At 67.0% G+C, this 55,756-nt stretch carries 56 protein-coding genes and 1 pseudogene (1 of these 57 cut by a window edge); 8 read left to right on the top strand and 49 right to left on the bottom strand.

Going from position 1 to position 55,756, the window contains the following annotated elements; genetic code table 11:
• From aceA to AC1Q6V_RS26945, 33 genes and pseudogenes are all read right to left on the bottom strand, one after another.
• Positions 1-9: pseudogene (aceA, locus tag AC1Q6V_RS27105) on the bottom strand (isocitrate lyase); it reaches 1,286 nt to the left of the window's first position.
• Between the two features lie 334 nt (positions 10-343).
• The gene (locus tag AC1Q6V_RS27100; protein WP_454749111.1) at positions 344-1,297 is read right to left on the bottom strand and encodes an alpha/beta fold hydrolase; all 954 of its coding nucleotides are present in this window, start codon (positions 1,295-1,297) and stop codon (positions 344-346) included.
• Positions 1,298-1,394: 97 nt separating this feature from the next.
• Positions 1,395-1,811 (bottom strand): gamma-glutamylcyclotransferase family protein, encoded by a 417-nt coding sequence (locus AC1Q6V_RS27095; protein WP_011615563.1) that lies wholly within the window; start codon positions 1,809-1,811, stop codon positions 1,395-1,397.
• 2 nt (positions 1,812-1,813) lie between these two features.
• Complete coding sequence (gene rraA / locus AC1Q6V_RS27090; RefSeq protein WP_010810511.1) at positions 1,814-2,311, bottom strand: ribonuclease E activity regulator RraA; 498 nt, start codon at positions 2,309-2,311, stop codon at positions 1,814-1,816.
• A gap of 48 nt (positions 2,312-2,359) precedes the next feature.
• The gene (locus AC1Q6V_RS27085) at positions 2,360-4,099 is read right to left on the bottom strand and encodes a thiamine pyrophosphate-binding protein (protein WP_371258347.1); all 1,740 of its coding nucleotides are present in this window, start codon (positions 4,097-4,099) and stop codon (positions 2,360-2,362) included.
• A gap of 57 nt (positions 4,100-4,156) precedes the next feature.
• A complete protein-coding gene (locus AC1Q6V_RS27080) occupies positions 4,157-5,434 on the bottom strand; it encodes an MFS transporter (RefSeq protein WP_037024085.1) in 1,278 nt (425 codons plus the stop codon).
• 133 nt (positions 5,435-5,567) lie between these two features.
• Positions 5,568-6,392 carry a LytR/AlgR family response regulator transcription factor gene (locus tag AC1Q6V_RS27075; RefSeq protein ID WP_010810508.1) on the bottom strand — a complete coding sequence of 275 codons (825 nt, stop codon included), beginning with the start codon at positions 6,390-6,392 and terminating at the stop codon, positions 5,568-5,570.
• 101 nt (positions 6,393-6,493) lie between these two features.
• On the bottom strand, positions 6,494-7,669 hold the full coding sequence (locus AC1Q6V_RS27070; RefSeq protein ID WP_011615567.1) for a sensor histidine kinase: 1,176 nt from the start codon (positions 7,667-7,669) through the stop codon (positions 6,494-6,496).
• Between the two features lie 60 nt (positions 7,670-7,729).
• Complete coding sequence (locus AC1Q6V_RS27065) at positions 7,730-8,098, bottom strand: DUF962 domain-containing protein (RefSeq protein ID WP_010810506.1); 369 nt, start codon at positions 8,096-8,098, stop codon at positions 7,730-7,732.
• Between the two features lie 267 nt (positions 8,099-8,365).
• On the bottom strand, positions 8,366-9,310 hold the full coding sequence (locus AC1Q6V_RS27060) for a CysB family HTH-type transcriptional regulator (RefSeq protein ID WP_010810505.1): 945 nt from the start codon (positions 9,308-9,310) through the stop codon (positions 8,366-8,368).
• The gene (locus AC1Q6V_RS27055; protein ID WP_454749110.1) at positions 9,307-10,416 is read right to left on the bottom strand and encodes a sulfate/molybdate ABC transporter ATP-binding protein; all 1,110 of its coding nucleotides are present in this window, start codon (positions 10,414-10,416) and stop codon (positions 9,307-9,309) included. The genes AC1Q6V_RS27060 and AC1Q6V_RS27055 overlap by 4 nt, the downstream gene beginning before the upstream one ends.
• Complete coding sequence (gene cysW, locus AC1Q6V_RS27050) at positions 10,413-11,342, bottom strand: sulfate ABC transporter permease subunit CysW (RefSeq protein ID WP_010810503.1); 930 nt, start codon at positions 11,340-11,342, stop codon at positions 10,413-10,415. Before cysW ends, AC1Q6V_RS27055 begins: the two co-directional genes overlap by 4 nt.
• Position 11,343: 1 nt before the next feature.
• Positions 11,344-12,303 (bottom strand): sulfate ABC transporter permease subunit CysT, encoded by a 960-nt coding sequence (gene cysT, locus AC1Q6V_RS27045; protein WP_037024088.1) that lies wholly within the window; start codon positions 12,301-12,303, stop codon positions 11,344-11,346.
• Positions 12,304-12,461: 158 nt separating this feature from the next.
• Positions 12,462-13,133, bottom strand: coding sequence for an RBBP9/YdeN family alpha/beta hydrolase (locus tag AC1Q6V_RS27040; protein WP_439668016.1), 672 nt, complete (start codon positions 13,131-13,133; stop codon positions 12,462-12,464).
• On the bottom strand, positions 13,130-13,981 hold the full coding sequence (locus AC1Q6V_RS27035; RefSeq protein ID WP_011615569.1) for an EAL domain-containing protein: 852 nt from the start codon (positions 13,979-13,981) through the stop codon (positions 13,130-13,132). The genes AC1Q6V_RS27040 and AC1Q6V_RS27035 overlap by 4 nt, the downstream gene beginning before the upstream one ends.
• Positions 13,982-14,168: 187 nt before the next feature.
• Positions 14,169-15,080, bottom strand: a complete 912-nt coding sequence (locus AC1Q6V_RS27030) for an ATP-binding cassette domain-containing protein (RefSeq protein ID WP_010810499.1) — start codon at positions 15,078-15,080, stop codon at positions 14,169-14,171.
• Positions 15,081-15,115: 35 nt separating this feature from the next.
• Complete coding sequence (gene ssuC / locus AC1Q6V_RS27025; RefSeq protein ID WP_011615571.1) at positions 15,116-15,919, bottom strand: aliphatic sulfonate ABC transporter permease SsuC; 804 nt, start codon at positions 15,917-15,919, stop codon at positions 15,116-15,118.
• Between the two features lie 13 nt (positions 15,920-15,932).
• Positions 15,933-17,096: an FMNH2-dependent alkanesulfonate monooxygenase gene (ssuD, locus tag AC1Q6V_RS27020; RefSeq protein WP_011615572.1), complete on the bottom strand. Its 1,164-nt coding sequence runs from the start codon at positions 17,094-17,096 to the stop codon at positions 15,933-15,935.
• Positions 17,097-17,130: 34 nt separating this feature from the next.
• Complete coding sequence (locus tag AC1Q6V_RS27015; RefSeq protein WP_010810496.1) at positions 17,131-18,159, bottom strand: sulfonate ABC transporter substrate-binding protein; 1,029 nt, start codon at positions 18,157-18,159, stop codon at positions 17,131-17,133.
• A gap of 158 nt (positions 18,160-18,317) precedes the next feature.
• The gene (gene ssuE / locus AC1Q6V_RS27010; protein ID WP_010810495.1) at positions 18,318-18,941 is read right to left on the bottom strand and encodes an NADPH-dependent FMN reductase; all 624 of its coding nucleotides are present in this window, start codon (positions 18,939-18,941) and stop codon (positions 18,318-18,320) included.
• Positions 18,942-19,014: 73 nt separating this feature from the next.
• Positions 19,015-20,019, bottom strand: coding sequence for a sulfate ABC transporter substrate-binding protein (locus AC1Q6V_RS27005; protein WP_010810494.1), 1,005 nt, complete (start codon positions 20,017-20,019; stop codon positions 19,015-19,017).
• Positions 20,020-20,427: 408 nt separating this feature from the next.
• Positions 20,428-20,967 (bottom strand): ferritin-like domain-containing protein, encoded by a 540-nt coding sequence (locus AC1Q6V_RS27000; protein ID WP_454749109.1) that lies wholly within the window; start codon positions 20,965-20,967, stop codon positions 20,428-20,430.
• Positions 20,968-21,245: 278 nt separating this feature from the next.
• On the bottom strand, positions 21,246-23,834 hold the full coding sequence (gene clpB, locus AC1Q6V_RS26995) for an ATP-dependent chaperone ClpB (RefSeq protein WP_010810492.1): 2,589 nt from the start codon (positions 23,832-23,834) through the stop codon (positions 21,246-21,248).
• Positions 23,835-24,056: 222 nt separating this feature from the next.
• On the bottom strand, positions 24,057-24,938 hold the full coding sequence (locus tag AC1Q6V_RS26990) for a MaoC/PaaZ C-terminal domain-containing protein (protein ID WP_454750441.1): 882 nt from the start codon (positions 24,936-24,938) through the stop codon (positions 24,057-24,059).
• Complete coding sequence (phaZ2, locus tag AC1Q6V_RS26985) at positions 24,938-27,094, bottom strand: D-(-)-3-hydroxybutyrate oligomer hydrolase (protein WP_010810490.1); 2,157 nt, start codon at positions 27,092-27,094, stop codon at positions 24,938-24,940. The genes AC1Q6V_RS26990 and phaZ2 overlap by 1 nt, the downstream gene beginning before the upstream one ends.
• 122 nt (positions 27,095-27,216) lie before the next feature.
• The gene (locus AC1Q6V_RS26980) at positions 27,217-28,761 is read right to left on the bottom strand and encodes an acyl-CoA synthetase (RefSeq protein ID WP_454750440.1); all 1,545 of its coding nucleotides are present in this window, start codon (positions 28,759-28,761) and stop codon (positions 27,217-27,219) included.
• 14 nt (positions 28,762-28,775) lie between these two features.
• Positions 28,776-29,852, bottom strand: a complete 1,077-nt coding sequence (locus AC1Q6V_RS26975; RefSeq protein ID WP_454750439.1) for a branched-chain amino acid ABC transporter permease — start codon at positions 29,850-29,852, stop codon at positions 28,776-28,778.
• Positions 29,853-29,863: 11 nt separating this feature from the next.
• Positions 29,864-30,889 (bottom strand): branched-chain amino acid ABC transporter permease, encoded by a 1,026-nt coding sequence (locus AC1Q6V_RS26970; RefSeq protein ID WP_010810487.1) that lies wholly within the window; start codon positions 30,887-30,889, stop codon positions 29,864-29,866.
• A 15-nt stretch (positions 30,890-30,904) separates the two neighbouring features.
• Positions 30,905-31,645, bottom strand: a complete 741-nt coding sequence (locus AC1Q6V_RS26965) for an ABC transporter ATP-binding protein (protein WP_011615577.1) — start codon at positions 31,643-31,645, stop codon at positions 30,905-30,907.
• Positions 31,638-32,399: an ABC transporter ATP-binding protein gene (locus tag AC1Q6V_RS26960; RefSeq protein ID WP_037024138.1), complete on the bottom strand. Its 762-nt coding sequence runs from the start codon at positions 32,397-32,399 to the stop codon at positions 31,638-31,640. Before AC1Q6V_RS26960 ends, AC1Q6V_RS26965 begins: the two co-directional genes overlap by 8 nt.
• Before the next feature lie 92 nt (positions 32,400-32,491).
• Positions 32,492-33,679 carry a substrate-binding domain-containing protein gene (locus AC1Q6V_RS26955; protein WP_010810484.1) on the bottom strand — a complete coding sequence of 396 codons (1,188 nt, stop codon included), beginning with the start codon at positions 33,677-33,679 and terminating at the stop codon, positions 32,492-32,494.
• A 77-nt stretch (positions 33,680-33,756) separates the two neighbouring features.
• On the bottom strand, positions 33,757-34,542 hold the full coding sequence (locus tag AC1Q6V_RS26950; RefSeq protein WP_439670713.1) for an enoyl-CoA hydratase/isomerase family protein: 786 nt from the start codon (positions 34,540-34,542) through the stop codon (positions 33,757-33,759).
• Complete coding sequence (locus AC1Q6V_RS26945; protein WP_010810482.1) at positions 34,539-35,192, bottom strand: TetR/AcrR family transcriptional regulator; 654 nt, start codon at positions 35,190-35,192, stop codon at positions 34,539-34,541. The genes AC1Q6V_RS26950 and AC1Q6V_RS26945 overlap by 4 nt, the downstream gene beginning before the upstream one ends.
• A gap of 241 nt (positions 35,193-35,433) precedes the next feature.
• Here AC1Q6V_RS26945 and AC1Q6V_RS26940 point away from each other — a divergent pair, with 241 nt between their 5' ends.
• Entirely contained in the window at positions 35,434-36,342 is a 909-nt protein-coding gene (locus tag AC1Q6V_RS26940; RefSeq protein ID WP_010810481.1) for an alpha/beta fold hydrolase, read from the top strand.
• Here AC1Q6V_RS26940 and crcB read toward each other — a convergent pair.
• The 7 genes from crcB to AC1Q6V_RS26905 all read right to left on the bottom strand — a co-directional run bounded on the left by crcB (position 36,292) and on the right by AC1Q6V_RS26905 (position 42,956).
• Complete coding sequence (gene crcB / locus AC1Q6V_RS26935) at positions 36,292-36,672, bottom strand: fluoride efflux transporter CrcB (protein WP_010810480.1); 381 nt, start codon at positions 36,670-36,672, stop codon at positions 36,292-36,294. The genes AC1Q6V_RS26940 and crcB overlap by 51 nt on opposite strands.
• Entirely contained in the window at positions 36,672-37,190 is a 519-nt protein-coding gene (locus tag AC1Q6V_RS26930; protein WP_011615581.1) for a molybdenum cofactor biosynthesis protein MoaE, read from the bottom strand. Before AC1Q6V_RS26930 ends, crcB begins: the two co-directional genes overlap by 1 nt.
• A gap of 1 nt (position 37,191) precedes the next feature.
• A complete protein-coding gene (gene moaD, locus AC1Q6V_RS26925; RefSeq protein ID WP_439670714.1) occupies positions 37,192-37,449 on the bottom strand; it encodes a molybdopterin converting factor subunit 1 in 258 nt (85 codons plus the stop codon).
• A 32-nt stretch (positions 37,450-37,481) separates the two neighbouring features.
• On the bottom strand, positions 37,482-38,720 hold the full coding sequence (locus AC1Q6V_RS26920) for a molybdopterin molybdotransferase MoeA (RefSeq protein ID WP_037024094.1): 1,239 nt from the start codon (positions 38,718-38,720) through the stop codon (positions 37,482-37,484).
• A 173-nt stretch (positions 38,721-38,893) separates the two neighbouring features.
• A complete protein-coding gene (gene thrC / locus AC1Q6V_RS26915) occupies positions 38,894-40,339 on the bottom strand; it encodes a threonine synthase (RefSeq protein ID WP_439670715.1) in 1,446 nt (481 codons plus the stop codon).
• Positions 40,340-40,360: 21 nt separating this feature from the next.
• Positions 40,361-41,671: a homoserine dehydrogenase gene (locus AC1Q6V_RS26910; RefSeq protein WP_010810475.1), complete on the bottom strand. Its 1,311-nt coding sequence runs from the start codon at positions 41,669-41,671 to the stop codon at positions 40,361-40,363.
• A 49-nt stretch (positions 41,672-41,720) separates the two neighbouring features.
• Complete coding sequence (locus AC1Q6V_RS26905; RefSeq protein WP_010810474.1) at positions 41,721-42,956, bottom strand: pyridoxal phosphate-dependent aminotransferase; 1,236 nt, start codon at positions 42,954-42,956, stop codon at positions 41,721-41,723.
• A 344-nt stretch (positions 42,957-43,300) separates the two neighbouring features.
• On the opposite strand from AC1Q6V_RS26905, the gene AC1Q6V_RS26900 reads away from it, so the two are divergent.
• The 5 genes from AC1Q6V_RS26900 (at position 43,301) to AC1Q6V_RS26880 (ending at position 47,716) form a co-directional block, all read left to right on the top strand.
• Complete coding sequence (locus AC1Q6V_RS26900; protein ID WP_010810473.1) at positions 43,301-43,684, top strand: Mth938-like domain-containing protein; 384 nt, start codon at positions 43,301-43,303, stop codon at positions 43,682-43,684.
• Positions 43,685-43,810: 126 nt separating this feature from the next.
• Positions 43,811-44,275, top strand: a complete 465-nt coding sequence (locus AC1Q6V_RS26895) for a peroxiredoxin (protein ID WP_439670717.1) — start codon at positions 43,811-43,813, stop codon at positions 44,273-44,275.
• A gap of 413 nt (positions 44,276-44,688) precedes the next feature.
• Positions 44,689-46,392, top strand: coding sequence for a PhoH family protein (locus AC1Q6V_RS26890; protein ID WP_010810471.1), 1,704 nt, complete (start codon positions 44,689-44,691; stop codon positions 46,390-46,392).
• A gap of 137 nt (positions 46,393-46,529) precedes the next feature.
• Entirely contained in the window at positions 46,530-46,991 is a 462-nt protein-coding gene (locus AC1Q6V_RS26885; protein ID WP_010809520.1) for a hypothetical protein, read from the top strand.
• A 47-nt stretch (positions 46,992-47,038) separates the two neighbouring features.
• Positions 47,039-47,716 (top strand): C40 family peptidase, encoded by a 678-nt coding sequence (locus tag AC1Q6V_RS26880; RefSeq protein WP_439670718.1) that lies wholly within the window; start codon positions 47,039-47,041, stop codon positions 47,714-47,716.
• A gap of 60 nt (positions 47,717-47,776) precedes the next feature.
• Here the strand turns inward: AC1Q6V_RS26880 and AC1Q6V_RS26875 are convergent, their stop codons facing one another.
• The 8 genes from AC1Q6V_RS26875 to AC1Q6V_RS26840 form a co-directional block, all read right to left on the bottom strand.
• On the bottom strand, positions 47,777-48,784 hold the full coding sequence (locus tag AC1Q6V_RS26875; RefSeq protein ID WP_010809518.1) for an inorganic phosphate transporter: 1,008 nt from the start codon (positions 48,782-48,784) through the stop codon (positions 47,777-47,779).
• A gap of 13 nt (positions 48,785-48,797) precedes the next feature.
• A complete protein-coding gene (locus AC1Q6V_RS26870; protein WP_010809517.1) occupies positions 48,798-49,424 on the bottom strand; it encodes a DUF47 domain-containing protein in 627 nt (208 codons plus the stop codon).
• A 191-nt stretch (positions 49,425-49,615) separates the two neighbouring features.
• Positions 49,616-51,007, bottom strand: coding sequence for a replicative DNA helicase (locus AC1Q6V_RS26865; protein WP_010809516.1), 1,392 nt, complete (start codon positions 51,005-51,007; stop codon positions 49,616-49,618).
• 160 nt (positions 51,008-51,167) lie between these two features.
• Positions 51,168-51,620, bottom strand: a complete 453-nt coding sequence (gene rplI, locus AC1Q6V_RS26860; RefSeq protein WP_010809515.1) for a 50S ribosomal protein L9 — start codon at positions 51,618-51,620, stop codon at positions 51,168-51,170.
• 32 nt (positions 51,621-51,652) lie between these two features.
• Positions 51,653-51,931 (bottom strand): 30S ribosomal protein S18, encoded by a 279-nt coding sequence (gene rpsR / locus AC1Q6V_RS26855; RefSeq protein WP_006163606.1) that lies wholly within the window; start codon positions 51,929-51,931, stop codon positions 51,653-51,655.
• Between the two features lie 3 nt (positions 51,932-51,934).
• The gene (gene priB / locus AC1Q6V_RS26850; protein ID WP_010809514.1) at positions 51,935-52,234 is read right to left on the bottom strand and encodes a primosomal replication protein N; all 300 of its coding nucleotides are present in this window, start codon (positions 52,232-52,234) and stop codon (positions 51,935-51,937) included.
• Between the two features lie 77 nt (positions 52,235-52,311).
• Entirely contained in the window at positions 52,312-52,686 is a 375-nt protein-coding gene (gene rpsF / locus AC1Q6V_RS26845; RefSeq protein ID WP_010809513.1) for a 30S ribosomal protein S6, read from the bottom strand.
• 134 nt (positions 52,687-52,820) lie between these two features.
• Positions 52,821-53,813, bottom strand: a complete 993-nt coding sequence (locus tag AC1Q6V_RS26840; RefSeq protein ID WP_037024100.1) for an asparaginase — start codon at positions 53,811-53,813, stop codon at positions 52,821-52,823.
• Positions 53,814-54,068: 255 nt separating this feature from the next.
• Between AC1Q6V_RS26840 and lexA the strand changes: the two genes are divergently transcribed.
• Positions 54,069-54,722, top strand: a complete 654-nt coding sequence (gene lexA, locus AC1Q6V_RS26835; protein ID WP_013957143.1) for a transcriptional repressor LexA — start codon at positions 54,069-54,071, stop codon at positions 54,720-54,722.
• A gap of 110 nt (positions 54,723-54,832) precedes the next feature.
• Positions 54,833-55,003, top strand: a complete 171-nt coding sequence (locus AC1Q6V_RS26830) for a hypothetical protein (protein ID WP_010809510.1) — start codon at positions 54,833-54,835, stop codon at positions 55,001-55,003.
• Positions 55,004-55,042: 39 nt separating this feature from the next.
• Here the strand turns inward: AC1Q6V_RS26830 and AC1Q6V_RS26825 are convergent, their stop codons facing one another.
• Complete coding sequence (locus AC1Q6V_RS26825) at positions 55,043-55,390, bottom strand: hypothetical protein (RefSeq protein ID WP_011615589.1); 348 nt, start codon at positions 55,388-55,390, stop codon at positions 55,043-55,045.
• Positions 55,391-55,756: the final 366 nt, after the last annotated feature.

Here is a 55,756-nt window from a genome sequence, read left to right as displayed (position 1 = left end):
GCGGGTCATGGTCACTCTCCTGATGATGCGGGGATGGCTGAGAATCTGTTGATCACCTGACCTGGGCTACGTCGCGGTGGCTGCGTCGCCTGCTGTTTTTCGCGCCTCATGTCATGAGTCTTATATAAGAGTGTAGAGAACCCTCCCGCGTTGCAACAACCTTGATCTACAGTTCCCGCTTAGTTTTTTCTTCCAATAATTCAATGGTTTATAGATTTTATTTCACGATGCGGTAAATGATCTTCCATCATGAGAAATGGTCTTGTGCTCCGCAAACCATGTATTTTTGCGGTCCAAAACATCTTTCCACATCGTGAAATATGCGCAGGATGCGCTGCCTCCGCTAGCGCAGGCGCGCGGCCAGCAGCGCCGGTGAGGCCGGCTCCCCTTCCATATGCTCGACAAATTCCCGCACCATGATGGCAAACCCCTGGGCGTCGGCCAGCGGCAGCCAATGGTGCGCGGGCACGGTGCGGCGCCAGAGTTGCGTGGTCCAGCGGTGCACGTCTTCAGTTAGCGCCGGCTTCACATACCGGTCATGCAACGGCACGATCACCTGCACCGGCGCATGGGCATGACAGTGGCGCGGGGCACGCAGTACGGGCACGAAGTTGGCACGGTACAAGCGCACACCATGGCAACCGTCGGCTGTTTGTGTGGGGCTGGGCCCCGTGCGCAGGCCCTCGGTCAGGCGCAGGTAGCGCGGCCACGCACGGCCGAGCCACAGCCGCCAGGTCAGCTCAGGCAGCCACGGCAGGTGGAAGGCGCCGATATACCACGATGCTGTGAGCTGCCGCAGGGTCTTGCCCAACGCAGCCAGCGACCGCTGCCCGCGCAGTTCGCGCAAGCCGATTGCCGCGTGGTCCAGGCAGGGACCAGAGCATGAGGTGAATGAGGCGATGCGCCCTTGCAGCCGAGCATCGGTCACGAACTCCCAGCTCTGGATCGAACCCCAGTCATGGCCGACAAGGTGCACCGGGCGCTGCGGCGAGACCGCGTCGATGACTGCGATGAAGTCATCGGCAAGCTTCTGCAGCCGGTAAGCGTCAGTCGCGTGCGGCGCGGTTGAGCGCCCTGCCCCGCGCACGTCATAGGCCACCACGTGGAAGCGCCCCGCCAACTGCGCCGCCACGTCGTGCCAGACCTCGCTGCTGTCGGGATAGCCGTGCACCAGGACGATGGTGGGCCGCCCTGGCCCGGGCTCGCCCCAACTGGTGGCGTACAGCCGCACGTCGCCGGCGTGGATAAAGCACTGCCGGGGGAAGACCTGCGGCGGCAGGGATTGCGGAGCGTTCATGGCCGTCGATTCCATTGTTCGATGTCATCGCCGGCCATGCTACGCAAAAGCAAACGGCGCCGCGAATGGGCGCCGTCCGTTTGAAACGAGCCGGGGCTCAGGCCGCGGCGGTATCGCGTGCGCGGCGATAGGCCACCCAGTCGCCGCTGTCGATGCGCGGCAGCGTGGCCACCGCGGACTCGGCCACCGGATACAGCAGGCAGGCGACAGGCTGGCCGTTGTGCAACACGGCCCGTTCCTCGCGCACGAACAGCGTGGCCTGGCCGGGATAAACCTCTTCGATCTCGTCGAGCACCGGCAACAGCGCGTCGGCGATCTCGTAGAGATCGCCCACGACCGGCCCGCCACTGGCGTCCAGCACCAGGCCGGGATAGGTGCCGAAGTCATAGAGCCTGCCGGCCACCGTACCCGTGCCCAGCAGCGTGGGCGCGGCAATGCCGTGGCGCTGCGCGGCGGCGTTCAGGTCGTTGACCTCGCCGGCGCGCAGCGTGCCGTAGACAAAGACGCGCGGCATGCTCAGTTCCCCAGCCTTTCGTCCGAGACCAGCACGCCGTCGGCGTCGACGTAGATCCAGTTGCCCGGGCGCACCACTGCGCCGGGCATCTGCACCGCGACGTCGCTTTCGCCAACGTTGCGCTTCTGGCTTTTCTGCGGATGCACGGCCAGCGCGCGGATGCCGATGTCGCACACGTCCAGCTCGGCGGTATCGCGGATGCAGCCGTTGACGACGATGCCGACCCAGCCGTTCTTCTCGGCCAGCAGGCCAAGGTTGCCGCCCACCAGCGCGCAGCGCAGCGAGCCGCCACCGTCGATCACCAGCACGCGGCCCTGCCCCGGCGCTTCCAGCGCGGTCCGCACCAGCGAGTTGTCTTCGAACACCTTGAGCGTAGCCGCGGGGCCGGCAAAGGCGCCCTGCTTGCCGAAGGCGCGGAACACCGGCGCCATCACGCGCAGGGTGCCGTCGGCAAGGTGGTCTTCATGCGCGTCGCACAGGTCGGTGGTGACAGGCTTCATCGATGGTCTCCTGATAGGCAAGAAAGTATCCGGTCGGGCCGCTCGGCCTCACTGTTGCTGGCTGGCCAGCGCCTGCGCGCGGATGGCGCTCAGCGTGGTGCGCGGCGTGATCACGTCCGGGTCCACCTGGATCTCGATCAGCGTGGATACCGGTGCGGCCAATGCCTCGCGCAGTGCCGGGGCAAAGGCTTCGGTCGTGGTCACGGTGGCGCCGCGCGCACCATAGGCGCGCGCCAGCGCGGCAAAGTCGGGGTTGTGCAGCTCGGTGCCCGAGACATGGGTCGGGTATTCGCGTTCCTGGTGCATCCGGATGGTGCCGTACATGCCGTTATTGACGACGATGAAGATCACCGGCGCCTGGTATTGCATCGACGTAGCCAGTTCCTGGCCATTCATCAGGAAGCAGCCATCGCCGGCCAGCGCCACCACGGTGCGTTGCGGGAACGCGATCTTGGCGCCGACCGCCGCCGGCACGCCATAGCCCATCGCGCCGCTGGTCGGGGCCAGCTGGCCGCGGCCGCCGCTGGTGAACGGGCGATAGTGGAAATAGCGGTGCAGCCAGCCGGCGTAGTTGCCGGCGCCATTGGTCACGACCGCGTCGGCCGGCAGCAGCTGGTCCAGCGTGCGGATGACTTCGGCCATGTCGACCCCCTGTCCCGTAAATGGGGGCGGCTGCAGGTAGCGTTCGTAGTCGGCGTGCGCGGCTTCTGTCCACGCCTGCCAGCGCGGCTCGGCCGTGGGCTGCAGGCCGGCCAGGCGCGCGGCGATGGCCGGCATCGACGCCTGGACCATCAGGTCGGCCTGGTAGACGCTGCCCAGCTCCTCGGCGCCGGCGTGCACGTGGATCAGCTTTTGCGCGGGCCGCGGCGCGGCGATCAGCGCGTAGCCTCCGGTGGTCATCTCGCCCAGGCGCGGGCCGATGGCCAGCACCAGGTCGGCATTGCGGACGCGCTCGGCCAGCGCTGGGTTGATGCCAATGCCGACATCGCCGGCGTAGTTGGGATGGCAGTTGTCGAACAGGTCCTGGCCGCGGAAGGCGCAGCCCACCGGCAGCGCGAAGCGCTCGGCAAAGGCCTGCAGGTCGGCGCAGGCCTGCGGCGTCCAGCCGCTGCCGCCGGCCAGCACGAAGGGACGCTCGGCGGCGTCGAGCATCTCGGCCAGCCGCGCCAGGTCGACCTCGCCGGGCCAGCTCATGACGCGCTGGTAGGCCTGCAGCTGCGGCACTACCGCAGTCTGCGCCAGCATGTCTTCGGGCAGCGCCAGCACCACCGGGCCCGGACGGCCCGAGGTGGCGGTCTGGTAGGCGCGCGCAATGTATTCGGGGATGCGTTCGACCCGGTCGATCTGCGCCACCCACTTGGCCATCTGGCCGAACATGCGGCGGTAGTCGATTTCCTGGAAGGCCTCGCGGTCCATGAAGTCGGTGCCGACCTGGCCGATGAACAGAATCATCGGCGTCGAGTCCTGGAAGGCGGTGTGCACGCCGATACTGGCATTGGTGGCGCCCGGCCCGCGCGTGCAGAAGGCCAGCCCGGGGCGGCCGGTCAGCTTGCCGTAGGCCTCGGCCATCACCGCGGCCCCGCCCTCCTGGCGGCAGATGATGAAGCGCAACTGATCGCGGCGGCGGTGGAAGCCGTCGAGCACGGCCAGGTAGCTTTCGCCCGGCACGCCGAAGGCCAGCTCGGCGCCGTGCGCCAGCAGCGCATCGACCAGGATATGGCCGCCCGGCAGCGGCGTGCCGTGTTCGGAATCGTCAGGCTGGGTGGTGTTGGCCGGCGTCATTGACATGAAAGCATCCTCAGGCAATCGAATTCGGAAGGCGGTGCTTGGGTGGCCCGGCCCGGGCTAGGCGGCCTCCGCCTGGCCCGCCGCCGCGCCGCGGCGCGAGCGGTTGCCGTTGCCCACTGTCACCGCGGTGAAGATCGACAGCAGCTGGAAACCGCCGATCATGAAGAACACCCAGGCCGGCAGCTTTGCATCCATCAGCGCACCGAAGAACAGCGGGCCGCACGCCAGGCCGATATCCAGGCCCGAGTAGACCACGCCATAGACGCGCCCGGTGGCACCGGCGGGGGCGGCGGCGCGCACCAGCAGGTCACGCGACGGCCCGGCGGTACCGGCGCCAAAGCCGATCACGCCCATCAGCACCGGCACCAGCAGCGCCGGCACCAGGTTCAACCCGACCAGCACCGCCATCAGCCCCGATACCGTGAAGCTCACCGCGATCAGCCGGTCATGGTTGCTGGTGCGGCCGGCGGCAAAGCCACCGACTATCATGCCGCCGGCGCTGCACAGCATGTAGATGGTGTAGGACGCGGTCGCCAGCGTGAACGGCATGCCGTACAGGTAGGTCAGCGCGGTCGGGGCAAAGCTCTGGATGCCGGCCGCGGAGAACGTGGTCAGCAGGAAGAAGGCCCAGCACACCCACACCTGCGGCAGGCGCAGGAAGCCCAGCACGCTGCCGCCGGATGTGGCCACCCCGGCCGCAGCCTTGGCCGCGGGCCGGCCCACGGCGCCCTGCACTTCGCGCGGGTCCAGCACATGGCGCAGCACTACCAGCACGGCCAGCACGATAAAGGCGACTGCCGAGGCCGCCGCCAGCGCCACGCGCCAGCTGGCGAGGTTGGCGATCGCCACCAGGAACAGCGGCGCCGCCGCCCAGCCCAGGTTGCCGGAAATGCCGTGAACCGAAAACGCGTGTCCCAGCCGGGGCTGCGACACATGCTTGTTCAGCAGCGTGAAGTCGGCCGGGTGGAATACGCCGTTGCCCAGCCCCGCCACGGCCGCGCCGAACAGCAGCGCGGCGTAGCCGGAACTGGTCGACAGCAGCAAGGCCGCGGCGCCCAGGAAGGCCAGCCCGGCAAACAGCACCGGCCGTGCGCCGAAGCGGTCGACCACAAAGCCGGACGCGGTCTGCACCACCGCCGAGACCGCGAAGAACACCGTCATCAGCAGGCCCAGCTCAGCATAGCTCAGGCCGAATTCCGCCTTGATCCATGGGAACAGCGGAGCCAGCAGCAGGTGGTAGAAGTGGGAGACCCCGTGAGCCAGGCCAACCAGCCCGATCACCTGGGCGTCATGACGAAGAGGGTTGCGCGTGGGATCGAGTGCGGCGGTGGACATGGCGCTGGTGGCAGGGGCTATGCGGCAGGACGGAAGGCGGCAGCCCAAAAAAATACGGGCCGAAGCCCGCATCATAGAGGAAAACCCCTGTCCTCTGCAGCCAGGTGGCGGCCACGCCTCCCGCCAACCGCGCTTACATCTGCTTGAACAGGTGCGCGTACTGTCGCGCCACCGGCAGCAGTTCAGGACGGTCGCGCAGCCGCAGCGACAGCCGTCCCAGCGACTGGTTGACCGCGCTGGCCACGCAGGTGATGTTGACCACGGTGCCGCGGTGCACCTGCCAGAAGCGCTCCGGGTCCAGCTGCTGGGTCAGCTCGCGCAGGCTGGTGCGGATCAGCGCTTCGCCGGCGCCGGAGACCACGTTGACGTACTTGTCGGTGGCCTCCAGGTAGATGACTTCGTCCACCGGGATGATACGCACCTCCTGCCCCACCAGTGCCTTGATAAAGCGCAGGTACTGCCGCTGCGGCGCGCCGCCCGGGCCTGGCGTGGCGTGCTCCAGCGATTCCAGCCGCGCCAGCAGCTGGCCAAGCCGGTCCGTCTCCGCGATCGAGGCTTCGGCCTCGGTGTCTTCATCGTCGGCGGGGCCGGCCAGGCGGTCCTTCAGACGCTGCACCGTGGCCTCAAGCCGTTCGCGCTGGACCGGCTTGAGCACATAGTCCACCGCGGCGCGCTCGAACGCCTCCAGCGCGAACTGGTCGTATGCGGTCACGAAGACCACCAGTGGCGGGGTGTCGAATTCGATCAGTTCGCGCGCCACGTCCATGCCGCTCATGCCCGGCATGCGGATATCCAGGAAGGCCACGCGCGGCTGGTGCTCGCGCGCCGCCGCCAGCGCGGCCACGCCGTCGTGGACCACGGAAACGATACGGGCCTCGGGCCACAGCGACATCAGTTCGGATTCCAGCACGCGCGCCAGCAGCGCTTCGTCGTCGGCGATCAGAAGGGTCGGGGTCATGGGGGCGTTGGGGTGGTGGATGGGTCCTGGCGTTGTCAGCGGCACCGCCACGGGCGGTGCCAGCCGTTCGTCTTGTCAGGCTTGCTGGCAGGCGGGGCGCCTCAGAGCCGTTGCATGGCTGGGGCCGATACTGGCATGCCCTCCGGCACGCTGGTGACTGTCTGGGTCAGGGTGGGCGCTTCGGCCGGGCGCTCCAGCGGCAGCGTCAGCCGCACCACCACGCCGCGCGGGGTGTTCTCCTCCATCTGCATGGAGGCCGCCGCGCCGAAGATGCGCGCCAGCCGCTCGCGCACATGCGTGATGCCCAGGCCCGAGCCCTTGCCCGAGGCATGACCGAAGCCCACGCCGGTATCGGCGATGATGACCTGCACCGCATTGTCGCCGGCCGCGCGCGCCGACAGCCGGATATGGCCGCCGATCATGCAGGGCTCGATGCCGTGCGTGACCGCGTTTTCCACCAGCGGCTGGATCAGCATGGGCGGGATCTCCACCTTCGCCAGTTCGCGCGGCAGGTCGATGTCGAACGAGAGCCGCTGGCCGAAGCGCATGCCCTGGATGTCCAGGTAGCTGCGCAGCAGCTCGAACTCCTGCCGCAGCGTGCATTGCTCGGCGCGGGTATGCGCCAGCGACATGCGCAGGAAGCCGATCAGGCGCTGCAGCAGCTGGCGCGCGGCGGGCGGGTCGGTGGCGATCAGCCCGTCGAGGTTGGCCAGCGAGTTGAACAGGAAATGCGGCTCGATCTGCGCCTGCAGCGCCATCAGCTGTGCGCGCACCAGCTGCTTTTCGGCTTCCTCGCGCTGCAGGGCGTCCAGCGCGGCCTGGCGCTCCAGGGATGCGAGCTTCTCGCGCGACCAGTAGAAATAGATCATCGAGGCCGCGGCCAGCATGCCCACCACCAGGCACATGCGCAGCATGCCGCCGGCTTCGTCCGCCGACTTGGGCGGCAGGTCCAGCGCCACGCGCGTGGCCCAGCTGCCGAACACCACGCCCGCGGGCACCGCGGCGGCGGCCAGCAGCAGGAAGGGCCAGCGGCGCGGCCGGTCGTTCCACCAGATCACCACGCGCGGAATGTCGATCAGCACCCAGATCGACAAGCCGATCAGCTGGCTGTAGACAAAGTTGTGCCACAGGCTGCCGCCGGTCTGGAAGCCGTAGTTCAGGCTGATGGCGATCACCGAGTTCATGCACAACACGAACAGCAGGTCGCGGCCGAGGATATTGAGCCGGGAGGGGATGGCGGTGGCGACGTTGGAGAAGCAGCGGTCCATGGCGTTCATGTTAGCGCGGACTGAGCCTGGCGCAACGGGAATGTGATGAGGCGGGCAGCGCGGGCCACCTCAGCCACCCTGCCCGGCACGCCGGCCGGCCAGCGCGCGCCACCATTGGCCGGACAGCACATAGCGCGGGAAGGTGATCCACTGCTCGGCCAGGATGCGGCCGGCGATGTCCGCCGGCCCGGCAAAGGGTTCCGGCGCGTGGGCTTCCAGCCGGTGCCCCCGGCCCTGCAGGGCCATCGACATGCCCATGCACACCAGCCCCAGCGCCACCGCCGGCAGGCTCAGGCGCAACAGGCCGTAGAGGCCCAGCACGGTGCCGGCCATGAACATCGGCACGGCCACGATATGCAGCAGCAGGTTGCGGGGATGCTGGTGGTTGCGGGCATAGCCGCGCCACTGCCAGCGCAGCAGCGGTTCGTCGTCGCGCATGATCGTCTCTGTCTCCCTTGTCCGGCCCTTGCAGACCGGCGGCCGCGCGCAAACTTTGTTGCACTGCGGTACACGTATGGCGCTCGCCGGACGGCAAGCCGCGGGCACGTGCAAGGAATGTACCCCTCACCCGGGCACGAAGAAAGTCTCTTGCGACGAACGGCGGGCACGGGGCGCGAACGGCACCGTGCCGGGGCGGACGGCGGCTGTCAGGCAGCGCCCGGGTGCCCCCTGCGCCGCCTGGCGATGGCCACAGCCAGGCCGGAATCAGGCCGCCAGGGCCTGGCGCTCCTGCTCGGACAGCGCGCTGCTGACGGTGTCGGGCGACAGGTGCGGCGCGAACATGTTGATAAAGGCGTGCGCATAGCCGCGCAGGTAGGCGCCCCGCCGCACCGCCACGCTGGTGGTGTTGGGCGCGAACAGGTGGTCGGCCGAGATCCGCACCAGGCCGGAATCCTTGCGCTCGTCATAGGCCATCGAGGCAATGATGCCCACGCCCAGGTCCAGTTCGGCGTAGGTCTTGATCACGTCGGCGTCCAGCGCGGTCAGCACGATCTCCGGCTGCAGGCCGGCCTCGGCAAAGGCGCTGTCGATCTTGCGGCGGCCGGTGAAGCCGGCGTCATAGGTGATGAGCTGGAAGCCGGCCACGTCTTCGAGCGTGGGCTCGGGCAGGCGCGTGAGCGGATGGCCGGGCGAGACCACCAGCACGTGCTGCCAACTGTAGGCCTCGAACGAGGTCAGCCCGGCCTCGGTGGCCAGGGCCTCGGTGGCGATGCCGATATCGGCCTGCCCCGTCAGCAGCAGCTCAACGATATGCGTGGGCGACGCCTCCTGCAGTGCCAGCGTCACATGCGGGTATTCGCGGCGGAAGGCTTGCACCACGCGCGGCAGTGCATAGCGTGCCTGGGTGTGGGTGGTGGCAACGGTCAGGCGGCCGGTATGGCGGCCGGCGTATTCGTCGCCGGCCTGGCGCAGGTTCTCGGCCTCCAGCAGCAGGCGTTCGACGATGCGCACGATCTCGCGCCCGGGCTCGGTCAGGCCGGTCAGGCGCTTGCCGTAGCGCTCGAAGATCTCCACGCCCAGTTCTTCTTCCAGCTCGCGGATCTGGCGCGACACGCCGGGCTGCGAGGTGTAGAGCGCGTTGGCGACTTCGGTCAGGTTGAACTGGCGGCGCACCGCCTCGCGGATCGATCGGAGTTGCTGGAAGTTCATGACGTCGCCTTTTCCTGTTGGGTGGACGTGGTACGCGGTTGCGTGAACACGCGCAGCTGGCGCGGGCGCACCGCGAGCAGTTCGCCTTCGCGGAAGCCCGCATGGCGGAAGCGCTCCAGCGGCAGCGCGACTTCAATCACGTCCTGGTTGTCTTCACGTTCGAGTTCAAGCTGCGCCACCGGGCCCAGCGTCAGCGCGCGGCGCAGCGTCACGGCAATGCCGTCGGCGCCGGGCGAATAGCGTTCCAGGTCGAGGTCATGGGGGCGCACATAGGCCACCGCGTCGCCGGCGCTCTCATGGCCGCTGCCGACCACCGGCAGCACCGCTTCGCCGGTATGCAGCAGGCCGCCGCTCTCGCCCACTTCCAGCCGGCCGTGGAAGAGGTTCACGTTGCCGAGGAAGCCGAACACGAAGGGCGTGGCCGGATGGTTGTAGACGGCCTCGGGCGAGCCGTACTGCTCCACGTGGCCGCGGTTCATCAGCACCACCTGGTCGGCCACTTCCAGCGCCTCTTCCTGGTCATGGGTGACGAACACGCTGGTCACGTGCAGTTCATCGTGCAGGCGGCGCAGCCAGCGGCGCAGTTCTTTGCGCACCTTGGCGTCGAGCGCGCCGAACGGTTCGTCCAGCAGCAGCACGCGCGGCTCCACCGCCAGGGCGCGCGCCAGCGCGATACGCTGGCGCTGACCGCCGGAGAGCTGCGACGGGTAGCGGTCGGCCAGCCAGTCGAGTTGCACCAGTTCCAGCAGCGAACGCACCTTGTCGCGGATCTGCGCTTCGCTCGGGCGCTCGGCGCGCGGCTTGACGCGCAGGCCGAAGGCCACGTTCTCGAACACGCTCATATGCTTGAACAGCGCGTAGTGCTGGAACACAAAGCCCACCTGGCGCTGGCGCACATGCTGGTCCGAGGCATCGCGCCCGGCCAGCACGATCTGGCCCGCATCGGCGCGCTCCAGGCCGGCGATGATGCGCAACAGCGTGGTCTTGCCGCAGCCGGACGGCCCCAGCAGCGCGGTCAGCTCGCCTTCGTCGAAATCGAGCGAGACGTTGTCCAGCGCGACAAAGTCGCCAAAGCGCTTCTCTACGTTCTTGACCTGGATGCTCATGATGCTTGTCCTTGCAAACTTGCCAGCGGCCGCTCTGGTGCAGCCTCTTCGGTTTCCTTGCGGGCGCGCAATTCCACCAGCGTCTTGATGCCGAGCGTGACCAGCGCCAGCAGCGTCAGCAGCGAGGCCACCGCAAAGGCCGCCGCGAAGTTGTACTCGTTGTAGAGGATCTCAACATGCAGCGGCATGGTGTTGGTCAGCCCGCGGATATGGCCCGATACCACCGAGACCGCACCGAACTCGCCCATCGCCCGCGCATTGCACAGGATCACGCCATACAGCAGGCCCCAGCGGATATTGGGCAGCGTGATATGGCGGAAGGTCTGCCAGCCCGAGGCGCCCAGCACGATCGCGGCCTCTTCCTCTTCACTGCCCTGCGCCTGCATCAGCGGGATCAGCTCGCGCGCAACAAAGGGGAAGGTCACGAAGATGGTGGCCAGCACGATGCCCGGCACCGCGAACATGATCTTGATGTCGTGCGCTTCCAGCCACGGTCCCAGCCAGCCCTGCGCACCGAACAGCAGCACGTAGACCAGGCCGGAAATCACCGGCGACACCGAGAACGGCAGGTCGATCAGCGTGATCAGCAGGTTCTTGCCGCGGAAGTCGAACTTGGCGATGGCCCAGGCCGCCGCCACGCCGAACACCACGTTCAGCGGCACCGCGATCGCCGCCACCGTCAGCGTGAGCTGGATCGCGGCGAGTGCGTCGGGTTCGATCAACGCTTCCCAGTAGGTCTGCACGCCCTTGCGCAAGGCTTCATAGAACACCGAAGCCAGCGGCACGAACAGGAACAGCGTGAGGAACAGCACCGCCACCGTGATCAGCGTGTAGCGTACCCACGGCGCTTCGCCGGTAGCGTCAAACCTGTGATGGGCCTGGGCGTTGGCTTGCCCGCCCAGGCGTCCCGCAACTGCGCCGGCCATGTCAGAACTCCTTGCCCGTGGCGGGCGCTTCAGGTGCCAGCGCGGCGCGCACACCGGATTGATGGCGGCGCGTCCAGGCCTGCAGCAGGTTGATCAGCAGCAGCAGCCCGAAGGAAATCACCAGCATCACCACCGCCACCGCGGTGGCGCCGGCGTAGTCGTATTGCTCCAGCTTGGAATAGATCATCAGCGGCGCGATCTCGGACACCATCGGCATGTTGCCGGAGATAAAGACCACCGAGCCGTACTCGCCGGTGGCGCGCGCGAACGATAGCGCAAACCCCGTCAGCAGCGCCGGCAGGATGGCGGGCAGGATCACGCGCTGGAAAGTCTGCAGGCGGTTGGCGCCGAGGCTGGCAGCGGCCTCCTCCAGCTCCTGCTCAACATCCTCCAGCACCGGCTGCACCGTGCGCACCACGAACGGCAGGCCGATAAAGGTCAGCGCCACCACCACGCCCAGCGGCGTAAACGCGACCTTGATGCCAAGCGGCTCGAGATAGCGGCCGATCCAGCCATTACCGGCAAACAGCGCCGTCAGCGCGATACCGGCCACCGCAGTGGGCAGCGCGAACGGCAGGTCCACCAGCGCGTCGATCAGGCGCTTGCCCGGGAAGCGGTAGCGCACCAGCACCCAGGCAACCACCAGCCCGAACACCGTATTGACGATGGCCGCCACCAGCGACGCGCCAAAGCTCAGCTGCAGCGACGCCACCACGCGCGGCGCCGTGACCGAGGTCCAGAACGCGTCCCACGTCATCGTGAAGGTCTTCAGGAACGTGGCCGACAGCGGGATCAGGACGATCAGCGTCAGGTAGAACAACGTGAAGCCCAGCGACAGGCCGAAGCCGGGCAGCACCGTAAAACGCTGCCTGGACGGCCTGCGCGGCGCGCGCGCGGCGCCGGAATCAGGGGCGCGAGGGGCGGCTGGCGGCGTGTCCGCCAGGGAAATGGATGGAGGCATGTCGTCTCGTCTGTGAGCGGTGCGCCGCCGGACCATGATGGCTGGCCCCGGCGGGCCGTTCTTTATGACGCCAGCGCATATTGCGCCGGCCTACGAGACAGATTCTGCAGAGTCATCCTTATAAACAGAACGAATCTTTATGAATTTTCTTAGACGGTTTAGATATAAGGGATAGTAGACACTACCTCGATGCCCGACTCCCAGGCGCCGGATGATTCACTTACGGAGCCGGTATCGCCTGCCTGCGCGATACGCTGGATCAGGGTATCGAGCAGCGCGAGGCCTTCAGGCCACTCGCCCAGTGCGGAATCGGCATTGATGTGGCCCAGGCTGCCCGCATCGACCAGTTCACTGCCCCACAGCGTGCCCCAGCTGAAAGCGGTGCGCTGCGGCATCCAGGGGTCGTTGCGGCTGGCGACCAGGATGGTCGGGAACGGCAGCCGGTAGGTCGGCAGCAGCGCCGCCACGCCAAATTTGTCCGGATCTGCCGGCGCCACCAGCAATGCGCCGGCAATGCCGACCGGATCCAGCGCCGCCTGGCGCAACGACGCCAGGCAGCCGAAGCTGTGCGCCACCAGCACCGCGCCGCGCGCGGCCACGCGCTGGGCGCGCATCACGCCTTCGGAGACGCGCTCGGCCCACAGCGGCAGGCTGGGGCGCGACCAGTCGTGCTGCTCCACCCGCTGCCAGTCGGGGAAGCGCTGCTCCCAGCGGCTCTGCCAGTGTCCCGGGCCGCTGCCGTGCAGCCCCGGTACAGTCAGCACCTGCAGGTGCCGCGGAATGTCCAGGCGCGTGCCATGGCCGCCGGATAGCCGGTTCGCTTGGGTCATACCACCTCCTTGTCCAATGCATGCGCGGCGCTAGCCAGGCCTGTGCGCAGCCCTGCCGCACTGACCGGCGCGCCGGCGAAGGCGCCCTGCCCCAGGCCGATGCCCGCGGCCTGCAGGCGCTCGACGCTTTCGGCGTTCTGCAGGCGCCGCCCGATCAGCGTTACGCCGGCGTTGGCCGCGCTGGCACGCAGGCCCGACAGCTGGCGGTCGGTCCAGGTGCGGCGCATGTCCAGCTTGAGCCAGTCCGGCAACGCGTGCGCCATCAGCGCACCGGCTTCCGCCGGATCCGACGCCTGCAGGCTTACCGCGAAGCCGTTGCGCCGATAGTTGCCAACGACATGCAACAGCAATGCCAGGTCGTCATTGGCGCTGGCCGGCACCTGGATCACAAAGCGCTCCAGCGGCAGCCCCAGCGACTGCAATGCGCGCCGGAAGGCAGCGCCGTGGTCATCGGTGACCGCGGCCAGCAGCCGGTTATGCACGTTCAGCACCAGCTTGTGCTCGCCCTCGGCGGCAAAGTAGTTGATGGCATGCAGCAGGCGCGAAAGCCGGTCCAGCGACACCAGGCTGTTGTCGTCGGCCGCCATCGCAAACAGCTTCCATGCCGCCAGGCCCACGCCGTCCTCTGCGTAGGTGTGGATCGAACCTTCATGCGCCACCACCTGCCGGTCTGCCAGCGTCACCAGCGGCTCGAACGCGCTGGTCAGCGAGCAGTTGAAGAACTGGCCCTGCACCTGCCCGCGCGCGTCGCGCCACAATTGCCGGTCAGCCAGAGGCTGGCGCGGCAGCGATTCCAGATAACGTTGGAGCGCAGGCACTGCGCCCGCGGGTTCATGCACGCCTGGCATGGCATTCCTTGGGTTGACCGGGCCCCTCGGCCCCTTGGTCGGATTAGTGATGACGGGCGCGCCATGCGCCCTCTGTGCGGTCGCACCGCATCGGCCTGCCTGCTCATGATAGGAGGTCAGCGCGCGCGAGCGAATGAAGATTACGGCCTGTCGATATGCGCGGCGCACATTGCCGCGGGTGGCACGGTCACGCTGCCCAGCTCACGTTCAGCGGCGCGGTCGTGGCGGCCGGGTCGGCATGCGCACCTGCATGCGACGGTACCTGCGCCTGCGGCGCTTGCCGCATCACCCGCTGCAGCACCGCGGCCTCCAGCTGCGCAAAGCCCGCCGCGCCGCGTTCGCGCGGGCGCGCCAGCGCCACGCGCTCATCCATGGCAATGCGGCCGTCCTCGATCAGCACGATGCGGTCGGCCAGCGCCACTGCCTCCGACACATCGTGCGTAACCAGCAGCGCCGTGAAGCCAAGGCGGCGCCACAGCGATTCGATCAGCCCCTGCATCTCGATGCGCGTGAGCGCGTCCAGCGCGCCCAGCGGTTCATCCAGCAGCAACAACTGCGGGTGGTGAACCAGCGCGCGCGCCAGGGCCACGCGCTGGCGCTGGCCGCCGGAAAGCCGCGCGGGCCACTCCCTGGCGCGGTCGGCCAGGCCCACCTGCGCCAGCACATCGGCGGCTTCACCGCGGCGTGTGCGCGGCAGGCCCAGCGCGACGTTGTCCAGCACGCGCTTCCACGGCAGCAGCCTTGCGTCCTGGAACATCACGCGCACGTCGGCGTGCCGCGCGCGGCCTTTCGCCGCGGATTCACCGTCGACGGTGATACTGCCGCCATCGGCTGCTTCCAGTCCCGCCACCAGCCGCAGCAGCGTGCTCTTGCCGCAGCCGCTGCGCCCGACAATCGCCAGGAACTCGCCCGGCGCCACGTCCAGCGCCACGTTGTGCAGCACTTCGCGGCCGTCATAGCGCTTGACCACCTGGCGCACGTGCAGCGCCACGCCACCTGCCTTGCGCGGCGCCTCTGCCGCCGGCTGTGCCGCCTCGCGGCGCGCGAGGCCCGCTTCCAGTTCCACCAGCGCAGCCTGCTCTACCGGATACATCTGCATCTCGATCTCCTTGCTTGATTGGGACGACGGGCCGGTCAGGCCGCGGCGTAGCCCGGATGCCAGCGCAGCCAGTAGCGCTCCAGCCCGCGCGACAGCCAGTCGGCCAGCTTGCCCAGCAGCGCATAGAGCAGTATGCCCACCAGCACCACGTCGGTTTGCAGGAACTCACGCGCGTTCATGGTCATGTAGCCGATGCCCGATTGCGCGGAGATGGTCTCCGCCACGATCAGCACCACCCACATCAACCCGAGCGCGAAACGCACGCCTACCAGGATGCCCGGTAGCGCGCCGGGCAGGATGACCTCGCGGTACAGCTGCCAGCCGGACAGGCCGTAGCTGCGCGCCATCTCCACCAGCCCCGTATCGACCGAGCGGATGCCGTGATACGTGTTCAGGTAGACCGGGAAGAACACGCCCAGCGACACCAGGAACAGCTTGGCGGTCTCGTCGATGCCGAACCACAGGATCACCAGCGGGATCAAGGCCAGCGCCGGGATATTGCGCACCATCTGCAGCGAGCTGTCGAGCAGCGTGGCCGCGGTGCGGAAGGTGCCGGTCAGCAGCCCCAGCAGCAGGCCCAGCCCGCCGCCGATGGCAAACCCCACCAGCGCGCGCCAGGTGCTGACCCCGACGTGCTTCCACAGGTCGCCCGAGCGCGCCAGCTCCCACGCGGCCTGCACCACGGCCAGCGGGGCCGGCAGCACGCGGCTGGAGAGCCAGCCGTTCTGCGAGGCCAGCTGCCAGACAACGATCAGCAGCACCGGCACGATCCACGGAGCCAGCGCGCGCGCCAGCGCCCGAGGTCCCTGGCGCAGCGGCTGCAATAGAGGAGCGTTCATGGTTGCCCTCCCCTCAGCTCTGCGCGGCGCGCGGCACGATGCCAGTCGCCATGACTTCGCCGAACGGGCCCGACAGCACCTTGCCCGGCAGCTTGTCGCGCACCGAGCGCGGCAGCAGCGGGAACACCAGTTCGGCAAAGCGGTAGGCCTCTTCCAGGTGCGGGTAGCCGGACAGCACGAAGGTGTCGATGCCCAGCTCGGCGTATTCACGCATGCGCTCGGCCACGGTGTGCGGATCGCCGACCAGCGCGGTGCCGGCACCGCCGCGCACCAGGCCAACGCCAGCCCACAGGTTGGGGCTGATCTCCAGCGCCTCGCGCGTGCGGCGCGCGCCGCCCGCGTGCAGCGCGGCCATGCGGCGCTGCCCTTCGGAATCCATCTTGGCGAACACGGCTTGCGCACGCGCCACGGTCTCGTCATCGAGCCGGCTGATCAGGTCGTCCGCCGCAGCCCAGGCGGCGGCTTCGGTCTCGCGCACGATCACATGCAGGCGGATACCGAACTTCACCGTGCGGCCATGACGCGCGGCCTGCCGGCGCACGTCGTCGAGCTTCTGCGCCACGTCAGCGGGCGGCTCGCCCCAGGTCAGGTAGGTATCGACCTGCTCGCCGGCCAGCGCATGCGCCGGCGCCGACGAACCGCCGAAGTACACCGGCGGATGCGGTTGCTGCAGCGGCGGATAAAGGACGGTGGCCCCCTTCACGCTCAGGTGCTTGCCCTCGTAGTCCACCTTGTCGCCGTCATGGCTGGCGGCCAGCACCTGGCGCCAGATGCGCAGGAACTCGGCCGAGGCCTCGTAGCGCGCGGTGTGGTCCAGGAACAGGCCATCGCCTTCCAGCTCGGCGGTATCGCCACCGGTGACCAGGTTGATCAGCAGCCGGCCGTTGGAGATGCGGTCGAAGGTTGCCGCCATCCGTGCAGCCAGCGTCGGCGCCATCAGGCCGGGGCGCACCGCGACCAGGAATTTCAGGCGCTGCGTGACGGCGGCCAGGGCCGATGCGGCCACCCATGGGTCTTCGCATGAGCGCCCGGTCGGGATCAGCACGCCTTCGTAGCCCAGCGTATCGGCGGCGACGGCAACCTGCTTCAGGTAATCGAAGCTGACCTCGCGCGCGCCTTCCGAAGTACCGAGGTAGCGGCTGTCGCCGTGGGTGGGGATGAACCAGAATACTTGCATGTCGTTGTCCTATTGTTCTTGCCGATGGAGGTGGCTATCGCTTCGCCTGCTGCTGCGGCACGTCCCAGCGCGCATCGGCCACCTTGACTGGCCTGGGGATCAGCTTGAGCGAGTGGAAGGCGTCGGCGATGCGCTGCTGCTCGGCCAGCACCCCGGCGCTGACCGGGCGTGCGCCGTACGAGAAGCGCGAAACGGCGAGCTCAAGCACATCGGCCGGCAGCCCGGTTTCGCCGGTCAGCACCGTGGTGGCCTCCTTTGGGTTGCTTTGCGCCCAGGTGCCCAGCGTGGCCAGTTCGTCCAGGATCAGGCTGACGATCTCCGGCTTGGCTTGTGCATAGGGGCGCGAGGCCAGGTAGAACTGGTGGTTGCTGACCACGTTCTTGCCGTCCGCGCCGCGGCCATCGGCGAGCACGCGCGCACCCAGTTGCTTCTCGGCTGCGGCGAGGAACGGGTCCCAGATCACCCAGGCATCGACCGCGCCGCGCTCGAAGGCGGCACGCGCATCCGCCGGCGGCAGGTAGACCGGCTGGATCTCGCTGTAAGGGATGCCGGCCTTCTCCAGCTGGCGCACCAGCAGGTAATGCACGTTCGAGCCCTTGTTCAGCGCCACGCGCTTGCCGCGCAGTTCCGCCACCGAACGGATCGCCGAGCCCTTGGGCACGACGATGGCTTCCGCCACCGGCGCCGGCGGCTCATTGCCGACGTAGACCAGCTGCGCCCCCGCGGCCTGCGCAAAGATCGGCGGCGCCTCGCCGACGGTGCCGAAATCGACGGCACCGACGTTCAGCCCCTCAAGCAGTTGCGGGCCGGCGGGGAACTCGGTCCATTTGACGGTGATGCCTTGCGGCACCAGACGCTTTTCCAGCGTGCCGCGCGCCTTCAGCAGCGTCAGCGTGCCGTACTTCTGGTAGCCGATGCGCAGCACCTTGGGGTCGATGTTCTTCGACTGCGCTTCGGCGCGGCCGGGCAGTAGCCCATAGGCCAGTCCGGTGGCAAGCACCAGCGCGGCGGTAATCAGGCGGCGGCGCTGGTTGGCCGTGCGCAACGGGTTCGTCAGTGTCATGCGATGTGCTCCATGGCCCGGGGCTATGCCCTGCTGGCCGGATTGATGTCCAGGATGGTTGCGGCAGCACGCATCCCTGCCGGCCCCGCGTGGCGGGTGGCATGGCGTCGCTGCCGTGGCGCCAGGCAGGCCGGCGCCACTTCAGTCAATCAGTCAGTTCAGGCGGAACATCGCTCGGCCACCGCGATCGCGGCGGCACGCTGGACCAGGGCGCCGGGCACCACGTCGAGCGGAACCTCGATGCGGGAATGCGCCAGCGCATCGCGCACGCGCAGCACGCCCTCGTCCAGGCGCGCGGACAGCGCGGCATCGAAGCGCGCCTGGCGCACGCCGGCGGCGTCAAAGGATTCGATCTGCTGGTCCACGGCAAAGATGCCGGGCAGGATCTGGCGTGAGCCCAGCGCGGACAGCACCGGGCGCAGCGCGTAGTCGATCGCCAGCGCATGGGCCAGGCTGCCGCCGGTGGCAATCGGGAGCACGATCTTGTCGCGCAGGCCGGTCTGCGGCAGCAGGTCCAGGAAGGCCTTGAGCAGGCCGCTGTAGGCGGCCTTGTAGACCGGCGTGGCCAGTACCACCACCTGCGCCTCGGACACGGCATGCGTGGCGGCGGCGATGACGGGGTCGTCCACGCGTGCCGCCAGCAGCGGACCCGCCGGCAGTTCGCGCAGGTCGAGGTGGCGGGTGCGTTCGCCGGCAGCCTCGAGCGTGGCACGCAGGTGCGCCAGCACCAGGCCGGAGCGGGACTGGACCGACGGGCTGCCGGAGAGCGTCAGGATGGACATCGGGCTTCCTTCTTCTGATGGACCGGTCGGCGCCGCGGCCGCCCCACGCGGCCCGGCGCGCCGGTCTCATGGTTTATTTCTTGCCGGGCTGGTAGATCTGGTCGAACGTGCCGCCATCGGCAAAGTGGGTCTTCTGGGCTTTCTGCCAGCCGCCGAAGGCTTCATCGATGGTGAACAGCTTCACCTTGGGGAAGTTGGCCGCGTACTTGGCCGCCACCTTCTGCGAGATCGGGCGGTAGTAGTTCTTGGCCGCGATCTCCTGGCCCTCGTCGGTGTACAGGAACTGCAGGTAGGCCTCGGCCGCCTTGCGCGTGCCCTTCTTGTCGACCACCTTGTCGACCACCGCCACCGGCGGCTCGGCCAGGATCGACACCGACGGCGCGACGATATCGAACTTGTCCGGGCCCAGCTCCTTGATGGCCAGGATGGCTTCGTTCTCCCACGCGATCAGCACATCGCCCAGGCCGCGCTCGACAAAGGTGGTGGTGGCGCCGCGCGCGCCCGAATCCAGCACCGGCACATGCTTGAGCAGCTCGCCCACGAACTCGCGCGCCTTGACGTCATTGCCGCCCGGCTGGCGCAGCGCGTAGCCCCACGCCGCCAGATAGTTCCAGCGTGCGCCGCCCGAGGTCTTGGGATTGGGCGTGATCACCTGCACGCCCGGCTTGACCAGGTCGCCCCAGTCCTTGATGCCCTTGGGATTGCCCTTGCGCACCAGGAACACGATGGTCGAGGTGTACGGCGAGGCGTTGTGCGGCAGGCGCTTCTGCCAGTCCGGCTTGATCAGGCCCTTGTCCGCGATGGCGTCGATGTCATAGCCCAGCGCCAGCGTCACCACGTCGGCATCCAGCCCGTCGATCACCGAGCGCGCCTGCTTGCCCGAGCCGCCGTGCGACTGGCGCACGGTCACGGCGTCGCCGCCCTGGGCCTTCCAGGCCTTGGCAAAGGCGGCATTGACATCGACATACAGCTCGCGTGTCGGATCGTAGGAAACGTTCAGCAGGTTGGCGGCCGCAGCGGTCTGCGCCGCGCTCAGGGCGCCAAGTACGGCCAGGCTGATAGCCAGTTTGCGGATCATCTTGTGTTGCTCCCGTCAGTGTCGTGAATGGGCGCGAGGCGCCTCTTGCCTTGTCCGCCTTGGGTGGCGGACTTGTGTCAGGAGCAAGACTACCGAGGGGGCTATCTGAACGGAACGAATGGTTTCGCCGATCCTTTGCTGTTTTTTGCATAAGATCGGACGGAAATATGGACATGCCGGCGCACGGGGCATGCGGCATCGCTGAGCGGAAGGAGGATGATGGGTCACGCCCCAAAAAGAAAACGCCCGCACCGGCAAGCCGGTGCGGGCGAAGTTTCCGTTCTGGAAACGGGTAGACAAGTCATGAAGAGCGCCCCCGCATCTCCATGACAGGACGAATGTTATCGGCTTGCCTGCGACCTGGGGTTGATCAAGGTCAAGTGCGGGCCAGCCTGCCGCGCCTGCGCCTCAGCCGCCCTGGCGGGCGAGCAGGTCAGCCATTTCGTCGGCATGCTCCTCTTCCACCGCCAGGATGCCCTCCATCATCCGGCGCGAGGTCGGATCGCGTTCTCCCAGGAACTGGATGATCTCGCGATAGCTGTCGATGGCGATGCGCTCGGCCACCAGGTCTTCCTTGATCATTTCCGTCAGCGAAGTACCCGCCACATATTCAGCATGGGAGCGGCTGGTCAGGCCGTCGGGTGCGAAGTCGGGCTCGCCGCCAAGCTGGACGATGCGCTCGGCGATCTGGTCGGCATGGCCTTGTTCTTCATGGGAATGGGCCAGGAATTCATCGGCGACGCTCTTCGAGTTGGGCCCCTTGGCCATGTAGTAGTGTCGGCGATAGCGCAGCACGCAGACGATTTCGGTGGCCAGCGCATCGTTGAGCAGCTTCAGCACGGTATCGCGATCCGCGGCATAGCCCGCGGTCACGGCGCCATCGTCGATGTGCTTGCGGGCGCGCTCGCGCAATGTCTTGACGTCAGAGAGGAAAGGCTTGTCGGTCATTGAAGGGCTCCTTGGGGATGGGGCTGCGTCAGCGCAGCGCCTTGTACGGAAACTCAACCCTTCCGCAACGCGAGAAGTGTGCCACTCGGCGGATGGCGCGGAACGGCGCGGCTGGCGACGACCCGCGGCATCGTGGCGTGAAAAAATTGCACGGGACGGGACCGCCTTACACGCAACGCGCGATGGCAAGACGAAAAAAAGCCCCTGCGATGCAGCGCAGGGGCCTGACCATGATCGACCGCCTGTGTGCTCCGGCAGTCGATCGAGCCACGGTAGCCTTAGTCCAGCTTCCGCCCGAACGTGAACTCCCCGTCGACATAATCCACCGGCACCACATCCTTGGCGGCGAACTTGCCTTCCAGGATCGCCCGGGCCACCGGGTTCTCGATCTGCTGCTGGATCGCCCGCTTGAGCGGACGCGCGCCAAACACCGGGTCGTAGCCTGCGCTGGCGATCTTCTCCAGCGCCGTCTCGCTCACCTCCAGCGTCATGTCCATGCGGGCCAGGCGGGCCTGCAGGCGTTGCAGCTGGATGCGTGCGATCGACTCGATATGCTTCTGGTCGAGCGCGTGGAACACCACCACTTCATCGATCCGGTTCAGGAACTCCGGCCGGAAATGCGTGCGCACTTCCTGCCAGACCGCACCCTTGATCGCTTCCTGCGGCTCGCCGGTCATCGACTGGATGATCTGCGAACCCAGGTTGGACGTCATCACGATCACCGTGTTCTTGAAGTCCACGGTGCGGCCCTGGCCATCGGTCAGGCGGCCGTCGTCCAGCACCTGCAGCAGCACGTTGAAGACGTCCGGGTGGGCCTTCTCGACTTCATCCAGCAGCACCACGCTGTACGGCTTGCGGCGCACGGCCTCGGTCAGGTAGCCGCCTTCCTCGTAGCCCACGTATCCGGGCGGCGCGCCGATCAGGCGGCTGACGCTGTGCTTCTCCATGAATTCGCTCATGTCGATGCGGATCAGGTGCTCTTCCGAATCGAACATGAACTCGGCCAGGGCCTTGCACAACTCGGTCTTGCCGACGCCGGTCGGGCCCAGGAACAGGAACGAGCCATAGGGCCGGTTCTCGTCCGCAAGCCCGGCACGCGAACGGCGGATGGCATCGGACACCAGCCGCACGGCTTCGTCCTGGCCGACCACGCGCCCATGCAGCCGGTCTTCCATCTTGAGCAGCTTCTCGCGCTCGCCCTGCATCATCTTCGATACCGGGATGCCGGTGGCGCGGCTTACCACTTCGGCGATTTCCTCGGCGCCCACCTGGGTGCGCAGCAGCTTGTTGGGCTGCTTCTGCTCGCTGGCCTCGGCATCGGTCGCGGCCTTGAGCTTGCCTTCCAGGCCCGGCAGCTTGCCGTATTGCAGCTCGGCCACCTTGTCCAGCTTGCCTTCGCGCTGCAGCTTGGCGATCTCCAGCTTGACCTTCTCGATCTCTTCCTTGAGCGCGGCCGTGCCCTGCGCGGCGCCCTTCTCGGCTTTCCAGATCTCGTCCAGGTCGGCGTACTCCTTCTCCAGGCGCGCGATTTCCTGCTCGATCAGCTCCAGGCGCTTCATCGACGCCTCATCGGTCTCTTTCTTGACCGCCTCGCGCTCGATCTTCAGCTGGATGGTGCGGCGCTCGAGCTTGTCCATCGACTCCGGCTTGGAATCGATTTCCATCTTGATGCGCGCGGCCGCCTCGTCGATCAGGTCGATCGCCTTGTCGGGAAGGAAGCGGTCGGTGATATAGCGATGCGACAGCTCCGCCGCGGCGACGATGGCCGGGTCGGTGATTTCCACGCCGTGGTGCAGCTCATACTTTTCCTGCAGCCCGCGCAGGATGGCAATGGTGGCTTCAACGCTCGGCTCATCGACCAGCACCTTCTGGAAGCGGCGCTCCAGCGCGGCGTCCTTCTCGATGTACTTGCGGTACTCGTCCAGCGTGGTCGCGCCGATGCAGTGCAGCTCGCCGCGCGCGAGCGCCGGCTTGAGCATGTTGCCCGCGTCGATCGCGCCCTCGGCCTTGCCGGCGCCGACCATGGTGTGGATCTCGTCGATGAAGACGATGGTCTGGCCCTCGTCCTTGGCGACGTCGTTCAGCACCGCTTTCAGGCGCTCCTCGAACTCGCCGCGGTACTTGGCGCCGGCCAGCAGGCCGGCCATGTCCAGCACCAGCACGCGCTTGTTCTTCAGGCTCTCCGGCACTTCGCCGTTGACGATTCGCTGCGCCAGGCCTTCCACGATGGCGGTCTTGCCCACGCCCGGCTCGCCGATCAGCACCGGGTTGTTCTTGGTGCGGCGCTGCAGGATCTGGATGGCGCGGCGGATCTCGTCGTCACGGCCGATCACGGGATCGAGCTTGCCGATGCGGGCGCGCTCGGTCAGGTCGATGGTGTACTTCTTGAGGGCCTCGCGCTGGCCCTCGGCCTCGGCGCTGTTGACCGAGTCGCCGCCGCGCACGGCCTGGATGGCCGACTCGAGCGACTTGCGGTTCAGGCCGTTTTCACGCGCGATGCGGCCGGCGTCGCCCTTGTCGTCGGCGACGGCCAGCAGGAACAGCTCGCTGGCGATGAACTGGTCGCCGCGCTTGATGGCTTCCTTCTCGGTGGCGTTGAGCAGGTTGACCAGGTCGCGGCCGATCTGGACCTCGCTGGTGCCCTGCACTTGCGGCAGGCGCTTGATGGCGGCGTCGAGCGCCGTCTGCAGGCCCTGCACGTTGACGCCGGCGCGCGCCAGCAGCGCCTTGGCGGCGCCGTCGTCCTGCGCCAGCAGCGCGCGCAGCAGGTGCTGCGGCTCGATGTATTGGTTGTCGTTGCCCAGTGCCAGGCTTTGCGCATCAGCCAGTGCTTCCTGGAACCGGGTGGTCAGCTTGTCAAGACGCATAAGGATTCCCTCTCTCGGATAAGGTCGTGTCCTGATGCGGGGGCGTCGGCGCCGGTCTTCGCTGCCGGAGCGCCCGATGCCCTGCCGGACACTGGATGTCTTTCCGAAAGATAAGGCTTTGTCGCGACATTTCAAGGCCGCGTCGGCAAGCAATGACCCCGATCCGCTGCTATGTCGACAACCGCCGCTCCCACGCTCGCAAGTGCCGCAAGCGATACGCAGCTAGGCCGCGTGGCAGGCCCCCTTGTCCGCCAGGTTGCGCACCAGCACCAGTGATTCGCCCTGCACCACCACGCACCCGTCCGCGCCGGTGACCACGCTGGCCAGGTTGACCAGGTCCTTGCCGGCGCGCAGCCGCATGATGCGCACGCATGCCGTCAGCGGCTCATCCAGCCGCGCGGCTGAAGCGAGGCGCAGCGACTGCTTCATCCACCCCGTGCCCCGTCCGGGCAGCCGCGTGCCGAGCAGGTCCGAGAACATGCCGGCCAGCAGCGGCAGCGGCACCACCGGCCCGCCAAACCCGCGCGCGCGGGCAAAGGCCGGATCGGCGTGGTAGGGGTTGGCGTCGCCGGTCAGGGTGATGTAGTCGTCCAGGTCCGCCTGGGTGAAGGCGCGTGCCGCACCGGCTTCCTGACCGGGGCGCAGGCCGTACAGTGAGGCGTCGCCCGCCTCTGGCGCCGGTGCCGTGTCGCCGGGCAGCCGGGCCAGTTCCTCCGGCCCGGCATCCGGCAGCCAGAGCGATTCGCCCACGGCCGTGACGCGCTGCGCCTCGCCCGGCCCGCCCGCGCTGCCAACGGTGGTGCCGTAGCCCGCCAGTCCCGCCGGAGCGTGCTGCGGCGCCAGCGCGATCTGCACTGTGTCGCCAACGAAGGCCGGCGTGGGGAACATCAGCGTCTGCCCGACCGGCAACGCCGGCGCTGGCAGCTGCCGCCAGGTGTGGGCGCACAGCAGCGAAAACAGGAACATGCCGTGCGCCACGGTGGCACCGAAATGCGTGCCACGGGCAAAGGCCGGATCGCAGTGGATCGGGTTGTCGTCGTGCGACAAGGCGGCGAAGCGGTCAAAGTCGCGCTGCGACAGCACGCGCGGCAGGGCATCGTTCATCAGTCAGGCACCTGTACGGCATTAGCGTTGACAGTAATCGCGTTGCCGGCCGCAGGCGACGCGGCGAACGGCGGCACGTTGGACGGCAGCAGCGCCGGCGCGGGCGTGTTGAGGGTGCCGCCGCGCGGCGTGGTGCGCAGCACCTGCGACGGCGGCAGCGCCTTGCCCGCGGTGAGGTTGTCGTAGACCGCATCCAGGGCCCGGTTCAGGTAGACGTGCAGCGGCACATAGCGGTTGCTGTAGCCCGGCACCAGGCCGATGAAGGCATCGAAGTGCTGGGCGTTCTCGACCTCCACGTATGACAGCTTGCTGGTCACGCCCTCCTGCTGCCGGTTCAGGCCGAGATACGGACGCGAGGTATGGTTGACCGGCAGCAGCCCGTCGCTGCGCCCGTGCACGATCACCGCCGGCTTGCCGCGCAGGTTGCCGTTGCGCAGCGTCAGCGCCTGGCCGGCCTGCAAGGCGCGTGCCGCGGCGTCGGAGCCGGCCAGCAGGCTGCGCAGGCAGTTGGCGCCGTCGTAGTTCAGGTCTTCACGCAGCGTCGACGGTGAAACAGACGCCAGGTTCAGGTACGGGCCATGCTGCGGATCGAGGTCATTGATCAGCTGGACCGGCGGCTGCGGCGGCACGCCGTTGCCGGTGGCGAACATCGACGCCAGCGCCGCGGGTGCGATTGCCGCGGGCTTCAGGTCGGTCAGCGTGCTGGCAAAGCTGTAGCCGCACAGCCGGTCGGTGACGCTGGCCTGCGCATAGGCGTTGGCATAGTTGACCGAGATCGCGGCGGCCACGTCGAACACGGCCAGCGACGGGTGCAGATCGTCCGATTCCGCTTCCCAGCCGGCGTCACGCAGCGCCTGCAGCGCGCTGGCGCTCTGTTCGTCCGTGTTCGCGCCGCTCACCAGCCCCTTTTCCGCCAGCGTCTGGCAGCGGTTGGCAAAGAACGTCGCCGTGGCCGGGTTGGTGTAGAACGGCGCCTGGGTCAGCGCGGTGGCCCGCGCGGCGCAGTGCTGCAGCAGGTTGGCCGTGGTGGTGTAGTCGTACAGCGTGCGGCCCGAAGCTGCCACCGGCGTCGCGCCGCGTTGCACCACGATGCCGGTATTGGGCGGCATGTTCAGGTTGGGCTCGCCCACCGCCACGCCGTCGATCAGCCCGCCGGCATCCTGCTCGGCCGCCGCCACCGCGGCACCGCCGCCGTTGGACACGCTGGACGCGATCACCACGATCCTGTCCTTGTCCAGGGTGCGCTGGCGGGTGCCGTTGGCCGACACGGCGCCGAAGCGGTCATTGATCGCCCAGATCGCAAATTCCACCGCCTGCAGCGTGAACTTGCCCCAGTCCTTCTCCGGGTTGCGCTGTGAATGCGCGTGCTTGAACGCCAGCCGGTGCGGGTTGGCAGCGGTGAAGTCCGCCAGCGAGGTGGCCCCCGCCGGCGCGGCAAACTGCGCGTTCTTGCCGGCCGCCGCGCGCGTGGCGCGGGTGCCGTCGATCAGCGGCACGGTGTCGGTATCCAGGTCATGCGGCGCGGCGCCGGTGCCCTTGTCGGTATAGGCTACCGCGCAGCCGCGCTTCAGGCCCCACTCGCCGGTGGCGATGGCGCCATAGACGCCGCGCGAACCGGACGAGGTAGCGGTGATCATGCATGGCTTCGAGGTGTTGAACGACGCGGGAATCTGCACCAGCATGGTCACGTTCTGCTGGCCCGAGCCATCGTCCGAAAAGGCCAGGTACTCCACGCCGGCCACCTTGCCGTCGGAACCGGTGACATTGCCCTGCGCGTCGACATTGGGGCCGTAGAGCGAGCCGTAGCCGCCGCTGGCGGTGGTGTCGACGATGGCACGATAGTTGGTATGGATCGCATAGCGCCGCAGCTCCGCCGCGGTCGGCGCGGTGGGATTGGCCGGCAGTGGCGCGGTGGCGCTGGCCAGGCCGTCCTTGCCCAGGCCCGCAGTGAGCAGGTCGTCGGTGGTGCCGTTGTAGCTGTTGATCGTGACCGTGCCGATATTCGCCGGCTTGGTATTGGGGTTGCTGCCGTTGCCGTTGTTGTTGTCATCGCCCGAGCCGCAGGCGGCTGCCAGCATCGATGCGGCGGCCGCCAGCACCGTGAGCCTGAGGCGGCGTTTCTGTTTCTGCTGCGGCGGGATCTGCGTGGAATGCATGTCAACCTCCTCCTGTCGCACCCGGATGGCCGGGGCTGTCGAATTGTCTTCAGATCGAGGACTGCGGAGACTGCGAACTGCGGAAATCGGAAACACGGCAACCGCTGGCGCGGCCATGCGCCTCAGCCAGAGAACTGTGCGCGCAGCTTGTGTTTTTCCACCTTGCCGGACGGCGTGCGCGGCAGCGCGTCGAGAAAGCGCACATGGCGCGGCACCTTGTAGCCGGCCAGCTGCGCCTTGCAGTGGGCGATCACGGCATCGGCCTCCAGGACGGCGCCCGGGCGCAGCACCACCAGCGCCATGCCGACCTCGCCCCAGCGCGCATCCGGCGTGCCGATTACTGCGGCCTCGGCCACGCCCGGCAGCTGGAACAGCACGTTCTCGACTTCGGCCGGATAGACGTTCTCGCCGCCCGAGATAAACATGTCCTTGGCCCGGTCGACGATGTAGTAGTCGCCGTCCTCGTCACGATAGGCGATATCGCCGGAATGCAGCCAGCCGCCGCGGATCGCGGCCGCAGTGGCCTCGGGCAGGTTCCAGTAGCCTGGCGTCACGCCGGGGCCCTTGATCAGCAGTTCGCCACGCTCGCCCGGGCCCACGTCCACTCCAGCCGCATCGACGATGCGCGTCAGCATCGACCCCACCGGCTTGCCGATGGTGCCGATCTTGCGGCGCGCGGTGTCTTCGTCGCAGACAAAGACCGTGGGGCCGGTCTCGGTCATGCCGAAGCCGAAGCAGATGGTCACGCCCTTGGCCAGGTAGGCCTCCAGCAACGGCCTGGGCACCGGCGAGCCCCCCGCTGACATATTGCGCACGCCGGCGAAGTCCGCGTGCGCGAAGCGCGGGTGCTGGCTCAGGAACAGGTAGACCGCCGGCACCGCGAAGAACATGGTGATGCCCTCGCCGCCGGCGCGGTCGAGCTTGCCCAGCACCACCTGCGGCTCGAACTGCCGCATGATGTGCACCGTGCCGCCCGCGTGCAGCACCGGGTTGGCATACAGGTTCAGGCCGCCGGTGTGGAAGAACGGCAGCACATTGAGGAACACATCGTCGCGCGTGATCTTGTTTGCCAGCATCGCGTTGACGGCGTTGAAGAAGACCATGCCGTAGGTCTGGATCACGCCCTTGGGCTTGCCGGTGGTGCCGGAGGTGTAGAGCAGGTGCCAGACTTCGGACTCATCGCGGCACGGCATCTCGATGATGCGGCCGGAAGCGGCATCGAGCACTGCCTCGTACTCGGTCCAGCCGCCGGGAACGTCGGCGGCCTCGTCGTCGGCCAGGTGCAGCACCGCACGCAGCGGCATGGCGCGCGCGAGATCCGCGGCCACGGCGAGGAAGCCGTCGCCGGCCACCAGCACCTCGGGCGTGCAGTCCTGCAGGATCGGCAGCAGCTCCGCCGCCGGCAGGCGCCAGTTCAGGCACACCATCACCATGCCGGCCTTGGCACAGCCATACAGCATCTCGAAATAATCCGAGCTGTTGTGCGCCAGCACCGCCACGCGCGTGCCCGGCGCCAGTTGCAGGTGGTCGCGCAGGTATTCCGCGAAGCGGCTGGCGCGTTCGTCGAATTTACGATAGGTCACCTGGCGGCCGCTCTCCACGTCCACCAGCGCGACCTTGTCGGGGAAATGCTGCGCATTCTTGTGCAGCCAGTCGATGACGTACATGCGCTAGCCTCCGCTCAGCTCGCCACGTCCTGCACGGGCCTGGTGCCGCGCAGCCGCCCCACCACGCCCTGCGGGAAATAATAGACGCTCAGGATAAACAGCAAGCCCAGCCACAGCAGCCAGCGGTCCGGATGCAGCAGCGACGACAGCAGCGGCAGCGCGGCGGTGGCTTCGCTGGCCAGTTTCATCACGTCCTGCAGGTAGGTTTGCGCCACCAGGAACAACACCGTGCCGATCACCGCGCCATAGAGCGTGCCCATGCCGCCGATCACCACGATCAGCAGGATGTCGACCATGATCTCGAACGACAGCGAGGTATCGGGCCCGTTGTAGCGCAGCCAGATCGCCATCAGCACGCCCGCCAGCGTGGCGAACATCGCCGACAGCACCGTCGACACGGTGCGGTACACCACAGTGCGGTAGCCGATCGCCTCGGCGCGGAAGTCGTTCTCGCGGATCGCCTGCAGCACCCGGCCAAAGGGCGAGTTGACAATGCGCAGCAGCACCAGGAACAGCACCACCGCGCCGGCAAACACCAGGTAGTAGCTGAGCAGCTTGCCGCTCAGCGGCACGCCCAGCCATTCGGCCTCGCCCAGCGTGAAGCCGGGACGCAGCACCTCCGGCACCTTGAAGGTCAGCCCGTCCTCGCCGCCGGTCCATTCGGACAGCTGCGACACCAGCGTGGCAAAGGCGGTCGCCACCGCCAGCGTGATCATGGTAAAGAAGATCGCGCGCACCCGCAGCGAGAACAGCCCGATCAGGAACGCCAGCAGCGCTGACACCGCGAGCGCACCCACGGTGCCGGCCAGCAGCGCGCCCCAGCCCGGCTCCATGCGCGACATGGCGATGGCCACGCCATAGCCACCGATGCCGAAGAACATGGTATGGGCAAAGGAAACGATGCCGGTATAGCCCAGCAGCAGGTCATAGCTGGCCACCAGCACCACGAAGATGCAGATCTTGGCCGCCATGTTGAGCGCGCGCGCGCCGGGGAAGGCGAAGGGCGCGCACGCCAGGGCCACCAGGATCACCAGCAGGATCACGGTCAGCACGCGGCTGCGCGGCAGGTCGCCGGAGAGAAGTCGGATCATGGTCGTTACCCTCAGCGCCGCGCCACCGGAAACAGCCCCTGCGGGCGCCACAGCAGCACCAGCATCATCAGCAGGATGTTGGAGAACAGAGCCACCTTTGGGAACAGGAAACCGGTGTAGTTGGCCATCAGCCCCACCAGCAGCGCACCGACAAAGCAGCCCGTGGTCGATCCCAGCCCGCCGATGATGATGACGATAAAGATCAGCACATTCACCTGCGCACCGATCGCCGCGGTGATGTTCTGCTGGTACAGCCCCCACAGCACCCCGCCCAGCCCCGCCAGCGCCGCACCCGCGACGAACACGCCGATAAACAGGCGCCGCACGCGGTAGCCAAGCGCTTCGACCATCTCGCGGTTCTCCACGCCGGCGCGGATCAGCAGGCCGATGCGGGTGCGATTCAGCAGCAACAGCATGGCGATAAAGATCACCAGCCCCAGCGCCATCGCGATCAGCCGGTATTTCTCGATGGCGGCATCGCCGAGCAGCACCGCGCCGCGGAAAGTGGTGGGCACCTGCAGCGCGATGGTCTCGGGGCCCCAGATTGCCTTGATCAGCTGCTCGGCCACGATCATGCCGCCCATCGTGATCAGGATCTGCTTCAGGTGCTGGCCGTAAACCGGGCGCACCACCACGCGCTCGAAGAACAGCCCGACCGCGCCCGCGGCCACCATGGCCGCCGCGATTGCCAGCGCAAACACGGCCAGGTTCTGCGCCAGGCTGTCGGCCTCGACCCAGCCCGCCATCGGCAGCAGCACCGACGCCGCCACGTAGGCGCCCAGCGCGATAAAGGCGCCGTGGCCGAAGTTGAGCACGTCCATCAGGCCGAACACCAGCGTCAGGCCGGAGGAGACGACGAAGATGATCATGCCCATCGCCAGGCCGGCAATGGTCAGCGTGAGCCAGGTCGACGGGCTGCCGACCAGCGGATAGGCCAGCAGCATCAGCAGCGGCGCCAGCGCCAGCGGGGTCCAGTCGAGGCGCACCTTGGGCAGGTCCGACGGTGCGGCGGCCGGCAAAGTCGTTGAAGTGGTCATGTGTATTGTCCCGCCTTACTGGTGCGCAGCCAGCGACAGCCCCAGCAGCTTCTGCTGCAGAGACTCGTCTTCAGCCAGCGCCGCCATCGTTCCCGTGTGCACCGTCCGCCCATCGTCCATCACCGCCACCGTATCCCCCACCGACTTCGCCATATGGAAGTTCTGCTCCACCAGCAGGATCGACACCTCGGTCTGCTTGAGCTCGCGGAACACATGGATCATGTTCTGGATGATGGCCGGCGCCAGGCCCTTGGTGGGCTCGTCGACGATCAGCAGCTGGCGCGGCTCGATGATGGCGCGCGCCACCGACAGCATCTGCTTCTGCCCGCCCGACAGCACGCCGGCGCGCTGCTGCCAGAAGGTCTTAAGCGCCGGGAACATGCGGAACACCCAGTCCAGCCGGCGCTCGTCGATGGCGCCGGTGCGCGCTGCCAGGCGCATGTTCTCGGCCACGGTCAGGTCGGAGAACACGCTCATGTTCTCCGGCACGTAGGCAATGCCGGCCTGCGCGATCGCGGGCGTACTGTGGCGCGTGATGTCGGTGCCGTCAAAGGTCACCGTGCCCGCGCTGGCCTGCCACAGGCCCATGATGGTGCGCAGCGTGGTGGTCTTGCCGGCACCGTTGCGCCCCAGCAGCATGGTCACGCCGCCACGCGGCACCTCGAAGCTCACGCCGTGCAGGATGTGGTACGGACCGATATGGGTCTGCACGCCCTGCAGCCGCAGGATCGGCCCGGTTGCTTGTGCGTCAGCCATGGCTGCCCTCCTCTTCCGGCATGCCCAGGTAAGCCTGCTGCACCACCGGCGAGGCGATCACCTCGGCCGGGTCACCGTCGGCCACCAGGGTGCCGTTGTGCAGCACGATGATGCGGTCGGCCAGCGAGCGCACCACGTCCATCTTGTGTTCGACCAGCAGCACGGTCTTGCTGCGGTCCTGGCGGATCTCGCGGATCAGGTCAAGGATCACCGGCACTTCATCAACGCTCATGCCCGCGGTGGGCTCGTCGAACATGAACACGCGCGGCTGCAGCGCCAGCAGGATGCCGACCTCCAGCTTGCGCTGGTCGCCGTGCGGCAGCGAGGCCACCGTCAGCTGGCGCTTGCCGGCAAGCGCCACGCGCTCCAGGATCGCCATGGCCTGCGCCTGCACGTCGCGGTGGCTGGTCCACATCGAGAACAGGTCGAGGCCGCGCTGCTGGCGCGCCTGCACCGCCAGGCGCACGTTCTCCAGCACCGACAGTTGCGGGAACAGGCTGGTCAGCTGGAAGGCGCGGCCGATGCCGCGGCGCGTCTTCTGCGACACCGGCAGGCGCGTCACGTCCTCGCCATCCAGCAGGATCTGCCCGGCCGTGGGCGGCAACTGGCCCGAGACCAGGTTGAAATACGTGGTCTTGCCGGCGCCGTTTGGGCCGACGATGCAGGTCAGCTCGCCGGGCCGGAACGCGCACGACACCGCATTGACGGCCACGTGGCCGCCAAAGCGGATGGTCAGGCCGCGCGTCTCCAGCAGCGGCTGCGCCCCGACGGCAGTCGCGCCGGCGTGCCCGGCGGCCGGCTGCGACGGCGCCGGCACGGACCGGGCGAAGGAGGCTGGCGCGTTCATCAGCGGTGGTTGCGCACGGGCACGGCCATCTCTTCGGGCTTGATCTCGCGCACGAGCTCAGGCACGCCCCAGGCGAAGGCCGGATCCACCTTGATCTTGAAGTGGTACATCGACTGCATGGCCTGGTGGTCTTCCTTGCGGAAGGTCATCTTGCCCTTGGGGGTGTCGAATGACATGCCTTCCATCGCCGTGATCAGCTTCTCGGTGCCGGTCTCGCCGCTGGTCTTCTTCAGCGCCTCGACCAGCGCGATGCCCGCGGTCATGCCGCCGGCCGTGAAGAAGTCGGGCGGCGCCTTGAACTTGCTGTAGTGGTTGGACACCAGCCACTCATTGGCCTTGTTCTTGGGGATGCCGAAGTAGTAGTACGTGGCCCCTTCCATGCCCGGGAAGTTCTTGTAGCTGGCCATCGCCGGCAGGATGTTGCCGCCGGTGGCAATCTCGATGCCGTAGCGCCTGGGATCCAGATCCGCGATCTTGAACGGGTTGCCGGCACCGGCCCAGATAATGAAGATCACCTTGCGGCCTGGCTTGTCCTTGAGCGAATCAAACAGCCGCTGCGCGCCTGCGGTGAAGTCCGTGGTACTGGTCGGCAGGTATTCCTCGTGCACGATCCTGGCGTTCTTCAGCGCGCCCTTGAAGGCCTTGACGCCGTCGCGGCCAAAAGCGTAGTCCTGCGCCAGCGTGGCGATCTGCACGCCCGGCTTGTCCAGCGCCACGGCGTTGGAGATTGCGTCCTGCGACGAATTGCGGCCGGTGCGGAAGATATAGCGGTTCCACTTGTCGCCGGTGATCGAGTCGGCCACCGCGGGTTCGACCAGCAGCACCTTCTTGTATTCCTCTGCCACCGGCAGCATCGCCAGCGCGGTGCCGGAAGAGGTGGGGCCGACCGCGATATCGGCGCGGTCGTCGCTGTAGGCGGCGGCCAGCTGGGCCTTGGCCACGTCCGGCTTGCCCTGGGTGTCTTTCTCGATCACCACCAGCTTGTTGCCGTTGACGGTCATGGTGCCGTTGGTGGCGTACTCCAGGCCCATCATCAGGCCGGTCTGGGTCTGCTTGGCGTAGGCTTCGAGCGCGCCGGTCTTGTCATAGACGTGCGCGATGCGGATGTCCTTGGCCAGCGCGGTGCCGGCGGCAAGCAGGCCGGCGGCCATGACCAGGGCACGTACGGCGAGTGGGTTGCGTTGCATTGCTGTCTCCTGTGTTCGGTCTCGTTTGTGTTTGTCTGGATGAAACCTGCTGCAACTGCCTGGGAAAGCTCTACAGACTATTCGCGCGCGCGCCCTGCCAGGAAGCGCCGCATGCCGTCGGCGGTCTCGGCACTGGCGATCTGTGCGACAAAGGCCGCGCGCTCCCGCTCAAGGCCGGCCGCCAGGGTGTCGGCGTCCCAGCGCAACAGCGCGCGCGTGCGGGCCACGCTGCCCGGCACCTTGCGCATGACGCCGCGCGCCAGCGTCGCGGCATCGGCCTCGGCCGAACCCGGTGCGGCCAGCGCGGTGGCCAGGCCAAGTGCCTCTGCCTCCGGCGCGGCGACGATCGTATTGTTCAGCTGCCACGCGCGCGCCCGCGGCGTGCCGACCAGCTGCGGCAGCATCGCGGTCCAGCCGCCGTCCGGGCTGAAGCCAACCACCGTGTAGTACGGCGCGATGCGCGCATCCCGCGCCAGCACCGCCATGTCGCACGCCAGCACCAAACCCAGCGAGCCGCCCGTCAGCCAGCCCTCCACGGCCGCCACCACCGGGCAGCGCAGCGCTGCCAGGCGCAGGATCGAACGGTTCAGCAGTGCCAGCAGCCGGTCGGCGTAGCTGGCTATCGCGTCGCCCTGCGCAGCGAATGCCGCGACATCGCCGCCGGTGGAGAAATTTTTCCCGGCATGCGTCAGCACCACGGCATGGATCGCCGGGTCGGCTTCAATCTCGTCCAGCGCGGCGAGCAGCGCTTCCAGCAACTCGGGCACCAGGCTGTTGTGCCGCTGCGGCCGGTTCAGGCGCAGCAGCGCCACGCCATCGACGGCGCGCTCCCACTGCACCAGGGGTTCTGCGTCAGCGTTCATCGCGGCTGCAGGCCGTGCGAGATCAGGTCGAAGGCGGTGTCGACCACCTTCTCCATCGAAGGCGGGCGCTTCCAGCGCGCATAGCGCATGCCCAGGAAGTTGCTGATGCCGATCAGGCACCAGGCGCGCACCTCGGCATCGCCGGGCACGATCTCGCCCTGCTCCTCGGCGCGCGTCAGGCGCCGGCTGTAGAGCTCGGCAAACACCTGGAAATAGCTGCTGTAGATGGTCTCGTCCACCGAGTACGAATCCAGCACGATCCGGTACAGGTTCTTGTGGCGCGAAACGAAAGAGAGAAATGCCTTCAGGCCCAGGCGCTCGGCTTCCATCTGGGTGGCCGCGGCGGCAACGTGCTTGCGCAGGTGGGCGCGCACCAGTTCCAGCATGTGCGCGACCAGCGCGCGGAAGATGTCCTCCTTGTCCTTGAAATACAGGTAGAAAGTGCCCATCGCGACCTTGGCTTCCTGCGTGATCTCGGAGATCGACGCGGCGTAATAGCCTTTCTCACCGAACACCTTCTCGGCCGCGCGCAGCAGCGCCTCGCGCGTCTTCTGCCCGCGCGCGGTCTTGGGCGGGCAGATGCCGCCGGCATGGCCGGGTTCGCGGGTTGCGCCGGTTTCGGGCGGTGCGCCCGTGTCGGTCTGGGACATCTTGTCTCCGGTGGCGCTGCGCGCCTTGTCATTGGAATGCCAGCCGCTTCATGTCATGCCGGCGCAGGCAGGTGCCTCCTCCGCGCCTGCCTGCGCCGGGAATCGCCACTCAGGCAAAACCTGATAGCTGATTCATGTTTCATCGTATAAATTGCCCACCGTGGATGTCAATAGAGAGGCACCCTCACCCGGTGGCATCCAGGCCGCTGCCCTTTACCCTCCTGCCAGGAGAGAACCGTCGTTGGACGCTCCCGATTCGGCACCTGCCGGCCCCGCTTCGCCGCCGTTCGCCAGCCACCCGGCACGCGGCGCCTTGCCAGGCTGGCGCGAAACCGGCCAGGGACGGCCGCTGCTGTTGCTGCACGGCTGGTCCGTCACCGGCGAGGCCTTCGACGGCCAGCGGGCGCTCGCACTGGCGGGATTCCGCGTGATCGCGCCCGACCATGCCGGCCACGGCCTGTCGCGCGAGCGCGACGGCACCACGATCACGGCGCTGGCGCGCGACGTCGCCGGACTGGTTGCGCACCTCGGGCTGACAGACGTGGTGGTGGCTGGCTGGTCGATGGGGGCGATGGTGGCATGGGCGCTGCTGCGCGACCATCCGGGTCTTCCGCTGGCAGCGGTCGGCAGCATCGACATGACACCGAGGCTGGTGACCGATGCGGCCTGGCCGCATGGCCTGCACGGCCACTATGAGATTGCGCACGCCGCGCAGATGGCGGCCCGTATCCGGGCCGACTGGCCCCGGCTGGCGCCGTCAGTCGCGCTGGGAATGTGGTCGGCGGGAAGGCGCCCGGAAGGCGCCGCAATGCAGCGCATCGCGCACATGGCGGGCCAGTGCGATGCGTGGGCGCTTGCCGCTTTATGGGAAGACATGGCGCGCCAGGATTTCCGGGAGACATTGCGCGGTGCCGGGCTGCCGCTGTTCCACTTGTACGGGGAAGCCAGCCGGCTCTATGCGCCCGCGGTGGGCACCGCCACGCTGGCACTGCGGCCCGGAGCGGGATTCAGCGTGGTGGCCGGCGCCGGCCACAGCCCGCACATGGAGCAGCCGCAGGCATTCAATGCCGCGCTGCTGGGCCTGATCGCCCGGGCCGCGTCAGGCCAGCAGGCGGTAAGTCCAGAGGCCGAACGCGGTCAGCAGCAGTGAGCCGCCCAGGTGCAGCAGCAGGTGCAGCCCCGCCCAGCCATAGTCGCCGGCAATCAGGTTCGCCACCACCTCGCTGGAGAAGGTCGAGAACGTGGTCAGTCCGCCAAGGAAGCCGGTGATGGCCAGTAGGCGCCATTCCGGCGGCAGGCCCGCGTGCGTATCGAAGAACCCGACCGCCAGGCCGACCAGGTAGCCGCCCAGCAGGTTGGCCGCCAGCGTGCCATAGGGCAGCGCGGGATTGATCGCGTTCCACAGCACCGCAAAGCCCCAGCGCAGCCACGCACCCGCCGCGGCGCCTACGCCCACGGCGACAAAGCCGAGCGGCCCCATCAGGGCTGGCTCCCGCCCTGCTTCTCCGGTGGTGCGCCAGCATCGTCGCCGCTGGCATTGAACGATGCGATCCCCCAGCGCTGGAGGGCGGCTTCGTCGGTCACGCGGGCGTCGACCCAGCGCGCCCCTTCCGGGGTGTCTTCCTTCTTCCAGAACGGCGCTTCGGACTTGAGGTAGTCCATGATGAACTCGCACGCGGCAAAGGCATTGCCGCGATGCGCCGACGCCACCGCGACCATCACGATCTGGTCCAGCGGCTGCATCGGCCCGACGCGGTGGATGATGGTCACGCCCAGCAGCGCCCAGCGCGCGCACGCAGCCGCTTCGATCTGCGCCAGCGCCTTCTCGGTCATGCCCGGATAGTGCTCAAGCTCCATCGCGCTGACCGCGCTGCCGTCGCTGACATCGCGCACCGTGCCGATAAAGCTGGCCACCGCGCCGACCGCCGGATTGCCGGCACGCAGCGCAGCGACTTCCGCGCCGAGATCGAAATCCTCACGCTGCACCCTGACGCTCATCTCAGCCTCCGGTCACTGGTGGGAAAAAGGCGACTTCACAGCCGTCGGCAATCGCCGTATCGGGGCGCGCCACCGCATGGTCGACGGCCATGCGCAGCGCGCGGCCTTCGGCCAGAGCTTCGGCCCAGGGGCCGCCGCGCTGAATCAGCCAGTGGCGCAGTTCGCCCACGGTGCGCACCTCGGCCGGCACCTCGGCGCGCTCTTCGGCCACGCCCAGCTGCTCGCGCACGCTGGCAAAGAATCGGAGTTCGATGGTCATCACAGCTTCTGTGTCCTGGTAACGCTGGCCGGCTATGCGAGCAGGCCGTCAAACGGAATGAACTGCACGGTATCGCCGCGCGCGATCGGCTGGTTGGGCGGATTGTCGATCAGGCCGTCGCCCCAGACGGTGGAGGTCAGCACGCCCGAGCTCTGGTTGGGGAACAGGTCCAGGCCGCCCTCGGCATTGATGCGCGCGCGCAGGAACTCATTGCGGCGGTCGCCCTTGTTCAGTTCGAAGTCCGCGCGCAGCGGCAGGCGCCGCGGCGTCACGCCGGCCACGCCCTGCAGGCGCAGGATGAACGGGCGCACGAACAGCAGGAAGGTCACGAAGCTGGACACCGGGTTGCCCGGCAAACCGAGGAAGAACGCCGGCCCGGCATCGTTGTTGACCTGCCCGAACGCCAGCGGCTTGCCCGGCTTGATCGCGATCTGCCACATGTCGAGCCGCCCCTCGGCCTCGACCGCGGGCTTGATATGGTCTTCCTCGCCGACCGAAACGCCGCCCGAGGTGATGATCAGGTCGTGTCCCTGCGCCGCGCGGCGCAGCGTCTCGCGCGTGGCGGCCAGCGTGTCGGGAACGATGCCGAAGTCGCTGACCTCGCAGCCCAGGTTTTCCAGCAGGCCGCGCAGGGTGAAGCGGTTGGAGTTGTAGATGGCGCCCGGCTTGAGCGGCTCGCCCGGCATCGCCAGTTCATCGCCGGTGAAGAACACGGCGACGCGCACGCGCCGCACCACGTCCAGCTTCGCCTGGCCGACCGATGCGGCCAGCCCCAGCGCCTGCGGCGTCAGCCGCGTGCCGGCCGGCAGGATCACGCTGCCGGCCTCGATATCCTCGCCCGCGCGCCGCACCCATTCACCGGATTGCGGCACGTGGTTGACGATCACGTCCTCGCCCTCGGCGGTGCATTGCTCCTGCATCACCACGGCGTCGGCGCCCGGCGGGATCAGCCCGCCGGTGAAGATGCGCGCGGCGGTGCCGGGTTCCAGCGCGGTGCCGACATGGCCGGCGGGAATCCGTTGCGACACGCGCAGCCGCGTGCCGGCAGCGGGCACATCGCCCGCGCGCATGGCGTAGCCGTCCATCGAGGTATTGTCTGCCGGCGGCACGCGCAGCGTGCTGGTCACGGGCGCGGCCAGCACGCGGCCGTTGGCGTGGAGCGTGTCGATGGATTCAAGCTGCGCCAGCGGACGGGCGGCGCCGAGCAGCGCGTCGAGCGCCTGGGCCATGGTCAGCATCGGGGGGCGGGAAGGTGCTGCGGCTTGGGTCATGGTGCGATGTGAGAAAGTGTTGGCCCACGAAAAACGGCCCGCGCATTGCCGGCACCCACTTGGTTGGGGCAGGCAATCCGGGGGCCGAAGATCGGGCCCGCAGCCTGATTGTAGCGAGTTGGCGCGGGCCCGGCATGCGGCAGCGCCGCAGCGGGCTGCACGCGCCCGCGCGCTTACAGGCCGGTGTGGCCGGCGATATAGGCCTTGACCTGTGCGGCGTCGGCCGGCATCACTTCAAAGCGCTGCGGCAGGCTCTCGATGCCCTCGAACTTTGCGGGGCGCTCCGGCTCGTGGCCGAGCGCTTCGCGGATAGTGTCGGCAAACTTGGCCGGCAGCGCGGTTTCCAGCACCACCATCGGCACGCCGGCGCTGAGATGCTCGCGCGCCACCTTGACGCCATCGGCGGTGTGGGTATCGATGGTGATGTCGTAGCGCGAAGACAGGTCGCGGATGGTCGCTACGCGGTCGTCGTGCGTGCTGCGGCCCGAGACAAAGCCGAACTCGCGGATGCGGTCGAATTCCGGCGTGCCCGACAGGTCGAAGCCGCCCTTCTCGTCCACGTCGCGGAACAGCGCCACCAGCTTGCCGGCGTCCTGGCCGAGCAGGTCGAACACGAAGCGCTCGAAGTTCGAGGCCTTGGAAATATCCATGCTCGGGCTCGAGGTGTGGTACGTCTCGGCCGACTTGCGCACGCGGTAGGCACCGGTGCGGAAGAACTCGTCGAGCACGTCGTTCTCGTTGGTGGCCACTACCAGCTTGTCGATCGGCAGGCCCATCATGCGCGCGATATGGCCGGCGCAGACGTTGCCGAAGTTGCCCGACGGCACGCAGAACGACACCTTCTGGCCGGGGCCGCTGGTGGCCAGCAGCCAGCCCTTGAAGTAGTACACCACCTGGGCCACCACGCGTGCCCAGTTGATCGAGTTGACCGTGCCGATCTTCTGGCGCGCCTTGTAGTCGAGGTCGTTGGAGACCGCCTTGACGATGTCCTGGCAATCGTCGAACACGCCTTCGACGGCAAGGTTGAAGATGTTGGCGTCCTGCAGGCTGAACATCTGCGCGGTCTGGAACGCGCTCATCTTGCGGTGCGGGCTCAGCATGAACACGCGGATGCCGCGCTTGCCGCGCATGGCGTATTCTGCCGCGCTGCCGGTATCGCCGGAAGTCGCGCCCAGGATGTTCAGCTCCTGCCCGGCGCGGCCCAGCGCGTACTCGAACAGGTTGCCGAGCAACTGCATCGCCATGTCCTTGAAGGCCAGCGTCGGGCCGTTGGACAGGCCCAGCAGTTGCAGCCTGGTGCCACCTTCCTCGCCGAGCGTGCGCAGCGGCGTGATGTCGGCGGTGTTGTCGCCCTCGCGCGCGTTGCAGTACACCTCGGGCGTATAGGTCTTGCGCGTCAGCGCGCGCAGGTCCTCGGCAGGAATATCGTCGCAGAACTTGCGCAGGATCTCGTAGGCCAGGTCGGCATACGACAGCTTGCGCCAGGCCTCCAGTTCGTCGGCGGTGACTTGCGGGTACTGGGTAGGCAGGTACAGCCCGCCGTCCGGCGCCAGGCCGCCCAGCAGGATCTCGGAAAACGATTGCGGCATCTCATGGCCGCGGGTCGACTGGTATTTCATGTGAATCAGCAGGTCCGGCCCTTAGTTCAGTTCTTCCATGCGCAGGCGCGTCACGGCGGACAGCACGGTGGGCAGCGCCTCGATCTTGGCGATCGCCGCGTTGACGTGCTTCTCGCGCGTGATGTGCGTGAGGATGATGATGTCGGTCTGCGGCTCGCCCTCGCGCGATTCCTTCTGCAGCATGGCGTCGATCGAGATGCCGCCCTCGGCCAGGATGCGGGTGATCTCGGCCAGCACGCCGGTCTCGTCGGCCACGCGCATGCGCAGGTAGTACGAGCTGTTGATCTCTTCGATCGGCAGCACCGGCACGCTCGACAGCTCGTCCGGCTGGAACGCCAGGTGCGGCACGCGGTGGTTGGGATCGGCGGTGTGCAGGCGGGTCACGTCGACCAGGTCAGCGATCACGGCCGAGGCGGTCGGCTCGGCGCCGGCACCCTTGCCGTAGTAGAGCGTCGCGCCCACGGCGTCGCCCTGCACCAGCACCGCGTTCATCGCGCCTTCGACGTTGGCGATCAGGCGCGAGGCCGGCACCAGCGTCGGATGCACGCGCAGCTCGACACCGTCGTCGCGGCGGCGGGTGATGCCCAGCAGCTTGATGCGGTAGCCCAGTTCCTCGGCGTACTTGATGTCGATGGCTGACAGCTTGGTGATGCCTTCCACGTGGGCCTTGTCGAACTGCACCGGCATGCCGAAGGCGATCGCGCTCATCAGCGTGACCTTGTGCGCGGCATCGACGCCTTCGATGTCGAAGGTCGGGTCGGCTTCGGCGTAGCCGAGCTGCTGGGCTTCCTTCAGCACCACGTCGAAATCGAGGCCCTTGTCGCGCATCTCGGACAGGATGAAGTTGGTGGTGCCGTTGATGATGCCGGCGATCCACTGGATGCGGTTGGCGGTCAGGCCTTCGCGCAGCGCCTTGATGATGGGGATGCCGCCGGCGACGGCAGCCTCGAATGCCACGATCACACCCTTGCGGCGCGCGGCTTCGAAGATCTCGTTGCCGTGCACGGCCAGCAGCGCCTTGTTGGCGGTGACCACGTGCTTGCCGTTCTCGATCGCCTTGAGCACCAGCTCGCGCGCGATGCCGTAGCCGCCGATCAGTTCGATGACGATGTCGATGTCGGGGCGGTTGACCACCTCGTTGGCATCGCTGACGATCTCCACTTCCCCGTTGGTCAGTTCGCGCGCGCGTTCGGTGTTGAGATCGGCCACGATGGCAATCTCGATGCCGCGGCCGGCGCGGCGGCGAATTTCTTCCTGATTGCGCTTGAGCACGTTGAACGTGCCGCTACCGACGGTACCGATGCCGAGCAGGCCAACTTTGATGGGGTTCATGGACAATCTTCTGAGTTGCTAAGGATGAATTGCGGCGCGGCCCGCGAAATCAGGCCGCTGCCTTGCCGTGGCGTTTTCGGTACGCCTCGAGGAAGCGCGCGATGCGGCCGATGGCCTCGCGCAGGTCTTCCTCGTGCGGCAGGAACACGATGCGGAAATGATCGGGCTTGGCCCAGTTGAAGCCCGAGCCCTGCACCAGCAGCACCTTGGACTCCTGCAGCAGTTCGTAGATGAACTCCTGGTCGTCCTGCACCGGGTACATCGACAGGTCGAGCTTGGGGAACAGGTACAGTGCCGCCTTGGGCTTGACGCAGGTAACACCCGGGATCGCGGTGATCAGCTCGTAGGCCAGGTCGCGCTGGCGGCGCAGGCGTCCGCCTTCATTGACCAGGTCGTTGATGCTCTGGTAGCCGCCCAGCGCGGTCTGGATCGCCCACTGGCCCGGAACGTTGGCGCACAGGCGCATCGACGACAGCATGTTCAGGCCTTCGATATAGTCGATGGCCGGGCGCTTGTCGCCCGACACCACCATCCAGCCGGCGCGGTAGCCGCATGAGCGGTAGTTCTTCGACAGGCCGTTGAAGGTCACGGTCAGCACATCGGTCGAGAGCGAGGCGATCGAGGTGTGGGTGTGGCCGTCGTACAGGACCTTGTCGTAGATCTCGTCGGCATAGATGATCAGGCCGTGCTCGCGCGCGATGGCGACGATCTCGAGCAGCAGTTCGTCCGAATACAGCGCCCCGGTGGGGTTGTTCGGGTTGATGATGACGATGGCCTTGGTATGCGGCGTGATGCGGGCGCGGATATCGGCCGGATCGGGCATCCAGTCGTTGGACTCGTCGCAGATATAGTGCACCGGCGTGCCGCCCGAGAGGCTCACCGCGGCGGTCCACAGCGGGTAGTCCGGCGCCGGCACCAGCACTTCGTCGCCGGCATTGAGCAGCGCGTTGACGGCCATCACGATCAGTTCGGAGGCACCGTTGCCCACATAAATATCGTCCAGGCCAACGCCTTCGATATTTTTTTGCTGGGTATAGTGCATGATCGCCTTGCGTGCGGCGAAAATGCCCTTGGAATCAGAATAACCTGCCGAATTCGGCAGGTTTCGCATCATGTCCTGCTGAATCTCTTCCGGCGCGTCAAAGCCGAACACGGCCAGGTTGCCGATATTCAGCTTGATGATCTTGTGCCCTTCTTCCTCCATCTGCTTGGCCTTTTCCAGCACCGGCCCGCGGATGTCGTAGCAAACGTTATTGAGTTTGTTGGATTTCTGGATGGGTTTCACGGCGATGTCGGGCAAGCGTAGCGTGCCGCGTCGGCGGCACCGGACAGGGAATCTGGGCGAATCTGAATTAATGCCGAAGCCCCGTGCGGAAGCCCCGCGCCGGGGCGACGTCCGCTGCAATGCAACGCGAACGTGGCAGACAGGGAGGCAAAAGCTATAATTTATCGGATTATGACAGACTTCGGCAGGGATTCTTGCATTGCAGCGTGCGCTTGCCGCGCACACGCCAGGCGCCTGCGCACTGTCGTCCATCCTGTCGCCCACACCGTACCCGCCCGGGGTGCCGGCCATCCGCCCCACGGGCCGGCCCGCCAGCCCGTGGCGGCCGCCGCAGAGGCCTCCAAGTGAAACTCCACGCCGACCAGCCCCAATCGCTCAATACCGTCACGGCCTACGGGCCGGGCTACATCGAGATCAACCTCGTCCGTCACACCAACTCGGTCCTGGTCATGCCCGAGGGCGAGGTCCGGCCCTGGCCGGTCAGCCGCTTCGAAGACCTGGAGCCTGCGCATTTCGAGCAACTGGTGGAACTCGGCCCCGAAGTGGTGCTGCTCGGCACCGGCTCGCGGCTGCGCTTCCCGCACCCGCGCCTGACCGCGTCGCTGTCGCGCCGCCATGTCGGGGTGGACGCCATGGACCTGCAGGCCGCCTGCCGCACCTACAACATCCTGATGGCGGAAGGCCGCAAGGTGGCGGCAGTGCTGCTGCTCGAAGCGGAAGCCGCCTGATCTTTGCAAAAGTTGAGCCGGCGCCACGCTTGAAGTCCGGCAGGGCGCCCCAATCTGCCCCGCCAAGGTGGCAGCCCCCTCACCCGATTCTCCCGATCCCCTGCCCCTCCCCCAGGAGCCACAAGCATGACCGTCAGTCTGAACAAGGCCGTACCCGACTTCAGCGCGCCGATGACCGGCGACGCCACCTTCCGCCTTGCCGACTGCCGCGGCAAGACGGTGGTGCTGTACTTCTACCCGAAGGACAACACGCCGGGTTGCACCACGGAGGCCATGAACTTCCGCGACCAGTATGAGGACTTCCAAAAGGCCGGCGTGCAGGTGTTCGGCATCTCGCGCGACAGCATCCGCTCGCACGAGAACTTCAAGGCCAAGCTTGAGCTGCCCTTCGAGCTGATCTCCGACGCCGACGAAGCCGTGTGCACGCTGTTCGATGTCATCAAGCTGAAAAAGCTCTATGGCAAGGAGCACCGGGGCATCGAGCGCAGCACCTTCATCATCGACGGCAAGGGCATCCTGCGCCACGAGCTGCGCGGCATCAAGGTGCCGAACCATGTTGACGAAGTCCTGGAAATCGTGCGCGGGCTCTGAGGTATCACGTCGGTATCGGCCTTGCCACGACACGGACGCCAGCCCGGCCGTGCTGTGTCGCAACACGCCGTTGGCAAACCCAATTGCCAAACCCAAAACCTTCGGATACATTGGCCCGTAATGAGTTCAGATTCCGGATGCCACGCTGTTTCGACTCCCCGGCCCAGGCGGTTCGCGCCACAGGCCGGTAGCGGACCTGCCGTGTCGGCAGTCCGCAAAAGAGCCGCCAATCCTGTTATGCAGGCATGGCGGCTTTTTTGTTTGCAACCGCGTCTGTCCTCATGCCTGTCCGCGCCGGGAGCCTCGCGCATGCATGCCCCGGCCATCGGCCGCCACGCCGTCTCCGACGTATCGCGGCGTCGCGGCACGGACACCCTCGCCCCCTTCTTGTCCCCCTGAAAGGAAAGCCAAGCATGCCGCTGCCTACCATGCCCGCCAAGCCTGCCCAATTGCTGGATCCGAGCGAGTTTGCTCCGGTCTCCGCGGTGCCCAAGGCCAAAGCCGCCACACAGGGCAAGAAACCTGTGCCGGCGCTCGAGCGCGTGGCATTGCTGGAAACCGGCGACACCGAGGTGCCTGAGGTCCAGGCCCGCGCCGCCGGTGGCACCCGTGCCCGCAGCACCGAGACCCCGGCCGTATCGACGCCTGCCGTCAATGCCGCACCGGTCAGCCTGGTCAAGCCGTCCACCGGCCCCACGCGCCGCGCCCGCAAGTCCGAAGGCCCGAGCAAGCTGTTCGTGCTCGACACCAACGTGCTGATGCACGACCCGGCCTCGCTGTTCCGCTTCGAGGAACACGACATCTATCTGCCGATGATGACGCTCGAAGAGCTGGACAACCACAAGAAGGGCATGAGCGAAGTCGCGCGCAACGCGCGCATGGTCAGCCGCACGCTCGATTCGCTGGTGGGCGGCACCGACGGCGTGCTCGACGAAGGCCTGCCGCTGGCCAAGCTGGGCAACCGCGACGCGCAGGGCAAGCTGTTCTTCCAGACGCGCCTGAACGACATCAAGCTGCCTGAAGGCCTGCCGCAGGGCAAGGCCGACAACCAGATCCTGGGCGTGGTCAGCGCGCTGCAGCAGCAGTACCCCGAGCGCCAGGTCGTGCTGGTGTCGAAAGACATCAACATGCGCATCAAGGCGCGCGCACTGGGCCTGCCGGCCGAAGACTACTTCAACGACCAGGTCCTGGAAGACAAGGACCTGCTCTATGCCGGCGTGCTGCAGCTGCCCGGCGACTTCTGGACCAGGCACGGCAAGGGCGTGGAAAGCTGGCAGGACCCGAAGTCAGGCGCCATGTTCTACCGGCTCACCGGGCCGCTGGTGCCGTCGTTCCTGGTCAACCAGTTCGTCTACCTGGAACCGGTCGACGGCAGCCTGCCGCTGTACGCGCAGGTCAAGGAGATCAACGGCAAGACCGCGCTGCTGCAGACCCTCAAGGACTACACGCACCACAAGAACAATGTGTGGAGCGTGACCGCCCGCAACCGCGAGCAGAACTTCGCGCTCAACCTGCTGATGAACCCGGACATCGACTTCGTCACGCTGCTCGGCCAGGCCGGCACCGGCAAGACCCTGCTGGCGCTGGCAGCCGGGCTGGAACAGGTGCTGGACCAGAAGCAGTACAACGAGATCATCGTCACGCGCGCGACGGTGCCGGTGGGCGAAGACATCGGCTTCCTGCCCGGCACCGAGGAAGAGAAGATGCAGCCCTGGATGGGCGCGTTCGACGACAACCTCGAGGTGCTGCAGAAGAGCGACGACAGCGCCGGCGACTGGGGACGCGCCGCCACGCAGGAGCTGATCCGGTCGCGCATCAAGGTCAAGAGCATGAACTTCATGCGCGGGCGCACCTTCGTCAACAAGTTCGTCATCATCGACGAGGCACAGAACCTGACGCCCAAGCAGATGAAGACGCTGGTGACGCGCGCGGGCCCGGGTACCAAGATCATCTGCCTGGGCAATATCGCGCAGATCGACACGCCGTACCTGACCGAGGGTTCGTCGGGCCTGACCTACGTGGTCGACCGCTTCAAGGGCTGGAGCCACAGCGGCCATATCACGCTGGCGCGCGGCGAACGCTCGCGCCTGGCCGACCACGCCGGCGACGTGCTCTGACACCGGCAACCTGCGGGCGCGCCCTGCCGGTGGCGGGGCGCGCCCGCAGCGCCTGAGCGCCGTCGTCAACGGCAAGCACTTTGGGGCTATGATGGCCCCATGTTTGCCGTTGCCCCGCATCCCCACTGGAGGCGTCGATGAATACCCAGCATCTGCCCGGCGGGCATGCGCCTGCCGTCGCCCGCAGCCAGCACAGGCAGCGCCTTGCACTGGCCATGCTGGCAGCCGCCGGCATGGCGCTGGCCGCCAGCTGGCGCCCGGCCCATGCCGCCGCCGAAGAAATGGTGATCCGCACCATGGGCCCGGTCAGCTACGTCTGCGGCGGTGTCGCCGAGGACGAGCGCCAGGCGCTGGCCGCGAAGGAAAAGGACTTCAACATGGGCATCCTGTTCACCCAGGGTGCGAACGGTGAATTCCTGTCGGACGTGGCGGTCAGGCTGATGCGCGACGGGCAGGAAGTCGCCAGCTTCCGCGCCGCCGGCCCGCGCTGCCTGATACGTGCGCCCGAAGGCAGCTACAATATCGAGGCCAGTTACAAGGGCCAGGCCAAGTCCATCAAGGTCAGCACCGGTACGCGCAACGCCCAGCTACGCTGGTAGCGGCAAGGCTTCCGGTGCGCCGGCAGGCCGGCGACCGGAAACCCAGGATGCCATTGCGCCGTACCCGAATCCCTACCCATCCATTGCGTGCGCAGGGCCTGCTTGCCCAGGTCCGGCTGCCGCTGCTCTGCGCCACCGCCCTGCTGCTGGCAGCCTGCGCCAGTTCCCCGCCTTCGCGCCACGCCGGCCTGCCGCGCACGCCGGGCAAGCCCATGATCGATCCCAGCGCCGGACTGGAAGAGATTTCGATCCAGGCGATGTCCCTGGTCGGCACACCCTATCGCTACGGCGGCAATACACCGGACTCCGGCTTCGACTGCAGCGGGCTGGTGCGCTACGTGGTGTCGCGCGCGGCCAATGTAAACCTGCCGCGCACCACCGAGGCGATGGGCGTCCGCGGCAGCTCGCTGGACCGCAGCGAAGTGGCATCCGGCGACCTGGTGTTCTTCAACACCACCGGCCGCGCCAATTCGCACGTGGGCATCTACGTCGGACAGAACCGCTTTGTCCATGCACCGTCGTCCGGCGGCACGGTCCGTCTCGAAGACATGGGCAAGCCTTACTGGGCCTCGCGCTACAACGGCGCGCGCCGCGTGGTCGCGGCGGTCAACCAGCCGCCCGCGCCGGTGGCAGCCCCGGCCGCGCCACCGCTGCCTGAGCCCGCGCCGGCCCCGGCACCGCTTGGGGTAGACGACGATCCCATCGCGGCCTTCGCCAACCAGTGAAGCGCCCAAACAAAAAGCCAGGCATCAGCCTGGCTTCTTGTTGGTACGGCGGCCCCTGCCTTACAGGATATGCCGCCCGATCCACCATGCGATCGCCGCCATGAAGGCCGACGCCGGGATCGTCAGCACCCAGGCCCAGACGATATTGCCGGCCACGCCCCAGCGCACCGCCGACATCTTCTGCGCCGAGCCGACGCCGACGATGGCGCCGGTGATGGTATGCGTGGTCGATACCGGCACGCCCAGCGCCGAGGCAAAGAACAGCGTAATCGCCCCGCCCGTCTCGGCGCAGAAGCCGCCGACCGGCTTGAGCTTGGTGATCTTCTGGCCCATGGTGCGCACGATCCGCCAGCCGCCGAACAGCGTGCCCATGCCGATGGCCACGTAGCAGCTGACGATCACCCAGGTCGGCGGCTGGCCGCCGGCGACCACATGGCCGCTGGCAATCAGCAGCATCCAGATGATGCCGATGGTCTTCTGCGCGTCATTGCCGCCGTGGCCCAGGCTGTACAGCGAGGCCGAAACCAGCTGCAGCCGGCGGAACCAGCGGTCCACCCGCGACGGCGGCGTGCGGAAGAAGGTCCAGCCCACCATCACCATCATCAGCGAACCGAGCAGGAAGCCCAGCAACGGCGAGACCAGGATGAACGCCACGGTCTTCAGCAGGCCGCTGCCCACCAGCGCGCCCGTGCCGGCCTTGGCCACCGCCGCACCCACCAGCCCGCCGATCAGCGCATGCGACGACGACGACGGGATGCCGTAATACCAGGTGATGACGTTCCAGGCGATCGCCCCGACCAGGGCCCCGAATATCACGTAGTGGTCGACGATATTGACGTCGATGGTGCCGGTCCCCACCGTGGCCGCCACCTTCAGGTGAAAGACAAAGATTGCGACGACGTTGCACATCGCCGCCATTGCCACCGCATGGTGCGGCTTGAGCACGCCGGTGGACACCACCGTGGCGATCGAGTTGGCCGCGTCGTGGAAGCCGTTCATGAAGTCGAACAGCAGCGCGAGCGCCACCAGCAAGGCGATCACCCACAGGCTCATTTGTATGGTCTGCATGCCGATTGCCGCCTCAGGCGTTTTCCAGGACGATGCCTTCGATGATGTTGGCGACGTCCTCGCACTTGTCGGTGATCGTCTCGAGCTGTTCGTAGATGGCCTTCAGCTTGATCAGGCGCTTGACGTCGGTCTCGTCGCGGAACAGCTTGGACATCGCCGAGCGCATCACGCGGTCGGCTTCAGATTCAAGCTGGTCGATCTGCTGGGCGGTCTTCAGGATGGTGCTGGCATTGCCCATGTCCTCGAGCAGGCCCACCGCGATCTTGACCTGGTCGCAGCACTGCACGCAGATGGCCGCCAGGCGCAGCGCTTCGTCGGTCAGGTTGGTCACGTCGTACAGCGAGATAGTCTCGGCCACGTCTTCCATCAGATCCAGGATGTCGTCCATGGTCGTGATGAGCTTGTGGATCTCGTCGCGATCCAGCGGCGTGATGAAGGTCTTGTGCAGCAGGTCGATGGTGTCGTGCGTGATCCGGTCGGCCTTCTTTTCAGTGGCCTGGACGCGGCGGGCATGGGCCTCGGCGTTGGGCAAGTCGTTGACCAGTGCCTGGAGCTCATGGGCGGCGGTCACCGCGCAGTCGGCATGCTGGTTGAAATATTCGAAGAACTTGCCCTCCGTGGGCATGAATCGGCCGAACATGGAATGTTCCTTGTGGCAGCGTGGTGACGCTGCTGATTGTGTTGCAGGATTGAGCGGACGCGTTGCATGACAGTCGCGGGTGGCGACTGTCATCAAAGCGCAATATTTTACAGGGTTACTGGGACATTGCCCGCGAATTTGGCGCAAACAAGACGGCGCCGCACGGACGATTGCAGGCTGGCTTGACTTCGTCAGGTATCGTTGTCGAAGAAAGCCGGGCCGCCGCTGAAGTTGTCGAACTTGGTGAACTGGCCCAGGAAGGTCAGGCGCACCGTGCCGATCGGGCCGTTACGCTGCTTGCCGATAATGATCTCGGCCGTGCCCTTGTCCTGGGAGTCTGCGTTATAGACTTCGTCGCGGTAGATGAACAGGATCACGTCGGCATCCTGTTCGATAGCGCCGGATTCGCGCAGGTCGGACATCACCGGACGCTTGTTGGGACGCTGTTCCAGGCTTCGGTTCAGCTGCGACAGTGCAATCACCGGACAGTTGAGTTCCTTGGCCAGACCCTTGAGCGAACGGGAGATTTCTGAAATCTCCGTGGCGCGGTTCTCGCCGCCGCCCGAACCTGACATCAGCTGGAGGTAATCGATGATGATCAGGCCAAGCTGCCCGCACTGGCGCGCCAGGCGCCGCGAACGGGCACGCAGCTCCATCGGGTTCAGCGCCGGGGTTTCGTCGATGAACAGCTGGGTGTCGTTCATGCGCTGGATCGCATGCGTCAGCCGCGGCCAGTCTTCATCCAGCAGGCGGCCAGTGCGCAGCCGGTGCTGGTCGAGGCGGCCTACCGAGCCGAGCATACGCATGGCCAGCTGGGTGCCCGCCATTTCCATCGAGAACACTGCCACCGGCAGGCCCTGCTCCACTGCCACATGCTCGCCGATGTTCAGCGAGAACGCGGTCTTGCCCATCGACGGGCGGCCGGCCACGATGATCAGGTCGCCCGGCTGCATGCCGCTGGTCATCTTGTCCAGGTCGATGAAGCCGGTCGGCACGCCGGTGACGTCGGTGGTGGAATCGCGGTGGTACAGCTCGTCGATGCGCTCGACCACCTGGGTCAGCAGCGGCTGGATTTCCTGGAAACCCTTCTGGCCGCGCGAGCCTTCTTCGGCAATCGCAAAAACCTTGGACTCGGCCTCATCCAGCAGCTCGCGCACCTCGCGGCCCTTGGGCGCGAACGCGGCCGAGGCGATATCGTCGGCCGCCGTCACCAGCTTGCGCAGCACCGAGCGCTCACGCACGATCTCCGCGTAGCGGCGGATATTGGCCGCGCTGGGCGTGTTCTGCGCCAGCGAATTCAGGTAGGCCAGCCCGCCCACCTCCTCGGCCTTGCCGGCGACCTGCAGCATTTCATAGACCGTGATCACGTCGGCCGGCTTGGTGGCCGAGATCAACCGGGCGATGCTCTGGAAGATCATCCGGTGGTCAAAACGATAGAAATCCGCCTCGGAAATGAAGTCCGCAATGCGGTCCCAGGCGGCGTTGTCCAGCAGCAGGCCACCCAGCACCGATTGCTCGGCTTCGATGGAATGCGGCGGGACTTTGAGGTTCTCGAGTTGGGGGTCGGCGACGGGCGCGTTCATGGGGAGGCATTATAACGGCGGGAGGACGCACTTCGCCGGACATTTGGCGACCGGGCAGGCAAAGACAAGCGGGCAACAAAAAAAGGCAGGAGCCGGGGCTCCTGCCTTTTTTGCTTGCGGTGCTTCAGCCGGCGCAGCGCGCCGGCAAGGCGGCACGTCCTTAGACGCTCTCACCCACGACCGACACGGTCACGTCGACCACGACGTCCGTGTGCAGCGCAACGCTGACCGGGTGGTCGCCCACCATCTTCAGCGGACCGTTCGGCATGCGAACCTGGGCCTTTTCCAGCTTGAAGCCTTGGCCAGCCAGGGCTTCAGCGATGTCGGCATTGGTCACGGAACCGAACAGGCGGCCGTCCACACCCGACTTCTGGCTGATCTGGACGCTCAGGCCGCTCAGCTTCTCGCCTTCGGCTTGCGCGGCGGCCAGCTTCTCGGCAGCGGCCTTTTCCAGCTCGGCGCGCTTGACTTCGAATTCGGCGATCGCGGTTTGCGTAGCACGGCGGGCCTTCTTGCCCGGGATCAGGAAGTTACGGGCGTAACCGTCCTTCACCTTGACGATGTCACCCAGGTTGCCCAGGTTGATGACTTTTTCCAGCAGAATAATTTGCATCGTATTCTCTCCTTAACGGACCTATGGCCTGATCAGTTCTTGTGCAGGTCGGTGTACGGCATCAGCGCGAGGAAACGCGCACGCTTGATGGCCGTATCCAGCTGACGCTGATAGTGAGCCTTGGTACCGGTCAGGCGGGCGGGCGTGATCTTGCCGTTGTCGCCGATGAAGTCCTTCAGGGTGTCCAGATCCTTGTAGTCGATCTGTTCCACGCCAGCCACGGTGAAGCGGCAGAAGCGCTTGCGCTTGAACAGCGGGTTCTGTTGCTGGAAGCGCTTCTTGTTCTTGTTGTCACGTTTGACGAATGCCATGATTCAATCCTTTTCGAATGCTTTACATCCAGTGATGTGAAAGACGAGAGCCTTGCTGTTGCGGTGCCTGCGGGCCAGGAATCCTTCGCAGTCGAGCAGCGTGCCGAGCGGTAAGCGCTCCAGACGCTGGCCAACCTGTCCGACCCCCATCGCTGAGATTGCAAACTCGACCTGCCGCGGCGTTTGCGCCTCGACGGCCTCGCCGCTGTACTGCAGGATGCAGTTCACGACGGGGACCCCGGCCGGGGTATAGCGCAGGGCATCGCGTTCCGCCAGGGTGGCGGCAAGCCGAAGCTGGTTCAACGCGGGACCTCTTGCTGGTTGCAATCCATGCTGCCGTGGCCGACGCTGTCAGCCATGGCGCGCACCGCAGTCCGCACTCAGGCGGCCTGGCCTTCGGTGGTCGTTTGCGCGGCCTTGCGGGCTTCTTCGCGCTGCACTTCCTTCATCATCGGCGAAGGTGCGGTCTCGGCCTTCTTGGTCTGCACGATCAGGTGGCGCAGGACGGCGTCGTTGAACTTGAACGCGTGTTCCAGTTCAGCCAGCGTTTCCTTGCCGCATTCGATGTTCAGGCAAACGTAGTGAGCCTTGGCCAGCTTCTGGATCATGTAAGCCATCTGGCGACGGCCCCAGTCTTCCACGCGGTGAACGTTGCCGTTCTGCGAGGTCACGAGCTGCTTGTAGCGCTCGATCATGGCCGGCACTTGTTCGCTCTGGTCCGGATGGACGATGAAGACGATTTCGTAATGACGCATTGACGCTCCTTTTGGATTAGCCACCCGGGCGTCACGAGTCCGGTGTGGCAAGGTTGAATAGCCTTACATTATAGCGCGCATGGCGGCAAGTGCGCAAGCCGCTGATTACACAGGCAAATCAGTACACAGGCAAATCAGGCGTTGGCAAACACGGCCTGCAGCCTTGCCGGATCCCGCGCCAGGCCTGAGTCGGCTGCCAGCGCCAGGGCCAGCAGCACGCGCGCCTTATAGGGATTGAGGTCCGTTGCGGAAACAAAAGCTCCATCCGTCGGGCTGAGCTGGGGCGGAATCGCCACATGGCCGGCCCCGGTGCGGGAACTGCGCACCACGGCCACCCCCGCGGCAGCGGCATCGGCCAGCGCCCCGGCCAGCACCTCATGCACCGAGCCATTGCCGGCGGCAGCCACCACCAGCCCGGCTACACCCGCGCGGACCAGCGCATCCACTGCCACCCTGCCCGGCTGCGCGTAGCTCGCCACGATCTCCACCATCGGCCACGCCGCCGGCATCGGCCCGATCACCCAGGCCGCGCGTGGCGCGCGGGCGAAGCGCACGTAGTCGTCCTGCACGAAACCCAGCGGCCCGCAGGCCGAGACAAAGGCGTCCACCGCCGATGTGTGGGCCTTGGCCACATCCCGCGCAGCGTGGATCTGCTGGTTCAGCACCACCAGCACACCCTTGCCGCGCGCATCGGGATGAGCGGCCACGCGCACCGCATCCAGCAGGTTCAGCGGCCCATCGGCCGACAGCGACGTCGACGGCCGCATTGCCGCTGTCATCACCACGGGCACCGGACACGATTGCGTCAGGTGCAGCGCCATCGCAGTTTCTTCCAGCGTATCGGTGCCGTGGGTGATCACGATGCCAGCCACGTCGGGCTGCGCGGACCAGTGCTCAACCCGCGCCGCCAGCGTTTGCCAGAGCGTGAAGGTCATGTCCTTGCTGTCGACCTGGGCCACCTGCTCGGCCTCGATGCGAGCCGCCGACTGCAGCGCGGGCACCGCTGCCAGCAACGACGACACCGGCACGGTCGCCGCCTGGTAGCGTGCGCTGCTGGCAGAGTTTCCAGCCGCGCCAGCAATGGTGCCGCCGGTGGCCAGTACGACGATGCGAGGCAATTGGGTCATGGAGCGTGCAAAGAAAGTGGAAAGGCAGGAATGCCGATTGTAACGGGCGCGCCCCGCCTCGCCGCGGCTCTCGCCGGTGATCCGCATTCCGTCCATGAGACACGCCCCAAAAATTCTGCTTGCGCTCAGGCCGATACTGTATAAAATCACAGCATACTGTTTAAACATACAGTGCCCGGTCAGACGGATGCAGGATAAAGGATCGACCGATCCTCTTACCCGAAACCCCGCGGCCCCGCACGGAACGGCGATCCCATGGCGACCCTGACACCCCGGCAGCAGCAGATTTTCGATCTGATCCGCAACACGATCCGCCGCACCGGCTTTCCGCCCACGCGCGCCGAAATCGCCGCAGAGTTTGGCTTCTCCTCGCCCAATGCCGCGGAAGAACACCTGAGGGCGCTGGCACGCAAGGGCGTGATCGAACTGACCCCGGGCGCTTCACGCGGCATCCGCCTGAAGGTGGCACGCAGCGATTCGGAAATGCCCGACCAGTTTTCGTTGCCGATGGCCGGCGTGATGCAGCTGACGCTGCCGCTGGTGGGCCGCGTTGCTGCCGGCAGCCCGATACTCGCCGCCGAGCATATCGACCGCCAGTACCAGGTCGACGCCTCGGTCTTCGACGAACGCCCCGATTACCTGCTGCGAGTGCGCGGCCTGAGCATGCGCGATGCCGGCATCCTCGACGGCGACCTGCTGGCCGTGCGCCGCGCCAGCGAAGCCGCCAACGGCAAGATCGTGGTGGCGCGCCTGGGTGATGACGTGACCGTCAAGCGCCTGCAGCGGCGCGGTGGCCATATCGAACTGATCGCAGAAAACCCGGACTTCACCAACATCATCGTGGAGCCTGGCGAGGAGTTCTCGCTGGAAGGCATCGCCGTCGGGCTGATCCGATCTTCCGGCTTCTAGCCGGGCACCGCAGGCCAACCGCCTGCGCGGGCCCACCCGCTTCCATTGCTTTGCAGACGCCGCCCGGCTTGCCGGGTGTTGACCCCGCTTTGCCTAAAAGAGGTGCCACCATGCCGCAAATCCACCAAGTCGCCGCCCGTCGCCCGGTCAAGCCCGTGCCGTTCCGCCAGAGCAAGGGCGTACGCGTCTACCAGGGTACGCAGCGCCGCACCATGGTCGGCAGCATGGCGGCGATCTGCCGCATGCTTGAACTCGAAACCGCCGAAAAGCTGGCCGCCTGAAATCTGCCGGCTGTCTCCGAGCAGCTGCGGGCGCCGTCCTCAGCTACGCGGCGCACACGCCTTGGCTTCGGCTTCCAGCTCCGTCGGCGTCAGCTGCGGGAACCACGTATCGCTCTTGCGCAGCTCCAGCGCCGTACCATCCGGCTTCGCCGTCAGCGAAATCAGATAGGCATATTGGTATTCACCGCCAGACGTGGTCTGGCCGATGCGGATCTCGGTCTGGCTCTTCGCCGGATAGTTGACGACCGCGGCGTCATCGCCCAGATTGTTGCGCAGGCATTTCGCAACCTCACCCATCTTGGCGGGCGTGAACAAGCGCATCGGCGCACGCGCGCGAATGTCCTTTTCAGAAGTGCCGGTGGCACACCCTGCCACCATGGCTGCCATCGCTACGCCAACCGCTGCCGCTCGAACAGACATACCGCCCCCGGGAAATGCAGAACGGCGCCCTCGCGAGGCGCCGTTCTGGGAAATGCTTTGGGGTGGCTGATGGGACTCGAACCCACGACGACAGGAATCTCAATCCCGGCATCAATCGCCATTTTCCCCTTTGGAATCAACGCTTTCGGCCTCGTTTTTTTCCCATGAACGCTCAATTTTTCACAAGCATTCATGCGGCTTCTACGGGTGCCGTGGGAAAAATTGTAACCCGTGCGAGCCCCATGCGCCACCTCAATTTTTGGTTCTTCACCGATTTCCGGGGAAGGCCGCCCGGATCTTCAAGAAGAAGTAGTGGTCATCACGGAAGCCATA

This window comes from Cupriavidus sp. GW823-FHT07B10, from assembly GCF_058794355.1.
Note: the sequence above shows the minus strand (reverse complement) of the source record. Positions and strands in the feature narration are given on the sequence as shown.

Bases quoted from the DNA above. Each gene is read 5' to 3' on its own strand.
- AC1Q6V_RS27100 (WP_454749111.1), bottom strand. From the start codon at position 1,297: ATGAACGCTCCGCAATCCCTGCCGCCGCAGGTCTTCCCCCGGCAGTGC.
- AC1Q6V_RS27095 (WP_011615563.1), bottom strand. From the start codon at position 1,811: ATGCCGCGCGTCTTTGTCTACGGCACGCTGCGCGCCGGCGAGGTCAAC.
- rraA (WP_010810511.1), bottom strand. From the start codon at position 2,311: ATGAAGCCTGTCACCACCGACCTGTGCGACGCGCATGAAGACCACCTT.
- AC1Q6V_RS27085 (WP_371258347.1), bottom strand. From the start codon at position 4,099: ATGTCAATGACGCCGGCCAACACCACCCAGCCTGACGATTCCGAACAC.
- AC1Q6V_RS27080 (WP_037024085.1), bottom strand. From the start codon at position 5,434: ATGTCCACCGCCGCACTCGATCCCACGCGCAACCCTCTTCGTCATGAC.
- AC1Q6V_RS27075 (WP_010810508.1), bottom strand. From the start codon at position 6,392: ATGACCCCGACCCTTCTGATCGCCGACGACGAAGCGCTGCTGGCGCGC.
- AC1Q6V_RS27070 (WP_011615567.1), bottom strand. From the start codon at position 7,669: ATGAACGCCATGGACCGCTGCTTCTCCAACGTCGCCACCGCCATCCCC.
- AC1Q6V_RS27065 (WP_010810506.1), bottom strand. From the start codon at position 8,098: ATGCGCGACGACGAACCGCTGCTGCGCTGGCAGTGGCGCGGCTATGCC.
- AC1Q6V_RS27060 (WP_010810505.1), bottom strand. From the start codon at position 9,310: ATGAACTTCCAGCAACTCCGATCGATCCGCGAGGCGGTGCGCCGCCAG.
- AC1Q6V_RS27055 (WP_454749110.1), bottom strand. From the start codon at position 10,416: ATGAGCATCCAGGTCAAGAACGTAGAGAAGCGCTTTGGCGACTTTGTC.
- cysW (WP_010810503.1), bottom strand. From the start codon at position 11,342: ATGGCCGGCGCAGTTGCGGGACGCCTGGGCGGGCAAGCCAACGCCCAG.
- cysT (WP_037024088.1), bottom strand. From the start codon at position 12,303: ATGCCTCCATCCATTTCCCTGGCGGACACGCCGCCAGCCGCCCCTCGC.
- AC1Q6V_RS27040 (WP_439668016.1), bottom strand. From the start codon at position 13,133: ATGACCCAAGCGAACCGGCTATCCGGCGGCCATGGCACGCGCCTGGAC.
- AC1Q6V_RS27035 (WP_011615569.1), bottom strand. From the start codon at position 13,981: ATGCCAGGCGTGCATGAACCCGCGGGCGCAGTGCCTGCGCTCCAACGT.
- AC1Q6V_RS27030 (WP_010810499.1), bottom strand. From the start codon at position 15,080: ATGCAGATGTATCCGGTAGAGCAGGCTGCGCTGGTGGAACTGGAAGCG.
- ssuC (WP_011615571.1), bottom strand. From the start codon at position 15,919: ATGAACGCTCCTCTATTGCAGCCGCTGCGCCAGGGACCTCGGGCGCTG.
- ssuD (WP_011615572.1), bottom strand. From the start codon at position 17,096: ATGCAAGTATTCTGGTTCATCCCCACCCACGGCGACAGCCGCTACCTC.
- AC1Q6V_RS27015 (WP_010810496.1), bottom strand. From the start codon at position 18,159: ATGACACTGACGAACCCGTTGCGCACGGCCAACCAGCGCCGCCGCCTG.
- ssuE (WP_010810495.1), bottom strand. From the start codon at position 18,941: ATGTCCATCCTGACGCTCTCCGGCAGCCCGTCGGTCCAGTCCCGCTCC.
- AC1Q6V_RS27005 (WP_010810494.1), bottom strand. From the start codon at position 20,019: ATGATCCGCAAACTGGCTATCAGCCTGGCCGTACTTGGCGCCCTGAGC.
- AC1Q6V_RS27000 (WP_454749109.1), bottom strand. From the start codon at position 20,967: ATGACCGACAAGCCTTTCCTCTCTGACGTCAAGACATTGCGCGAGCGC.
- clpB (WP_010810492.1), bottom strand. From the start codon at position 23,834: ATGCGTCTTGACAAGCTGACCACCCGGTTCCAGGAAGCACTGGCTGAT.
- AC1Q6V_RS26990 (WP_454750441.1), bottom strand. From the start codon at position 24,938: ATGAACGATGCCCTGCCGCGCGTGCTGTCGCAGCGCGACTTTGACCGC.
- phaZ2 (WP_010810490.1), bottom strand. From the start codon at position 27,094: ATGCATTCCACGCAGATCCCGCCGCAGCAGAAACAGAAACGCCGCCTC.
- AC1Q6V_RS26980 (WP_454750440.1), bottom strand. From the start codon at position 28,761: ATGTACGTCATCGACTGGCTGCACAAGAATGCGCAGCATTTCCCCGAC.
- AC1Q6V_RS26975 (WP_454750439.1), bottom strand. From the start codon at position 29,852: ATGATCCGACTTCTCTCCGGCGACCTGCCGCGCAGCCGCGTGCTGACC.
- AC1Q6V_RS26970 (WP_010810487.1), bottom strand. From the start codon at position 30,889: ATGACCACTTCAACGACTTTGCCGGCCGCCGCACCGTCGGACCTGCCC.
- AC1Q6V_RS26965 (WP_011615577.1), bottom strand. From the start codon at position 31,645: ATGGCTGACGCACAAGCAACCGGGCCGATCCTGCGGCTGCAGGGCGTG.
- AC1Q6V_RS26955 (WP_010810484.1), bottom strand. From the start codon at position 33,679: ATGCAACGCAACCCACTCGCCGTACGTGCCCTGGTCATGGCCGCCGGC.
- AC1Q6V_RS26950 (WP_439670713.1), bottom strand. From the start codon at position 34,542: ATGAACGCTGACGCAGAACCCCTGGTGCAGTGGGAGCGCGCCGTCGAT.
- AC1Q6V_RS26945 (WP_010810482.1), bottom strand. From the start codon at position 35,192: ATGTCCCAGACCGACACGGGCGCACCGCCCGAAACCGGCGCAACCCGC.
- crcB (WP_010810480.1), bottom strand. From the start codon at position 36,672: ATGGGGCCGCTCGGCTTTGTCGCCGTGGGCGTAGGCGCCGCGGCGGGT.
- AC1Q6V_RS26930 (WP_011615581.1), bottom strand. From the start codon at position 37,190: ATGAGCGTCAGGGTGCAGCGTGAGGATTTCGATCTCGGCGCGGAAGTC.
- moaD (WP_439670714.1), bottom strand. From the start codon at position 37,449: ATGACCATCGAACTCCGATTCTTTGCCAGCGTGCGCGAGCAGCTGGGC.
- AC1Q6V_RS26920 (WP_037024094.1), bottom strand. From the start codon at position 38,720: ATGACCCAAGCCGCAGCACCTTCCCGCCCCCCGATGCTGACCATGGCC.
- thrC (WP_439670715.1), bottom strand. From the start codon at position 40,339: ATGAAATACCAGTCGACCCGCGGCCATGAGATGCCGCAATCGTTTTCC.
- AC1Q6V_RS26910 (WP_010810475.1), bottom strand. From the start codon at position 41,671: ATGAACCCCATCAAAGTTGGCCTGCTCGGCATCGGTACCGTCGGTAGC.
- AC1Q6V_RS26895 (WP_439670717.1), top strand. From the start codon at position 43,811: ATGACCGTCAGTCTGAACAAGGCCGTACCCGACTTCAGCGCGCCGATG.
- AC1Q6V_RS26890 (WP_010810471.1), top strand. From the start codon at position 44,689: ATGCCGCTGCCTACCATGCCCGCCAAGCCTGCCCAATTGCTGGATCCG.
- AC1Q6V_RS26885 (WP_010809520.1), top strand. From the start codon at position 46,530: ATGAATACCCAGCATCTGCCCGGCGGGCATGCGCCTGCCGTCGCCCGC.
- AC1Q6V_RS26880 (WP_439670718.1), top strand. From the start codon at position 47,039: ATGCCATTGCGCCGTACCCGAATCCCTACCCATCCATTGCGTGCGCAG.
- AC1Q6V_RS26875 (WP_010809518.1), bottom strand. From the start codon at position 48,784: ATGCAGACCATACAAATGAGCCTGTGGGTGATCGCCTTGCTGGTGGCG.
- AC1Q6V_RS26870 (WP_010809517.1), bottom strand. From the start codon at position 49,424: ATGTTCGGCCGATTCATGCCCACGGAGGGCAAGTTCTTCGAATATTTC.
- AC1Q6V_RS26865 (WP_010809516.1), bottom strand. From the start codon at position 51,007: ATGAACGCGCCCGTCGCCGACCCCCAACTCGAGAACCTCAAAGTCCCG.
- rplI (WP_010809515.1), bottom strand. From the start codon at position 51,620: ATGCAAATTATTCTGCTGGAAAAAGTCATCAACCTGGGCAACCTGGGT.
- rpsR (WP_006163606.1), bottom strand. From the start codon at position 51,931: ATGGCATTCGTCAAACGTGACAACAAGAACAAGAAGCGCTTCCAGCAA.
- rpsF (WP_010809513.1), bottom strand. From the start codon at position 52,686: ATGCGTCATTACGAAATCGTCTTCATCGTCCATCCGGACCAGAGCGAA.
- AC1Q6V_RS26840 (WP_037024100.1), bottom strand. From the start codon at position 53,813: ATGACCCAATTGCCTCGCATCGTCGTACTGGCCACCGGCGGCACCATT.
- lexA (WP_013957143.1), top strand. From the start codon at position 54,069: ATGGCGACCCTGACACCCCGGCAGCAGCAGATTTTCGATCTGATCCGC.
- AC1Q6V_RS26830 (WP_010809510.1), top strand. From the start codon at position 54,833: ATGCCGCAAATCCACCAAGTCGCCGCCCGTCGCCCGGTCAAGCCCGTG.
- AC1Q6V_RS26825 (WP_011615589.1), bottom strand. From the start codon at position 55,390: ATGGCAGCCATGGTGGCAGGGTGTGCCACCGGCACTTCTGAAAAGGAC.